Below are 57,671 nucleotides of genomic sequence, written 5' to 3'. Positions count from 1 at the left end.
CGCTCTTTAGCCATAAAGGCGCGGAACTGCTTCCAGCCATGCTCACCGCGCAGGGCCTTCTGAACACGCACAGCGTCGTAGAAACCGTTCATCGCGATCAGACCGTGAACCTGGTCCTCACAGACGCGGAAGGCGTCCAGCACAAGGCCGCCGCCCATGCCCCAGCCAGCCAGGACAACTTTGCGCTTTTCTTCTTTTGCGCGCTCGGCAACTACTGCCACCGCATTGGCGATATCACGAACTTGCTCTTCAATGAGGACATGCTCACGCTCACCCTCCGACTCGCCAAAGCCGCGGTAGTCAAAGCCGAATACCGTGAAGCCCTTTTGTGTCAGGAACCGAGCATAACGCTCGGGGTGGATGTTTTTCTGGCCGGTGAAGCCGGAGCAAACGATGACGATGGGCAGACGCGGATCGTCATGCTCCTCATTTTTGAAGAAGGCGCCGTCGAGGGTGAGCTTGTCGCTCTGAAATTTCACTTTTTGTTCGATCATGTCGGGTTCCTGCCAATGGGCGTTGTTGTTAACGACTACGGGTCCCATCATCAGAAAATCCGGATCGACAAAAATTTAATAAAACGCCATCATGCGCTAAAAAAGCGACATTCCGTGCAGGCAACCCAATGACAGAACCGGAAACCCGGAAAATCGGCTTTCTCGCCATTCCACAGTTCTCCATGCTTTCGTTCGTCGCGGCCATGGAACCCCTGCGTGCGGCCAATCGCCTGAGCGAGCAGCCGCTGTACGAATGGCACATCTTTTCCCAGGACAACCAGCCCGTGGCCGCCAGCAACGGCTTGCCAATCAGTCCGGACCGGCGGTTTGATGAAACCAGTGATATTGATCTAATGATCGTGGTCGCCGGTATCGGCGCCACCGTTATCAGGGACAAAAAGCTGTTTGAATGGCTGCGTCAGCTCTCACGCCGTGGTGTGGCGCTAGGTGCCACCTCCACCGGTTCTCTCCTGCTAGCCCGCGCCTGGCTCCTTTCCAATCACCGATGCACCATACATTGGGAAAACAAGGAAAGCTTTGAGGAGGAGTTTCCCGAACTCAACATGACCGGGGAACTGTATGAGATCGATGGCAACATCATGACCTGCTCAGGCGGGCTGGCCAGCCTCGATATGATGTGCCACAAGATCGCCCTGGAGCATGGGGCAGATCTCGCCATGGGGTGCGCTGAGCAGTTCATCCATCCCCAGATCCGACCGGCCAATGACAAACAGCGGATGGAACTCCAGTTCCGGCATAACACGAATCATCCGCGCCTGCTCAAGGTCATCCAGCTGATGCAAAACCACACCGAGGAGGTTCTGAATCTCACGGAGATCGGCGAGAAGGTCGGCCTGTCGACACGCCAGATGGAACGGTTGTTCCGAACTCACCTGCGGACCACACCCAACGCCTTTTACATGCAATTGCGCCTGGAGCGGGGGAAACACCTGTTGCTTCAGTCCACCATGAGCATTACCCAAATCTCCACCGCCTGTGGCTTTAACTCGACTTCCTATTTTACCCGTTGCTATACCAAAGGCTTCGGACTGACACCCCGGGAGCAGAGGCAGAAACGGGAGTAGGGCTGAATAGAATTTGTCGGCTTTATTAAAGCCCATGTCGCATTATTTGCAGTCGGCCAGACCGTGAACCTCAATGATGGAGGCACAATAATATCGAGTGCCTTCCATGCCCAACCTGTCAGTACCAAAGAAGATTCTGGAGCTTGATGCCACCGCTCTGCCGACCGAGGTCTATGACCTGGCCCGGACCTGCCTGCTGGACCTGTTGGGCGTGGCAGCAGCTGCAACCAGCACGCCCCTCGCCCGGATAGCCCTTGAGTTTGTAAGCAATCAGTACCCTGGCAGACAGCCGCTACTGTTCGCGGAAGGTCAGGCCTCAAGTGCCGGCGCAGCCCTTTATGGCGGCTGGCTGATTGACGCCCTGGATGCCCATGATGGCCATGTGCTGACCAAGGGTCATGCCGGTGTTGCCATCCTGCCCGCGCTCCTTTCTTTGCCCGAAACACAGGACCTGTCGGGACGACGTTTTTTGGGGGAGCTGGCCATCGGCTATGAGATTGCCATTCGCGCCGGTATCAGCCTTCATGGCTCAGCCTGCGATTACCATACCTCCGGTGCGTGGAACTGCCTGGGCGTGGCCGCTGTGGCGGCCCGGGTAATGGGAGTGACGCCACGGCAACTGGCGGAGGCCCTCGGCGCCGCCGAGTTCTACGGTCCACGCAGCCAGATGATGCGCTGCATAGATCATCCAACCATGCTGAAGGACGGCTCTGGCTGGGGCGCCATGACCGGTATTTCCGCCGCACTGCTGGCCAGGTCTGGCTTTACCGGTGCCCCCGCATTACTTCTCGAGGAAGCCGATCTCTGGCGGGACCTCGGTACCCATTGGCATTTCCTAAATACCTATTTCAAACGGTACCCAGTGTGCTATTGGGCCCAACCTTCTGTGGAAGCCGCGCTATCGCTCCGGGCCTCAATACCCGACATGGAGCAGGTCGAGGAAATTCGAGTCACCAGCTTTCATCAGGCGATTCGACTGCATACGTCCCGGCCTCAAAGTACCGAAGAGGCCCAATACAGCCTGCCCTGGGCGGTGGCTTGTGCTTTGCACCGCGGCACGGTGAACCAGCAGTCGGTAACCAATGATCTGGACCACCCCGAGGTCTTGCGGCTGATCGGAAAAGTCCAGCTGTCCGAATCTGCCGAGTTCACGGCCTGCTTCCCGGCTAATAGATATGCCACTGTTGCAATCCGACTGAACGATGGCCGGGAACTGGTCAGCGACCGGTTCGAGGCGAGAGGCACGCCGGGCAACCCGATTGCCCAAAGCGAACTGGTCACCAAATTTTACGAACTAGCCGAGCCTGCCCTCGGGCCGAAAGCCAATTGCCTGGAGTGGGCCGTTCACGAACTGTCTGACCAACCTGTGACAGAACTCCTGGCACAACTGACCCAGTCCCACCCCCACCAGAACCAACAGGAAAACAGTCTCAACCATGCTACCGCGACTTGAGCAAATAACACCGACCCAGTCCCGCTACCTTGAGTTCCTGGAGACGCTCAAGGGTTCGGGTTTCCGGGGAGAAATGACGCAGGACTACGCAACTAGAACGGTACTGGCGACCGATAACTCTATCTATCAAGTGCTGCCGCAGGCGGTGGTTTTCCCGATGGACAAGGCAGATGTCCAGGCACTGGCTCGCCTCGCGACAACAGCTGATTGGGCGGATATCGTATTCAGTCCCCGTGGCGGAGGTACCGGCACCAACGGTCAGTCATTAACAGACGGAATTGTGGTGGACCTCTCCCGTCATATGAACCGGATCCTGGAAATCAACGCCGCCGAGGGTTGGGCGCGGGTCGAAGCGGGAGTCGTGAAGGATCAGTTGAATGCAGCCGCGAAAACCCACGGTCTGTTTTTTGCGCCGGAGCTGTCCACCAGCAACCGGGCTACCATCGGTGGCATGATCAATACCGATGCCAGTGGCCAGGGGTCGGTCATGTACGGCAAGACCAGGGATCATGTCCTGGAGCTGAAAACCGTCCTGTTGGATGGCAGCCTGCTGCATACCCGTGCCCTCGATGCCGAACAGGAGAAAGCCGCGACCGGACAAGCCTCGCTGGCGGGTGATATTTACCGAACCCTTGCGGGTATCTGGGACCGCCGCCGAGAAGATATCGAGCAGCGTTTTCCCAGGCTGAACCGGTGTCTGACCGGTTATGACCTGGCCCACCTCCGCGATGGACAGGGTCGGCTCAACGCCAACAACGTACTGTGTGGTTCCGAAGGTACGTTGGGCTTCATTGTCGAGGCAAAAATCAATCTGGTGCCGATCCCCGATTACCAGGCTCTGGTGGTGGTCCAGTACGACAGTTTCGACGCATCCTTGCGGGATGCCCGTGCCCTGATGGAAGCCGGCCCGGCCTCAATTGAAACCATCGACAGCAAGGTACTGGAACTTGCTAGGAGTGACATCATCTGGCAAGACGTGGCGCCATTTTTTCCGACCCCACCGGACTCCCCGACCCGGGGCGTGAACCTGGTGGAATTTACCGGAGGCGACGAGCAAGAGGTTCGCCGTGCTGTGAGAACATTGACTGAGCTGCTGGACGATCCAAAACGGACGCCAGCTTACCACTACGCCGTCGCCTTCGGGGAACAGGCGGTCAACCAGGTCTGGAAAATGCGCAAACGGGCCGTGGGACTGCTGGCCAAAACTTCCGGTGAGGCCCGCCCTGTGGCGTTCGTTGAGGACACAGCCGTGCCGCCGGAACATCTCGCGGACTTTATCGGTGAGTTTCGCGAGGTCCTCGACCGCGAGGGGCTGAGCTACGGCATGTTCGGGCACGTGGACGCAGGCGTGCTGCATGTCCGCCCGGCCCTAGACCTTAAGGATCCGGAAACAATCAACATCGTTCGTTCAGTCACCGAGAAAGTGGTCGCACTGGTGCAAAAGTACCATGGCCTGCTGTGGGGCGAGCATGGCAAGGGCTTTCGTTCCGAATTCGCGCCCGGCTTTTTCGGGGACCTCTACCCAGAGTTGCAGGCCGTAAAACGGGCCTTTGACCCCCACAATCAACTCAATCCCGGCAAAATTGCGACACCCGATGCCCGAATCCCGCTGGTAAAACTGGATCAGCCCAGGCAGCGCGGAGCACTGGATCGCACCATTCCGGTTGCCAGCCGAGGCAGCCAGCCGGACGCCATGAACTGTAACGGCAACGGCGCGTGCTACAACTTCGACCCGGACGATGCCATGTGCCCGTCATGGAAAGCGACTCGCGACCGCCGGCACTCTCCAAAGGGTCGCGCCTCCCTCGTTCGGGAATGGCTCAGACTGCTCGGGGAGCAAGGTTTGGACACCGAATCGCTCGCGGCACAGACAGACTCCACCCCGGCGCTTCGGAGCCTGCCCGCCAGGTTTCGGAATACCCGGGCGCGTAACCGGGGGCAGTACGACTTTTCAAATGAAGTCCGGGAAGCGATGGACGGATGCCTATCCTGCAAATCCTGCTCCGGCCAATGCCCTGTCCAAGTCAACATTCCCGAAGCCCGCGCCCGGTTCATGCATCTGTACCACGGCCGCTATCTGCGCCCGTTCAAGGATCATCTGATCGGCAGGCTGGAGCAACTGATTCCCTTCATCGCCAATCCCATCGCCCGCCCCTTTTACAATAGCCTCATGCGCTGGGCACCGGTCAAGGCGCTGGTCCGCAACATTGGCATGGTGGACAGCCCCCTACTTGCAGCACGGACACCCGTCGCGGCCGCCGCAGGGCTGGGCATCGGTGTAGTGAATGACAAAGAGCTGGCAGGCCTGAGCGAGGAGGAACGGGCCCGGTCGCTGATCATCGTGCAGGATGCATTCACCAGCTACTTTGAGACCGATACCTTCGCCGCCATCCTTGAATCGCTTCAATATCTTGGCTTGCGGATCTGGTTGCTGCCCTTCCACCCGAATGGGAAACCGCTTCACGTTCATGGCTTTCTCAGACAGTTTGAGACCATTGCAGGCAGGCATTCCAACCTGTTGAAGTTCCATACAAAGTACGACATCCCTCTGGTTGGCATCGACCCTTCGATGACACTTGCTTTCCGGTCGGAATACCGGAAATACGTTGGCCCGGACGTTCCCAGCGTGATGTTGCTCCAGGAGTTCCTGGCCGCCAAGATCAAACAAATTTCTCTAGGTTTTAAAGCGCCGGCAGGGGCGCAGGTGACCTTGATGGGCCACTGCTCGGAGAAGACAAACGCCGCCGGCAGTATGGACCAGTGGCGGGACGTGTTTGAGGCATTGGGTATCGGAATCGATATTGAAGCTACAGGCTGCTGTGGAATGGCTGGCACTTATGGGCATGAAACCCGGAACCTCGAAACGTCCAGAGCCATTTACGAGCTTTCCTGGGGCCCGAAGGTGAGGAAGGACCTCGAGTACTCCAATGATTTACTTGCCACAGGTTATTCCTGCCGATCACAGGTAAAGCGGTTCGCTCGCGTAAAGGTCAGACACCCGCTAGAGTATCTGCGGGACCAATTCAAAGCCCAAAAACTTACGCGTGAACTTTAATAGGCGCCAACCAGCATCAGGAAACCGAAAAATCCGATAGCCGTGATGCCCAGGGAGGCCACGACGATGCCAAGCCCCCACAAGACAGCAGCGCCATCGGATATTTCAACATCATGGCCCCTGAGGGTTCGGTAGAACGCCCATGGGCCCAGGACGAAAGCACCGACTACTGCAAAAACCAACCCAACGCTGATACCGGCAAAGGTCCAGGTAGCAAGAACTATGGCGCGGTCTTTTACCTGGTCAGTAACGCCGTGGTGCTCCAGAAATTTCTTGCAGAAGAACCAGATCAGGGCGAACAGGATGATGACAAAAACCAGTCCGCCAACAATGGTGATCATTCGGTATAGCAAGATGTCGTTCCTATCGGTTCAGGGGCAGTTTATGCCGGAAACTCGGGCTCCGGTAGGCATTCAAAACCCGGTTTGGCAAACAGGTAGCCCTGGTAGAGATTAATTCCCTGCGACCGCAACCAGAAATATTCCTCCTCGGTTTCGACGCCCTCGGCAATAATCTCACCGCCCAGTTGTTTCATCATCGTGATAATCCCGGCCACCACCGCCTGCTTGTTCGGCTCGGTATGAATATTACGAACCAGTGCCATATCCAGTTTAAGAAGATTGGGCGGACTTGCCATCATGATGTTGTAACGGGAGAAGCCAGCGCCGAAGTCATCAATAGCCGTACTGAACCCCATTTCCTGATAGGCCTCGATGATGGACACAAGGTGATCAACAGAGGTTGAAGTCAGCGCCTCATCCTCGGTCAGCTCGAAGATAATTTTACGAGTATCGAAATTGTAGGTCTTGGCCGCTGCAAGGGTTGTCCGAATACAGTACTCGGCTCGGTACACTGCATTGGGCATGAAGTTAATGCTGAGCATTGGCTCCATTTTCAGCCGGGCCGCAAGCTTGACGGCCTTGACCCGACAGACCTGATCAAATGCATAGCGATTGCGCTCATTCACCTTCGAAAGAACGCTCATGGCGCCCTCACCTTCGGTCCCCCTTACCAGGGCTTCATAGGCGTAGACGGATTTGTTAAGAGCGTCAACGATGGGCTGGAACGCAAAGGTAAAGGAAAAATCCAACCCTTCCCCACAGGCGCATTGCTCACAATGAGACTCATCAAATAATACGGCGGGTTGGTTCACTTCAACTCCTGACTTCACTTCTGGCGGTTTTACACTGTCAATAAGACGTATTTTCAATCCAATATAGCTTCGAACCCCTCCCCGGTAAAACCACTTTATGGTTAAAGCATGTCAAACGGTGGCATCCCCCGTTTACATGACTAAACTGGGGTTTGTCGTTTATACGTGTCTGTCCACAAAAGGAGTTTCCCGAATGGCCCAATCTACCCGTATCGCTGTAACCCCGGGCGACGGCATAGGCCCCGAAGTGGTGGCCGAGGCTGTGCGCTGCCTGGAAACCCTGCGCGCCAAACACGGCCTGGACATCGAGTGGACGCGATTCCCCTGGCCCTCCCACGCCTGGCACGAAGAACATGGAGAGTCCATGCCGGCGGATGCCCTGGCGCAGTTACAGAAGTACGATGCCATTCTGTTGGGCGCCCTCGGCGATCCGGGCCCGATGGACGATCCGGACCGCTACCTGCTACCGGACAGTATCTCCCTGGCGCCCCTGCTGGACATGCGCAAAGGGTTCGACCAGTGGGTCTGCGAGCGCCCGGCCCGGCTTCTTCCCGGTGCCCGCCAGTACCTGGCGGATGAGCGCGCCAAGGACATCGACATGCTGGTGATTCGGGAAAACTCGGAGGGTGAGTACGTCAGCCAGGGTGGTCGGTTACGCAAGGGCATGCCAGACGAGGTAGCCACGCAGATGGAGGTGTTCACGCGTAAGGCAACCGACCGGATCATCCGTTACGGGTTTGAGCAGGCTCGAAACCGTGCTGCAGATCGGGTAAAGGAAGGTCGGACGCGGACATTCCGGACACTGGATGGCCGAACCTGCGAAAGCCAGGTGTGCCTGGTAACCAAGCGCAATGCCCTGCGCTACTGGGGCGATATGTACACCGAGGCCTTTGACGAAATCAGCAAAGAGTACCCGGATGTGGCCACGCATCATGAGCTGGTGGACGCAGCCTGCATGAAGTTCGTGCAAAGCCCCTGGGCATTCGACGTGGTGGTGGCCAGTAACCTGCAGGGCGACATCCTGACAGACCTGGCTGCGGTGCTGTCAGGCGGCATGGGGGTTGCGCCTTCCTGCAACCTGAACCCAACCGATCCGGATATGCCTTCCATGTTCGAACCCACCCACGGCAGCGCTCCGGACATCGCCGGACAGGGCCTGGCGGACCCCACAGCCATGCTATTCACCGCCGCCCGCATGCTCGAATGGCTGGGGCGCAAAGATCCAGCCATTGCCGCCGCGGGCAAAGAACTGTTCGATGCAGTGGCTGCAGATCTTGCCGAAAATTCCGGTAGCCGGCGAGGCACCCACGAAATCGGCTCTGCGATCTGCGAGAGGCTGTCTCAGTAAATAAGGGCTACTGGTCGGCCATGACGAATTCAAGTCGGCCAGGCGCCACCCGCACATCCACGGGCATCATTCCGAACATACGCTGGGCGAAGTCGGTTTCGTCCAGCCGGTACACCGGCATGGTCTCCAGCATCTGGGCCACGAGCCGCATCACCGTATCGGTTACAGGCTTCAGATCCCCTTTGAAGAAGGGAGAGTCGATACTGCTCTCCAGAAGCTGCAACCGTCGTATGAAAATGGCTTTTTCAGCGCTGTCATAAACCGGCGCACCTTCAACCTTCAAGGCAATATCTACGGGCAACTTCGCCATCAACGCATTCAGGGCAACCTGCCCCCTCACATCGATCACTGCCACGTCCCGGCCATCGGGCCCGAGGGTAATGTCTGCATCATCGAGACTCAGACTCAGCGGCGACCCGCTGTTCAACTGGTTGCGATCAAATTCGCTCACCACATCCTGGAGATGCCTCTCCAGCTCACCTTCGGAAATCGAATAGGGCGACAGACTGGCACAGCCGCTGGCGAGCGCCAGCATCAGGACCAGTAGCGCCCGAAAGATATACAGCGGCGTTTTATTCATTTTCAGCACGGGCCTCCACTTGAGGCGTCAGATTGTCGTCAAAAACCACATGCAACAGGATGGGCCTGCAACAGACCTGGCAATCCTCGACATACTCCTGTTCCGGCACTGAGGGGTCGACGCTGATATCCAGCGTCTCCCAGCAATACGGGCACTGAATCAATACCGAGTCCAGGGCTGACATGTCATCACCTCAGAACTGTTGCTTGGCCATCCACGGGATGACGCGATCAAACGCCTCTTCCAGTTTCTCGCAGGTTGTGGAAAAACTGATCCTGACGGCGTTGGTGCACCCTTCGCCGAAGGCATCACCGGGCACCATACAGACGCCGGTTTCTTTCAGCATCCGCAGGGCCAGATCCGAGCCATCCACATGGGGCGGCAGATCGGGAAACGCAAAAAAGGCACCACCAGGCTTGTAGCCAGTCATGTAGGGCGTCTGGTCAACCAGCTCAACCACCTTGTCCCGACGCTCACGATAGATATCGACCATATCGCGAACGCACTGCTGGTCCCCCGTCAGAGCGGCCACGCCGGCAAACTGGGAGGGCGTGTTGGCCACCGACGTGGTGAACATGTGGTAGCGCCGCAGCGACTTGATAGCGGCCTGGCTGGAAATCACCCACCCCACACGCAGCCCCGCCATGCTGTAGGTTTTCGAGAAGCTGCTGATGCACATGATGTTGTCCAGGTCCATCGAACAGTTCAGCACGCTGGCGAAGTCGTCATCGTCGAAGATCAGGTGATCGTATACTTCGTCCGCATAGACCTGGATGCCCCGGTAGGCGCACTCTTCAAGGATGGTTTCAACGGTACTGCGCGGGTAAACCGCCCCGGTCGGATTGTTGGGGTTGTTCAGGATCAGCGCGAAGGTACGGGGCCCCATGGCCCGGATAACCTCATCCGGGTCCAGCTGGTGGTTGTTTTCCGCCCGGGTCTGGACAAACTTCACCTCACCACCGTTCATTCGGATCAGTGGTGCATAGAGCAGGAATGACGGATCCGTCACGATAAACTGCCGACCTGGCGCAGAGGTAGCGGAAATCGCCAGGTACATGGCCTCTGTGGCACCACTGGTAATCAGGATGTTATCCCGGGTCAGCTTGCGGTTGTAACGCTTGCCGTAGTAGTCACGCAGGGCCACCAGCAGTTCCGGCAGACCGGCATCCATGGTGTAGCCGGTCTGCCCCGCATTGAGCGCATCGATATAGGCATCGATTACGTGCTTGGGGGTCGGCAGATCCGGCTGACCGATGGAAAGATGAATGACATCCTTCATGGTGGCCGCCATATTCACCATGCGCCGGATGCCCGGCACCGGGATCGCCTGCATGGCAGGGTTCCAACTGGCCTTGGTTTTCCGGTACTTCACTCTACGCGGTTTGGTCTGGCCGGTTTCTTTGTTGGCGGCTTCTGCCATAAACACCTCCTGCAAACGGGGCAAATAGAATCTACTCCTGCAGGTTAGTCAGTATGAAAGGCCTCTACAAGACAAAACGTCATAAAGATGATGTACGTGAAAGTACCGCCATCACCGCCGTCAGAGCAAAATCTGTTGCCCAGCAAGTTGACCCGACAGTACCTGCCGACCAGACTGTAAATACCCTCATGGGCGATCATCAGTCACACATAGTCATTCATCACAAAAAGCGGAGGCTCAATGACTCAGCACAGCAAACCTGTTGTTACCGTTCTCACCGCGCCAGGGGAGCAGGAACCGCCGGGGATGGACGCAGTCAGGGCCCGCGCGGATGTGCGTTTTGCCTGTGACGAGCCAACCCTTCGCGACACCCTGCCCGGCACCGACATCATGATGGTGACGGACTTTCGCACAGAGGCCCTGGCGGCCGCCTGGCACACGGCAGACAAGCTGAAATGGATCCACGCTACCAGTGCTGGCGTCGATGCGCTGATGTTCCCGGACCTGATCAAGGGTGATGTCACCGTGACCAATGCCCGGGGCATTTTCGACCGCACCATTGCCGAGTATGTGCTCTGCACCATCCTGATGTTCGCCAAGGATTTCCCGAATTCCATCCGGCTGCAGATGAAGCACCAGTGGAAACATCGGGATACTGAGCGGGCTGAGGGCAAGCAGGTTCTGGTTGTTGGTGCCGGCTCTATCGGCCGCCAGATTGGTCGCCTGGTTGGCGCTGCCGGATTAAAAGCACACGGCATTGCCCGCAAACCGAGAAAAGAGGATCCGGATTTTGTAGCGGTGCACGGCAACGACGATATTTATGAGCAGTTGGGTCACGCGGACTTCGTGGTGATTGCGGCACCTCTGACGCCCCAGACCGAAGGCCTGTTTGACGAGAAAGCCTTCAAGGCCATGAAAAACTCCGCCCGCCTGATCAACATCGGACGCGGGCCGATCGTCAAAACCAATGATCTGATTACAGCCCTCAAAAATGGCGAGATTGCCGGCGCCGGACTCGATGTCTTCGAAGAGGAACCGCTGGCAGAAGATCACCCACTCTGGGACATGGAGAACGTCACCATGACCGCCCACATGGCCGGCGACTTCATCGGCTGGAAGCGGGCCCTGACCGACCAATTCCTGGAGAACTTCGACCGCTGGCACAAGGGCGAGGAGCTGTTCAACCTGGTGGATAAAGAACTGGGATACGCTGGCAGCAAATAACCGACTTTATCCCCCAGTCAAAAAAACGGGAGCCCGAAGGCTCCCGTCTCAAATCCAAACCAGTAAAACCAGATCAGCTACCAGACAACGACTGATCCGAAGGATCGATCTCCATCTGCTGAATCGCAATCACCGCCTGAGTGCGGTTTCGCACCCCAAGCTTCCGGAACACCGCCGTGATATGCGCCTTGATGGTAGCCTCCGACACGTCCAGATCATAAGCTATCTGCTTGTTCAGAAGCCCCTCGGCCAGCATTCCCAGCACCCGGAACTGTTGCGGCGTGAGCGACGCCAGCTTCTCGGAAAAGTCGGTGGCATCCGAATGCATCCGCTCGATCTTGTCAGCCACCCCCTCCGGCAACCACACATCCCCTTCCAGAACAGCCTGAATCGCCTCAGTGATGGTGGGCAGCGGCGCCGACTTCGGAATAAAGCCGGAAGCACCGTAGTCAATCGAGCGACGCATCACCTGCAATTCCTCAGAACCTGACACTACCACTACAGGCAGCCCCGGGTACTGCCCGCGCATGAACACGAGCCCGGAGAAGCCGTGGGCACCCGGCATGTTGAGATCCAGCAGAACCAGATCCGCATCCGGGTGCGACTCTACCGCCGCCTGCAGTGCCTTGATGCTGTCGACTTCCACCGTCTCGGCATCGGGCACCGCCTGACTGACCGCCTGCTTCAATGCTGCGCGAAACAGCGGGTGATCATCAGCGACGATAATTGTTTGTGCCATTCAACAGATTCCTTACAGGTACGTGGCCTGGTAACACACAGGCGTTACTGGTTCGCACGACCGCTGATCAGGTCATCGACTACACCCGGGTCTGCCAGCGTAGACGTATCACCCAACTGGTCGTGCTCGTTAGACGCAATCTTACGCAAAATCCGGCGCATAATCTTGCCAGAACGGGTTTTGGGCAGTCCAGGCGCCCACTGGATCACATCCGGGGAGGCAATCGGACCGATTTCCTTGCGCACCCACTGCACCAGTTCCTTCTTCAGCTCGTCAGAGGGCTCCTCGCCATGAACCAGGGTAACGTAGACATAGATGCCCTGCCCCTTGATTTCATGGGGATAGCCAACAACAGCCGCTTCGGCGACTTTATCATGGGCAACGAGCGCGCTTTCAACTTCCGCGGTACCCAGACGGTGACCGGACACGTTCAGAACGTCATCGACGCGGCCGGTGATCCAATAGTAGCCGTCCTCATCACGACGGGCGCCATCACCTGTAAAGTACATGCCCTTATAGGTGCTGAAATAGGTCTGGGCAAAACGCTCATGATCGCCAAAGATTGTGCGCATCTGGCCCGGCCAGCTGTCCAGGATAACCAGGTTACCCTCGGTCTTGCCTTCGAGGATATTGCCGTCGTTATCCACCAGTGCAGGCTGGACACCGAAGAACGGAACGGTTGCGGAACCCGGTTTCAGATCAATGGCGCCCGGCAGCGGAGAGATCAGGATGCCGCCGGTCTCGGTCTGCCACCAGGTATCCACGATGGGGCACTTGTTGTTGCCGATAACCCGGTGGTACCACTCCCAGGCTTCCGGGTTGATCGGCTCGCCCACCGAGCCCAGCAGTTTCAGGCTTTCGCGGGTGGTGCCGCTCATGCAGGACTCACCTTCCGCCATCAGGGCACGGATTGCGGTCGGCGCGGTGTAAAGGATGTTTACCTTGTGTTTGTCGACCACCTGTCCCATGCGCGAGCTGTCAGGATAGTTAGGCACACCTTCGAACAGAACGGTGATGGCACCGTTGGCCAGCGGGCCATACAGGATGTAACTATGGCCGGTCACCCAGCCAAAATCAGCCGTACACCAGTACACGTCACCCGGGTGATAATCGAACACGTACTCGTGGGTCATGGAGGCATAGACCATGTAACCGCCGGTCGTGTGAAGCACACCCTTCGGTGCGCCTGTGGAGCCAGAGGTGTACAGCATGAACAGCGGATCTTCGGCGTTCATGGGCTCTGGTGGGCAGTCTGCAGATGCAGCCTTCATCAGATCCTCGTAACGCTCGTCACGGGCATCATTCCAGGGCACTTCGGAATTGCCGGTACGGGTCACGACCACCACTTTTTCGACATTGGCGGTGTCTTCGTTCTTGAGGGCGGCATCCACGTTCTTTTTCAACGGGATCTTGCGGCCACCACGAACACCTTCATCCGCGGTCACCACAAAGCGGGACTTGCCGTTAACAATCCGGGCGCCCAGGGCTTCCGGCGAGAAACCACCGAAAACCACAGAGTGAATCGCGCCGATACGAGCACAAGCCAGCATGGCGACGGCTGTCTCGACAATCATCGGCATGTAGATCGTAACAACATCACCCTTTTTCACGCCCAGCCCTTTCAGGACGTTGGCGAATTTGCTGGTTTCTTCGTGCAGTTCGCGATAGGTCACGTTACGCGAATCGGCAGGGTCATCACCTTCAAAGATGATGGCGGTCTGGTCGCCACGCTTCTCCAGATGACGGTCCAGACAGTTGGCGGATGCGTTCAGCTGGCCATCTTCAAACCACTTGATGGACAGATTGTTGTAATCGTAGGTCGTGTTTTTCACCTTGGTGTAAGGCTTGATCCACTCAAGGCGTTTGCCGTGCTCACCCCAGAAGGTATCCGGGTCTTCAACTGACTGACGATACATTTCTTCATACTGTTCCCGGTTCAGAAGGGCCCGCTTGGCCACCTCCGGGCTAACCGGATATACCTGTTTATCAGTCATTGTGCTCCCCCTTTGTCAGAGTCTGTTGTCATTGTCGGTTTTGGAATTCTGAGCGCTGGGACCTTTCCGGCCCTCTATAGACGGATAGCCGTAGTTCAACATGTGTGCCACTACACAATGAATTAGACTAACGTCCTAATGCGCCTGAACTTTTGGCCAAAACTGGCCGGTAACTCACAAGAAAACAAGGGTTATTTGTACCGGACAAAAAAGCTTCTTAAAGGATAGTTCTATCGGGACCAATCGCAAACTGGTGAGGAAAACAGGCCAGGCAACGGCCCGGCCCTGGCGACCGGGCTCAGGTTTTTTACGCCGCTTTCTTTCGGGCCTTGGCCGAACGGAGACTGTAGACCTTACGCTCCTTCAGGGCATACCGGTTAAGCCCGGCAAGGTGGATCTTGCGCAGGTAAACTGCCCAGTCGATCTGGCGGGCATCCACCGGGAACAGCACTTTGTCCAGCTCACCCATGCGCGAGGCCAGGGCCAGCAAATCATCATTGCGGAAGATGTAATCCGGTGCCGTGTAGAAACCGAAAATAGTTGCCAGGGAACGGGTGGTATCAAGGTTCCGAAGCACTTTCAATTCCCGGTTCTGGCCCAATAATTTCAACACCTTCCCGGCAATGCCAAGGGGAATGCGCACTCCGCCCACTACCGCATCAAAAAGCCTGCGATTCACGGCAATGAACGGCCTGGTCGGCTGCCGATAGAACAGCTGGTCATATTCCGCGTAATTTGCCCTGGCTTCCGCCATCAGGTGATCAATGAATTCGCCCAGGGAAACCGGGTTGCAGCTGCCACTGCAGCACTGGTAAACCCGGTGACGCGGGGACTCACCCATCGCCTCGGCGGCAGCCAGGATGATGGCGTTGGCCACCAGGTCAACGGGAATGACATCAATGACCCCGGAACGCTTGCCGGGAAACAGGGTGACCTTCTCTCGGGCATAGGCAAGGATAATGGCGTCTGCCACCTTTACACCTTCAATCCAGCCAGGCGCGGGCTCCTCAAGAGCACTCTCAATAATCGACGGGCGCACAATGGTCAACGCCCTTCCCGAAAGGGCTTTCAGCAAAAGCTGCTCACCCAGCCACTTGGTAAAGGTGTAGGTGTCGCTCCAGCCGTAGTGATTGGCTTCACGAATACCCAGGTCCACCAGTTTCTTTTCCAGCGTCTTTCCGGAATACCGTGACCGGACATCGGCAATCTTGTCTTCCAGCAACCGGACCAGCTCTTCAATCTCGTAGTAGCCTTCCGTGCTGCGAGGAATGGATTCGCCCGCGGGCTTGATGACCGATTCGGTAATCTGGCCGGCGTTCATTCCGTTCACGTAGCAGGTGGACACCTGAAGCACCGCCAAGGACTTGTTCTGCCGCGCCAGCTCGGCAACGTTTTCCAGGCACAGAGTGTTGACCGCCAGGGCCTTGTCCAGCTCTTCACGGAAGTTGACGCTGGCGGCCGAGTTGATCACGGCATCAATATCGCCGGCCAGCTTGCGGAAGCGATCGCCCGACAGACCGAATAATGGTTCGGTGACTTCACCGGTAACGCAATACACCCGATCCTCAATGAAGGATTCAAAAGCCTCCTGATCCTCCTGGCGAAGACGGTCAAATACCGACGATGTAGCAATCTCATCGAGAAAACGCCCCCGGGCATCCCGGTGGCGCTTGTTACCACGGATCAGCAGGTGAATGCCGCCGATATCGGGAACGGCGCGAATCAGCTTTTCCAGTACCACCTTGCCAAGAAATCCGGTGGTACCGGTAATCAGTACGTGCTTTCCGCGGAGCTGTTCGAGTGCTTTCGATGATGCCCCGGGATTCAGCTGCTGTGTTGCCATGGGAGAACTCCTTCTCTATTCAAATTCATCGCCGGCGCATACCTGCCGGCAGGGGAAAGTTTGCGAATCAGGTACAAAAGAGCCACTGCATATTGCGGGCCACGATTCAGGTTTATGCTCAATAGATTCAGATTTATGCTCAATACTTGCACAACTTCGGTGACAGAGTGGTGACACACAGCAAAGTTACGCTACAAAAAGCGCTAATAAAATGACGGAAAAGGAGGTAGGTTTTTCTGCGTATCAGGAGCGGCCCTGATCATTGCCCGAGAGTGACCGCAGAAGCCGATCCAGGGAAATATCCGCGGGCTGCTCCTTCAACACGCGCACCAAACGATCCTGCTCTCCAAAGCTGATACGGTCATAAAAGGGCTCGCGCAGAACCGAAGAAGCAGGTTCCGGTTTCCTTGCTTCTCGTGGCGGGGGCGAAATCTGGTCAGCAAGCTCCCGCAGGTGTGTGGCCAGGTGGTTCTTACGCTCCGGATCGAGGTTTTCCCACGGAAAAGACCCCAGTCCAGTCTGGACGATTTCAATCGCATCGCTGTCCAATGCGCTCCCCAGGAGTGCAAAAAGCCGGGTAAATGCTTCATAACGCAGCATCGGGTCGACGGGCGCCTGGGCGAACACCGACTCCAGTTGGCTCACCGCACTCAGGCACTGCGTTTTAGCATCTGGAATTTCCTCTTCCGCCGTTTTTCCGGGCGCGGCAACCGGGGCAGGTGTAACGTCCGCCTCCCTGCGAGACACCTTGTGCCAGTATGCCGCGATACCGGCCTTTCGCCTGGGAAGCTGGGACAGTCGCACATTCAGCATATCCGCGAGGGTATGAAATTGACGGCAGGATGGGTCTGACACCGGCAGCAGTGCAACGGGCTTCTGGTTCAGAACCGACTGACGGAGAGTTTCGTCCCGCCATATTCCGCCCATATAATGCAGGGAAATCCCCAGATGGCGTTGTGCGGCTGCATCAAGGCGCTGAAACACGGAGCGGGCCTGACTGGCCCCCTGGGCCATGTTGACGAGAATACTCGGGATCCGGTTGTAGCCCCTGCGCCGAAGAACCTTGATCAGGGAGAAGGCGTCTGTCAGGGAAGCCGGATCCGGGGTTACCACCATGCAGGCCAGCTCCGTGGCCGCGATCATATGAAGCCCCGCCGCCTGAAGACCCGCCGCCGTATCGGTAATAACATAGTCGTACCGATTTTCGAGGTTGTACAGAGCCCGGAGAACGCGCAGGCTCTCAGCCGGCCCCATGTCCATACATTCCTGAACCCCGGAGGCCCCGGGAACAATGTGGAGACCGTAGTCGGTCTCGAGAATGATGTCCTCCAGCCGGCATTCCCCGGCCATGACGCTGGCAAGGGTTTTCCGGGGATACAGACCCACCATGATGCTGACATTGGCCAGATCCGTGTCACCGTCCAGAAGCAAAACCCGCTTATCCTGCCTCGCGAGGGTGAGAGCCAGATTCAGGGCGACGGAGGTTTTGCCCACCCCACCCTTCCCACCGGCAATGGCGATGGTTCGGGGTTGGTTCGGATTGTGTTTTACAGGTTCTCTGGCAGTCGTCACCGGCAATCTAGGTCCCTGATTTTACGGTTGCAGGCTATTTAACCTGTCAAAATTCTACACATATCACGAATCAGATAATATATTGCTTAAAAAAACAGCAACAAGTATTTAATAACGACGGTTTATTGTCTAAGCTCTTTCCGGACAAGAGTGAACGATTCGTCAAATACCGATTTGTTACGTCGCACGGCAGATAGGCCTATGCAGATTGCGCCTGATTTACAGTTACCGAGCCTTCCGGAAGTGACCTTGCGGGCGCTGGATGCTTGTCATCGGGACGAAAGCTACCGGACCATCAGCGAGATTGTCTCCGCCGACACCGCTCTGGTCGCCCGCATACTCGCGCTAGCCAATTCCGCGCTTTACGGCCCTTCCACACCAATCCGGTCGGTGGATCAGGCGTTGCTGAGGCTGGGTACCCGGCGATTCCATACGCTCGTACTTACCGCTGCCCTGCGCCAGCTGCTGTTCGAACTCGGGGGTGACGAGTGGCAGCAACTCAGGGATTTCTGGCGGCACTCACTGACCACTGCGCTGACCGCACAGGCGCTTGCCACCCTCACCCGTTACCCGGAGCCGGACGAAGCGTTCATGCTGGGCATGCTTCACAACATCGGTGAACTGATCGCTATTAAAACGCCAGCAACCGAAACGAAGCAACACTATCTTGATCATCAATCCGATATTGCCGCCGAGCTTGTCTCTTCCTGGGGGTTGGGACCGATGGCCGCCGATGCCATGCGATACCAGCAGGCCCTCCCTTCGGAGCTGCGGGATGCCGGCCACCTGGTGAAGCTGATCAGCCTGGCTAACCGGCTGGCGCTTTCCGATGCCGCCGGCATTGCGGCGGCAGGTACGGTATTCGGGCTGAATGAGGAGCTCACCCGCGAGATCAATCGCCGGATCGGACATGAAGTATCCGGAATGGCAGCGTCTCTTGGCATTCCCCTTGATGAGGAATACAACGGCGAAAGCGCGTCCAGGCAACTGAAGCAGACCATTCTGCGCCAGGCCATGGCCAGCCAGGCAATCAATCTTGCCGATGTAACCGGTGAAACCGAGGACATCCTTGCCGAAACGGTCAACAGCCTGACCCTGATTACCGGCCTGCCCGCCCTGTGCTTTGGCCATACCGGGGACAACCTGGTGCTTCTGTCCGGAACAATTGGCGATATCCCGGATCTGGCCGTGACCGCCAAACCGGGCGGCAGCGTACTGACCGAGGCCTTTGTTTCGGGAGTGCCCGTCAGCCTCGGTGAGCGTTCACCGACGGTGCTCGACAGGCAGCTGCTATCCTTGTTACACACCCCGTCGCTTTTGGCTGTCCCGGTCGTCAGTGGCGACGACTGTCCGGGAGTCTTTGCCCTGGGCACCGACAACGATCAATTGCCGACCACGCTGGAACTGGCAGACATTTTCACCCGCCAGCTGTCTTCTGTACTCGCAAACCGGCCACTCCCGGACAAAGAGGCCGGGACTGACGGTAAACGGCTGGACCAGGAAATAGCCCGTGACCGGCTACTCAGACAGGTCCATGAGGTCAGCAATCCCCTGACCATCATCCGGCAGTACATTTATCAGCTCAGAGGCCGGCTGGAGGATACCGACGTTCAGCAGGAACTGGACGTGATCCGGGATGAGCTGGACCGGGCCGGAAATCTTTTGCTGCAGATGAGTCACACGGACACTACGGATCACGATGCCGACGTCGTTGAACTGAATGCGGAGCTGGAAAGCCTCGCCCGGATTCTGGAAGACAGTCTGTTCAGCTCCGAAAGCCGTCAACTGACGCTGAAACTTTGCAACCAGCCAACGCTGGTTGCCGCCGGCACCACCCGGATTCGCCAGGTTGTGATCAATCTGATCCGCAATGCAGCCGAGAGTCTTCCGGATGAAGGTGGTATGGTAGAGGTCCGCACGTCTTGCCCGGTGTGGCAGAATCAGCGCACCTGGGTGGAAATGGAGATCACGGACACGGGCACCGGAATACCCGGTGAAATCAGGGACACCCTGTTTTCACCGGCAAGGACCACAAAAGGAGAGGGTCACAGCGGTTTGGGCCTGAGCATTGTGAAACAGCTTGTTGATGACATGGAGGGCATCATTGCTTGTCGCACGGGACAGGAAGGCACCACCTTCAGGATTCTGTTTCCCGCGGCCAGCCATAAAAAAAATGAGACCGACTGACGCAGAAACAACGGACACAGACCGATGGCACCTGAACTCACTGATCAGCCTTTCCGTGACGGGTTAACGGCACGGATACTGGTGGCAGATGACGAACCCCGCCTGCTGGACACCCTGGCTTCGCTGCTGCGCAGTCGTGGTTACGACGTATCGGAAGCCCACGGTGGCAGGAAAGCCTGCGAATTGATCGACCGGCAGGGGTTCGACCTGGCGCTACTGGATCTGCGGATGCCGGAGGTGAACGGGTTTGATGTCATGGCCCACCTTGCCAACGGACAACCGGAATGCGGCGTGATCGTTATCAGCGGCGAAAGTTCCTTCAGCTCAGTCAGCAGGGCGCTCCGGCGGGGCGCCCTGGACTATATCCGCAAGCCCTTTGACCCGGAGGAATTGCTGGCGACTGTCGAAAACGTCATCGGCAAAAAGTCCCTCCTCAAAGCCCACGAACACATCCAGCTCCGACTGGAAAAATCCGAAGCCCTGCACCGGTACATCGTCAACAGCTCCCCGGATATCGTCTTCATGCTCGACCAAAAAGGTCATTTCTGTTTTGTAAACAGCAAGGTGGAGAGTTTGCTGGGATATCAGCCATCGGAACTCTGTGGGCAGCATTTCCGGCATATCCTCGACGACCGGGATGTTACCCGGGGAACCATGGCCCTGAAGGGCCCCAATATCACCGCAGACACCCCGAGAACCCTGGAAGTCCGGCTGAAAACCCGTGGCAGCCGCCGGGCAACCCGCCACTTCGAGATCACTGCCTTCCCCATTGACCCGCAGACCTGGCCCCATTCCGGGACGACCCAGGGCGGTGGCAATGGCAACGGTGCTCAATATTACGGTACCGCCCGGGATGTGACCGAACGGAAAGAAGCTGAGGCGTTTATCAACTTCCAGGCATACCACGACCTGCTAACCCGCCTGCCAAACCGGGCCCTGTTCAAGGACCGCCTTGAACTGGCGATCACCCATGCCAAACGCGACGGCCAGAAACTGGCGGTGATGTTCCTTGACCTGGATCGTTTCAAGGTAATCAACGATACCCTGGGGCACGCCATGGGGGACCGTTTGCTGCAGGCAGTGACCCACAGGCTGGAAAAATGCCTGCGCAAGGGTGATACCCTGTCCCGGTTCGGTGGTGATGAATTCACTCTGTTGCTGCCATCCATCCACAACCATGAGGATGCGAGGCAAATTGCAAAAAAACTGATTGATGCACTGCGCGCGCCTTTCCAGCTGGGCGATCATGAGGTGTTTGTCGGCGTAAGCATTGGTATTTCCATCTTCCCGGAGGCCGGCGAAACCATGGATCACCTGATCCAGAACGCCGATATTGCCATGTACCACGTGAAGGCCAAGGGCAAGGACAGCTATCGCTTCTATTCCGAAAGCATGAGCATCGACACCGCCAACCGTCTGAACCTGGAGAGGGATCTGCGCCAGGCGCTGGAGCGTGACGAATTGCGGGTTTTCTACCAGCCCCAGATGTGCTCGACCAGCAACCGGGTCGTTGGGCTTGAGGCACTGGTGCGTTGGCAGCACCCTGAACGGGGACTGCTCTACCCCCGGGATTTCCTGCCGCTGGCAGAGGAAACCAAGCTCATTGGCCAGCTCAGTGAGCGTGTTCTCGACCAGGCCTGCCAGGACGTCGGGCACTGGATTCGCTCAGGGCGCCCAGATCTCCGCCTGGCAGTCAACCTGTCTCCCATCCAGGTGGAGCACTCCCGGTTTGTGGAGACCCTGATGCAGCAGGTCGAGGCTCACAACTTCCCGGCCGGCAACCTGGAGATTGAAATCACCGAAAACGTGATCATGAATGATCTGGAGCAGATCAGTCAGAAACTCCGGGAACTGGCCTCTTTCGGCGTGCGGATTGCGATTGATGACTTCGGCACTGGCTATTCCTCCCTGAACTACCTGCATCGCCTGCCCATCCATACCCTGAAGGTGGACCAGTCCTTCATAAAGGCCATTCGCAGCGGCGACGACGGCGCCTGCATCGTGAATGCCATAGTCGCCATGGCCCACGGCCTCAAGCTCGAGATTATTGCGGAAGGTGTGGAAACCGACGAACAACTTGAGTACCTCAGAAGTCTTGGCTGTCATCAGGTCCAGGGCTTCTTCTACGGGCCGGCACGGCCCGCGGCCGAGATTTCAAAAATCCTCGGAATCACCAAGGCCCGAGAAGCCTCGTTCGGATAGGCGATTATTTATTGTCGGACACTCCGATATAAAACCGCGATCTGGTTTGCAAAGTATTGCAGTACGTTACTTTGTGTATCCGGAAATGCGCATTACTGCACATATTTCTCCCACCCTGTTCTCTAAGCTCAAATCCATCAGGCGTTGACCACCGAAATGTCCGACAGTCTGTCGGGTCAAAAACGACAACAACGGTGGCGGCATCCAGGGAACAAGAACAGGCAGCAGTCATCATGCGCGACAAGTACAAGTACATTGGCCCCGTCTACGATTTTCTGAGCAACCTCTACAGCGGCAAGAACATACACCACTGCAAAACTGCCATGCTGGACGTTGAAACCGTCAAACCCGGAGACAGGATTCTGTTTGCCGGTGTTGGCCATGGCCGGGACGCCATTCGTGCAGCTGAACTGGGTGCGGACGTTACCGTGGTAGACCTGTCAGAAACCATGTTGCGCAAGTTTGGCGAAGCCCAGCAGAAGGAGGCCCCTCACCTGACTATCCGCCGTATCCACTGCGACATCATGAAGGTGGACGAGTTCGAGCAGTACGACATGGTGGTGGCCAACTTCTTCCTCAACGTGTTTGATGAAGACATGATGGTCCGGGTCCTGGAGCACCTCATTCGTCTTGGCAAGCCAGACGCCAGAGTGGTTGTCGGCGACTTTTGCTACCCCACCGGCAACATCCTCTCCCGGATGTTCAAGAAGCTTTACTGGTACATGGCCGTATTCATCTTCTGGCTGTTTGCCAATAACGCATTCCACAAGATCTACAACTACCCCGAGCACATGCAGCGCCTGGGTCTCCAGGTCACCGAGAAGAAGCATTTCAAGCTTCTGAATATGAACTGTTACTGGTCCATTCTCGGACGCAAGCAGGCCTGAGTAGCGTCGCTCAAGGATCGCCCAACAAAAAAATAATCGGGGAGCAGTAGCATGTCGGATCAGATACTCGCACTGGACAGAATCAGCACACTGGATAGCGGTTCGTTCACCTTCAGCGAACGGGTTGGTTATCTGAAGAAGTTCGGAACCCACTCCCAGTCCTTCTCGACGCTGCAGCCGGGCATGCAGTATTTTGATGTGCCGGGCATTGGCTATATCGCCTACATGCGGAAATGGGGCGGGACATTTGTCCTCTCGGACCCGGTTTGTGCGCCGGGCGATTTCGGTCGGCTGCTGGAGAGCTTTCATCGGCGCTTCCCGAACGCCAGTTACATTCAGGTATCAAAGCCGGTGGTGGATTTTCTGCATCTGCGCTTTGGTCTCTATGGCACCCAGTTCGGCAGCGAATCCCGAATCGATCTTGCCCGGTGGTCCCTCAGCGGGAAAAAGAAACAGGTGCTCAGAACCGCGCTGAACCAGGCGGAAAAAAATGGCATCACCGTCATGGAACGTTTCAGCGACGATCACACCCGGGAGATCTCCGAGGCCTGGATACGCACCCGCAAGTGTAAAAGCAATGAGATCCGCTTTCTGATCCGGCCCATGGAAATGGAATACCGGGAAAATGAACGGCATTTCTATGCCTATCAGGATGGCAAGGCAGTCGGCTTTATCTACTTTGATCCGATTTACCGCAACAACGAGATCATCAGCTATGTGCCCAATATTTCCCGGGCCAATGCCGACTTTCGCCAGGGCATTTTCTACACCCTGATGGCCCATGCCATAGGCGTTTTCAAGACCGAGGGCGTGCCCTATCTGGATCTGGGACTGATTCCCCTGTCGCTTGATCCGGCGACCGAACATCAAGAGAGCCGCCTGCTCAAACGCCTGCTGCACGGGCTCTATGAGAAAGGCAACTTCCTTTACAACTTCAAAGGGCTGGAGTTCACCAAGTCACGCTTTCGGGGCGACAGCTTCAAGACCTATTGCTGCCACAAACGGTCGATTCCGGCGCTGGAATTTCTCGCCATGTTCAAGCTCACCCGGCTTCTATAGCCACCGGGCGCTGGTCGGGCCAGTCTCCGCACACCCGCCGGGGAGACAGGCCCAGCCCGGACATGAAGCCGGCGATTCCTTCCGGGGACGGGCCGGAAAACAGGGCAGCAGTGACCGGCAAGTGTACCGGCTCCGCAATGGATCTCTCGGCGACGGCAAGCTGGTCTGTCTGTTCCAGCAGCCAGGCTACCCGCCGAGCGATCGCCTCTCCTGAATCCACCCAGAACCGAACCGCCGGCAGGCTCCGCTTCAGGCTTTCCAGTAACAGGGGATAGTGGGTACAGCCCAGCACTACCGTATCCACCTCTGCGTCACGAAATGCCTCCATGGCATCTGCCAGTTCGCGGGCCGGCACCACACCGCCGGCAACCAGCTCTTCCGCCCAGCGCACCAGGCCGGGATGCCCGATACGCTCCACCCGGCAATCACCGGCAAATTCCTCGATCAGTCTGTCCAGATAGGGTCTGCGGACTGTGGCCGGCGTTGCAAGGAGCCCGATACGCCGGTTCCGGGTTTTCGCCGCCGCGGGCTTGATCGCTGGCACCACCCCCACAACCGGCACCGATGTTCTCCCACGCAGATGGGGCAATACCACGGTACTGGCCGTGTTACAGGCGACCACGATGACATCGGCGGGGTATTGCTCAAGGGCACGGGCAATCAGGGTGCAGCAGCGTTCAATCACTACCGGTTCCGACTTGTCGCCGTAAGGAAATCCAGCGTTGTCCGCCAGGTAGGTCAGGTCCGCGCCCGGCAGGTACCGGTGAATGCAGGCAGCAACACTCAGACCGCCGACACCGGAATCGAACACCAGAACCCTGGGCGGCGCCTGATCGTTCAAACCGGAATGCCTCCCCGGGAAATTTCCTTCTCCATAGCCCGGATCAGACGGCCTGAAATCGTGGTTTCCGGCGGCACCGGCGGTGTGTCACCCGGTAAAAACCAGTCGGCATCGGCGAGCTCGTCTTCCTGCAACACCAGGTTCCCTCCGGCGTAATCAGCGAAGAATCCAACCATCAACTGGTGCGGGAAGGGCCAGGGCTGCGACGCGTGGTACCGGATATTGGTCACATCCAGGCCGGTCTCCTCTTTCACCTCCCGGCAAACAGCCCCTTCCAGGCTCTCCCCCGGCTCAACAAATCCGGCGATCAGGCTGTAGAAGTGGCGTTTGACCCGTGACGACCTGGCCAGCAACAGGCGGTCATCCCGACGGATAACAACAATAACGCAGGGGGCGAGCCTCGGGTACCAGGGAATCCCGCAGGCTTCACACCATCTGGCACGCTCCCGGGCATGAAAACCGGTTTTCTCACCGCAGCGCCCACAATACTGGTGGTCACGCCACCACTGCCAGACCTGGAAACCGGTACTCAGCATATCCGCGGGGGCATCGTTCATCATCAGCAGGGCCTCCCTCAGGGGAATGATCTCCTGTTGTTCAACCGCGCTTTCCGGCAACTCGGTCACGAATACATCGCGACCGCCGAAGGTTCCCACAGAGACGGCATCGGACAGGACATCCCCGAACAGCGCGCTGTCCCGGGGATGCAGCCAACCGTTACCGGGCTTCACCACGCCCGATCCCGCAAGCGCCAGAATCAGGTCGTTCTGCTCCGGCGGTCTGTTTGTCCAGCCGGGTTTCCACTGAGTCATCGAGACCACCATCTGATGTGCTGCCTGAGTGATTATAAGACCAAACTGAAATGTACCACATTGCCTTGCTGGCCAAGAATGCAACCTCGGCTTTCCGCTCTGTACTCAACCAAGTAAACTTGGCACCTGTCTTTTCAACGGAGTTGCACTTTATGCGTCTTTACCAGGGCATTCGCAGCCTGATCCTGACCCTTTTTCGCAAGATACTGTTTATCTGGGTCCGGACAGATGTCAGCGGCAACAGCGTTGACGCCCTCGCCCTGGATCCGGACACGCCGGTATGTTACGTGCTTCAGTACAGCTCCCTATCCGGCCGGCTGGTTCTGGAGCAGGAAGTGATCCGGGCCGGATTACCCGGAGCGGCAGAAGCCCTGCCGGTTAAAAACGGACCGTCGCATTCTTTCTTCTTTCTGTACCGCCGGATTGGCGGTTTTTTCCGGGGGCGCCAGGCACCGGCGCCTACCAGCGAGTTCCAGGCTCTGGTTCACTACGGCCTCGAACACCCGGATCAGGATGTCCAGATCGTTCCGGTTTCCCTGTTCTGGGGCCGCTCCCCGGACAAGGAGAAATCCCTGGTAAAACTGTTGCTGTCTGACACCTGGTCCATTGCCGGCAGGCTGCAGAAACTTCTGATCATTATGGTCCACGGCCGCAACACCTACGTTCAGTTCAATCAGCCCCTCTCGCTCAAGCAGGTTATTGATGAATACCGGCATAACGAAGAGCGCGCCAACCGGAAACTGGCCCGGATACTCAGAACCCACTTCCGCCGGGTACGCCAGGCTGTACTGGGACCAGACCTGTCACACCGCCGCACCCTTGTCGCAGGCCTGGTGCGGACCCAGTCAGTAAAGGAAGCGATCCGGGAAACGGCCGCCAAAGATGATATCCCGCCGGAAAAGGTTCGCGCCAAAGCCTACAAGTATGCCGACGAAATTGCCGCCAACATGTCCGTCGTCACCATTCGCGTTCTTGAGGTGGTGTTGTCGCGGCTGTGGAACCGGATCTACAAAGGCATCGCCATCAACAACATCCGGGTGGTGAAAGACGTCGCCCAGGACAATGCTGTCGTTTACGTACCCTGCCATCGTTCCCACATCGACTACCTGCTGTTGTCCTACGTGCTCTACAAAAACGGCCTGATGCCGCCGCACATTGCTGCAGGGGTCAACCTCAATATGCCCGTCGTGGGGCCCATTCTGCGTCGGGGCGGCGCCTTTTTCATGCGCCGCAGCTTCAAGGACAACCCGCTGTACGCCACCGTGTTCAACGAATACATGCATGTAATGTTTTCCCGGGGTTACTCGGTGGAGTATTTTGTCGAGGGTGGCCGAAGCCGCACAGGCCGGATGCTGCAACCCCGGCCCGGGATGCTGGCAATGACAGTACGCAGTTTCCTTCGGGATCACCGCAAGCCCATCGTGTTCGTCCCCGTTTACATTGGCTACGAAAAGGTTATGGAGGGCCGCTCGTATCTGGGTGAACTTCGCGGCAAGAAAAAAGAAAAAGAGAGTGTCTTCGGGTTGGCCAAAACGGCGCGTAAACTCAGCAATTCCTTCGGTCGCGTGGCGGTCAACTTCGGTGAGGCCATTCACCTTTCCGACGTTCTGGATGATGTCCATGACAGCTGGCGCGAGGAAGCCTACGACGCCGGGCACCGCCCGGCCTGGCTCAACACTGCCGTATCCGAACTCGCATTCCGGGTAGCCTCCAGCATCAATGCCTCTGTCGCGGTTAATCCGATTGGCATGGCCGCAACGGTTCTGCTCGGGACCGAGCGTCTGGCGATGGACGAAGGCCAGTTGATCCGGCTGATGGATCAGTACGCCGCCCTGCTGAAAGCCTTTCCCTATGCCGCGACGGTCACCCTGCCCGAAGGCAGCGGTAAAGACTGGGTGGCCTACTGTGAGGGCATGGGGCTGATTAACCGCCAGCCCCAGAAGCTGGGCGATATCATCGCCCTGGAAGGCAGCAATGCCATTCTGATGACCTACTACCGCAACAATATCCAGCACCTGTTCGCGCTGCCTTCACTGATTGCCAGCCTCTTTGAGAACAAGGATTCCCTGAGGCGAGAGAAGATCGTGTTCCTGGCCAGCGTGGCCTATCCCTACCTGCAATCCGAGCTGTTCCTGAAGTACCACTCGGATGAGACCGAAACCGTCATCAATCAATGGATCGATGTTCTGATAGCCCAGGATTTGCTCAAGCCTCTGGACGACGACCGGATTGGCCGGCCAGACGAAGGCACCGAGGCCATGCTGAGGTTGCGTGTGCTGTCACGTTTTATCATCCAGACGGTAGAGCGCTACCATATCGCGCTCGGCATCCTCCGGAAATACGGCTCGGGCAAGATCAGTGCGGCAGAACTGGAAGAGCAGAGCGCACTGCTGGCCGAACGCATGTCGATCCTGTTTGGCCTGAATGCACCGGAGTTCTTCGACAAGAGCCTGTTCCGGAACTTCATAGCCAACATGCAGAAGAACGGCGTGATCACCACCGATGATAACGGCTTGCTGTGTTATGGCGAGGGGCTGGATGAGGTGGCAGAGGATGCACGGCTGGTGCTGGGCGTCGAGAAGCGACAGGCGATTCAGCAGGTCACGATGATGGGAGCCTGAGGGGCGCTTCACAGGGTAACCAAGGGCTTTTTACAGGCTAAGGGCTCACTGGGCAGGCAGGGCCTTGATGGCATAGACATCGTAGCGGCTGCTTTTGCCCTCTATCCGTGTGGTTGGGTCCGGCCCGGCAATCGCCGGCGCCTTCCGCGGACGCTTGACCACCACCCGGTAACGGGCGCACTCCAGGGCACCCGCGAGCAGGCGTCCGGAATCGTCATCGTCGCCGACAACTGTCCGGAATACCTGCATTTCCTTTTTAACCAGGGCCGATTTATCCCGGTGCGGAAACATCGGGTCCAGATAGATTACATCGGCAGCCTCACCGCCAGCCCGTTCAAGCCAGTCGATACTGCTGCCTTCCATCAACTGCATGCGTTCAACGATCATCGCACAATCCACGTTCAGAGCGGCACGGGCCAGGCCATCCGCCAGGAGCGCATGGATAACCGGATTGCGCTCAAACAACGTTACCCGGCACCCAAGGCTGGCGAGGATAAACGCATCCTGGCCAAGCCCTGCCGTGGCATCAACAATATGCAGATTGGCGCGGGTTTTCTGCAGGCCGACAGCCCTGGCGACCAGCTGACCGGCCCCGCCGCCGTGTTCACGCCGGTAGCCCATCTTGCCGGTAACGAATTCCGCGCGCACCGGCCCGGGCGCTCCCTTGCCGGTAACTTGCAGGCCCAGGCCCTGCTCATCAAGGAACAACAGAACCGGGACATCGCGAACGTCCCTGGGCAGCACCACCCCTAAATTCTCCAGTAACAGAGACTCGGCCAGAGACTCAGCCTGAAACCTGTCCCCCAGAGGACTTCGGGCAATGGCAATGGTTTGTTGCCAGTCGGCGGGCATTACAGAAGAAGCAGAGGGATCAGACATCAGACCAGAATATCGATTCCGGCCAGGCTGCCGCCGGTGCCGGCGTCCTGACCGGCGGCCGCAACGGAAGCAAACGTGGACAGGGCTCGGGCGGCGGGCAAGGAGATTTCACCAGCCCGGAAACGTTCAAGGCGGATGTCTTCGGAGGCACGCCTGGCCTCGACCCGGCGCTCGAGACTTTCGGTGGGGGTTCGCTCACTGACCACACTCTGGCGGCCATCGGCAAGATCACGGCGAGCGGAATCGCCCGTTTTCTCTGGTGCCGAAGCGGGAGCGCGTGCGACATCACTGCGCTCGCGGACCTGGCTGTTGTTGCCCGTCTGCGAAACGACATTGTTGCCCGGATTAATGCCACCAATCATGTTCAGATACCGCCATGTTCAGATACCGCTGGCCCGATGACAGGAAAACCTGAGCTGGAAGTATGGAAGATTGTCGCCCGGAAGAAAAGGCAGCTGTTCAGTATTTACTCAGGCCTGAGTGATCGGACTGACTACCGACCGGGCAGCTTCTTCCAGGCCACTTCGTCCCGGATATACACCGGTTGGGCCTGTTCCGCCGGAACCGCCTTACCCTGCCGGTATCCGATAGCGGCCAACCGTGCAACCCAGGAGGCACGAAGCACCAGTGCTTCATCGATCGTTTCTACCTGTCCGGTTATTGCGGAGGGCATCCCGGAGCGATACTGCCAGCCCTGGCCAACGCCATACCAGTGATCGGGCCCCGACGGGAGAGCAACGTCTGAGGGAAGACAAACCTGCTCCTCTCCCAGTAAAACCGGAATGCCAGCCCGGCACTCGAAACAGCCCCAGTAGACCTCCCCCATGCGGGCATCAAAGGCCACTGCGATACCACTGTGCCCGGGAATACTGTGCCCGGGAATATCGAGGGTTTCGATCGCGCCAAGGGCAACGGCTTCAAGAGAAGAAACCGGTACCACCGGAATATCCAGACCCCATGCCAGCCCCTGTACCACCCCGGTTGCGATTCGCAGGCCGGTAAAGGAACCGGGGCCACAGGCAAACGCCAGGACATCCAGATCCTCGGGCACCAGGCCCTGCGCCAGGAGCAGCTCCCGCACCATCGGCATCAGCAGCCGGGTATGACCGCGCGGGGCAAGTTCAAAACGTTCAGAGATCTCGCCATCAACAAGAAGGGCTGCGGAGCAGCCCTCTGATGACGTATCCAGTGCCAGCAGTTTCACGTGTGTGAAAACCTCAGGTCAGGATGCCGTGGATTTACGTGAGTTCAGACAGGATCTGGTCGCGAATGCTGTCCAGGCTGCCAACACCTTCTACCCGCACGTATCTGGGTGCCGCGGCCGGCTCTTTTGATGCCCAGTCCTGGTAGTAACCGATCAGCGGTGCAGTCTGGTCGTGGTAGATTTTCAGACGCTTGCGAACCGTTTCTTCCTTGTCATCTTCACGCTGAACCAGTGGCTCACCGGTTTCATTGTCCTTGCCTTCCACCTTGGGTGGATCATATTTTACGTGGTAAATCCGGCCACTACCTTCGTGAACCCGGCGGCCGGACAGACGGCTGACGATTTCGTCGTCGTCGACAGCAATCTCGACAACATAATCAATGGCAATCCCCTGATCTTTCAGGGCCTCTGCCTGTGGAATGGTGCGGGGGAAACCGTCCAGCAGGAAGCCGTTCCTGCAATCCGGCTGCTGGATGCGCTCTTCAATCAGCGCGATGATGATGTCGTCAGACACCAGGCCGCCGGTCGCCATGACTTCCTTCACCTGCTTACCCAGCCCGGACTCGGCCTTAACCGCCGCCCGCAGCATGTCACCGGTGGAGATCTGGGGAATATCGAACCGCTCGGTTATGAACTGGGCCTGAGTTCCCTTACCTGCGCCCGGCGCGCCTAACATGATGATTCGCATAACGCTGTGCTCCCGTTTTAGTCATTATCGTTTGAAAAGCTGTGGCAAAAACCCCTGCCTTTGCGACAGCCTCTCTCATCCGGAACAGGTGTCAGCCGGAATCGGCGAGGGCGCATTATACGAAGTCAGCCACGTCAGAGAAAGTCGACCTCCGTATCATGCACCGGAAGTGCGCATTTCCCCGCAAACAACGCCAGGGTGTCAGGATGACAGGGAGCTGGCCAGGGCGTCCAGATCCGGAGCTACCCGATCCATTTCTGCCGTGAGTTCATCCAGTACATTTGGCTGCAGCCCCAGCCCCTCTACCAGCGCTGGCACATCGTCGGGATTGAATTCATCACCAATCCCACGCTCCTTGAGCAAGGCATTCGACAGCTGCACCATCAACACGTAATTTTCATGCTCTCCGTGATAGCCGGGCTGCTGATGGATACCAGCTGCCTTGATCACGGGGTCCGGCAGTTGCCACAAACGATGGAGAATCCCGCCAATGGCACCATGGCCCACAGCAAGAATTTCCTGTCCGTCCCCCTGGCCGAATACCTGCTGCTCAATGGAATGCATACTGGCTTCAGGGTTGGCTTCACGGAGCTGATTAAGCTCATCAAATTCAGCGGGAAACAGGTGCCCCACCAGCAACAGGCCGAAGTTGTGGAGCAACCCGCAGAGATAGCCAAGGCCTTTTTCAGCACCGCACCTGGGTGCAATACTCTGGCACAGGAACGCGCAATACAGTGAGTGGCGCCAGAAATTGTCCATACCCAGCAGACCCTGACGAGGCACGTCGAACGCCCGGACCGACGCGATGCCCAAGGCGATATGGGCCACGCGGTCGAAACCGAGTACCCGGGTAACGGCCTCCTGTACGGAATTGATCTGGCCCGGGTAGTTGAACAGGGCCGATCGGGCATAGCGCATAACCTGGGCCGTCAGACTCGGGTCAAACTCGATGAGCTCGGCCAGCTCGCGAGCGGTGGCTTCGGTATTTGCGGTCAGCCGGAGAATGCGCAGCGCAAGGGCCGGCATCGGTGGCAGGCGGTAGAGTTTCTGGAGTTTGTCGGCCACTTCCTCCAGGGTCAGCGCCTCACGGTTGCCGTTGCCCGGCCCGCGGATTACCAGATGCCCTTCTCTGGCACCCGCAAGCGCCAACCTGAGGGACCGGCCATCCATCTCCATCAGCGAGTGATCGGTACCGCTGGAGAAAAGCACCCGCTCGGCCTTGGCGACATCTTCATCCACCACCACCGGAAGCTCATAAGCCTGGCCAATGGGCGGTGTGAACCCCGGGTCGCAGTCCCCGAACAGGCGCATGGTCTGGCGGGCGGTCAGGGGCTGCAATCGGCGACCGGTCAACTGGTAGACCGCATCCGGGTCAAGGGAGCTGTCAAATTTGTGAACGGCCATCACCACACCGCTGATATCAATCAGCAGTGTGGCCTGGATAAAATCGGCCTGGGGGAGCCCCGAGGCAATAACCGCTGAATCCAGGCTGGTTACCGGGTCAATCGGCAACTCCTGAAAACCAATACCCTTGCGGGCAAGAAAACGCTCCAATCGTGCAGCCAGTGCCACAGCTTACTCCTGTTATCCAGCGTCAGTGGCCGAGCTACCCGGCCTCTTTCCAGCACTTTTTAGCCGGTGTTGCGCATGCCGGCCGAGATGCCAGCCATCGTGACTTTCAGGGCACGCTCCACCAACTCCGGCACTTCGCCCTTGCCTTCACTTTCCCGGTCACGTCGGAGCAACTCGGCCTGCAGATAATGCAAAGGATCCGTGTAGGGATTACGCACCCGCATGGAATGCGCGAACACCGGCTCACCTTCCAGCAAGTCGTTCTGCTCCTTGAGCTCCAGAAGCCGCTGAATGCAGCCCTGAAGCCGTATTCTCAGGCTTTTCCCGAGGGCCTTGAGTTTGTCATCGTCCAGCAACGTCTGCTCATAATAGCTGGCGATGCGCAAATCTGCCTTGGCCAGCACCATCTCCAGCATATCCACATAGGTGCGGAAGAAAGGCCAGCCATGCATCATATCCCTGAGGACCGGGAGCCGGTTATCCCGTGCCGCCTCTTCCAGCGCCACATCACTGCCCAGCCAGCTGGGCAGCATCAGCCGCATCTGGGTCCAGGCGAAAATCCAGGGAATGGCCCGCAGGCTTTCCACGCCGCCGGTCGCCTTTCTTCGCGCCGGCCGGCTTCCAAGTGCCAGTTTTCCCAACGCCTGCTCCGGCGTTACCTGGCGAAAATAAGGTACAAAGTCCGGATTCTCACGGACCACATCCCGATAGGCCTTCAGGGAGCGCTCCGTGAGCCAGTCCATGGTTTCCCGCCAGCTGTCCTCCGGCTTCGGCGGCGGCGCCAGGGTCGCTTCAATAACCGCCGTGGTGTAGAGCGTCAGGCTCTGCACCGCCAGCCTGGGCAAACCGAACTTGAAACGGATCATTTCACCCTGCTCGGTAATCCGGAAACTGCCGTTTACCGAACCCGGCGGCTGGGACAGGATGGCCCGGTTGGCCGGGCCACCACCTCGGCCCACGGTGCCACCGCGGCCGTGGAACAGAGTGAGATGCACACCATACTGGCTTGCAACGTGGGTGAGCTTTTCCTGGGCCTGATACTGCGCCCAGGCGGCCATGAGCTGACCGGCATCCTTGGAGGAATCGGAGTAACCAATCATGACTTCCTGGCGGCCCTGGCAATACTCCCGATACCACTCCACCTCATACAGCGCAGCCATGCTCTCAGGGGCACCACGCAGGTCGTCCAGGGTTTCAAACAGGGGCACCACACGCATCGGGTACTTCATTCCCGATTCCCGCAGCAGCAGAATGACGCTGAGCACATCGGAAGGCTTGCTGGCCATGGAAATCACATAGGAGCCCAGAGCCTGGGGCGTTTGCTGGGCTACGACTTCGCAGGTGGCAAGTACCTCCCCAACCGACTCCGAGGGTTCCCAGTTGCGGGGTACCAGTGGCCGCCGACCCTGGAGCTCCTGCACCAGAAACGACTGACGCTCCTGTTCAGACCAGGACAGGTAATCCCCCAGACCGACATAATCCACCATTTCTGCAACGGCTTCGGCGTGACGGGCCGCTTCCTGGCGAATATCCAGCCGAATCAGTGGCAGGCCGAAGGTGTGTGCCCGGCGAATGGTGTCCAGCAGCGGGCCGTTGGCAATCGTCTCCAGGCCGCAATCGACCAGAGACCGGTAACAAAGCTCCAGGGGCCCGGTAAAGTCCTCGTTCTCGAACAGAATACCGGTGGCATCTGCCGGTTCGCCGTTAACGCTCGCCTCGGCCCAGTCACGGGTTTTAATCAGCCAGTCACGGAGTTCGGCGAGGACATGGCGATAGGGTTCCCGGGAATCACCGGCAACTGCCTTGAGCTCATCGCTCGCCTGCCACATGGACAGTTCGGCCCGCAGCGCCTGAATATCCCGAAGATAGAGATCCGCTGCCATCCAGCGGCCCAGCAGGAAAACCTTGCGGGTCACTTTATGGGTCACGTTGGGATTGCCATCGCGGTCTCCCCCCATCCAGGACGCAATCCGGATAGGAGACGCCTGCAAGGGCAGCCCTCTATCCGTAGCCTCCTGCAAAGAAGTGTCGAGGCTTCTCAGAAACTGTGGTAACGCCTGCCAGAGGCTGTTCTCGATCACCGCAAAACCCCATTTGGCTTCATCCACGGCCGTTGGCCGCTCATGGCGAATCTCGTCGGTATGCCAGGCTTCCGTAACCAGCTGGGACAGGCGGTTGGCAATTTCCTCGCTCTCCGCGGGCATCAGGTCCTCGTGATCCAGCCTCGCCAGGCAATCCGACATTTCGTCGTATTTCATGATCAGTGTGCGGCGGGCCACTTCGGTGGGGTGAGCGGTCAGCACAAACTCGATCCGCAGATCGGCAACCCGCTGGTGGAGTTCCTCCGGGCTGACACCTCCGGTTTTCAGCCGATCGAAGACCTCACCCAGGGATTCAACCATCAGATCAGACTGATGCCCCCGTTTTCGCCTTATACCATGGTACTGCTCGGCCAGGTTGGCGAGGTTGAGAAACTGGTTGAAGGCCCGGGTAACCGGCAGGAGTTCGTCATCGCGCAGCTTACCCAGCAAGCTCACCAGCCGCTGGCCAGAGCCGCTTTCGTGCAGGCGGTCCGCTTTGGCAGCGGCCCGGATTTCCTCGATCAGCTCATAACAATCCTGCCCGGGGTGTCGTCGTATGCTCTGGCCCAGCAGCTCGCCCAACATTCGCACGTTTTCTCTGAGATCCGGATGTAGCTCAGTCACATTGGCGTCCTTTTGAATTGACGGAGGCAAAGTAAACTTACGATACTAAGGAACAGTCGAGAAAGTCTATTGGCGATTCAAGCCTGTAGCTGCAAGGAGTCATCATGAAGGTTACTGATCTGCCCAAACACTGGGAAAAGCAAAAAGAGCCCGTGGAGCGCACTCACGATTACAATTTGCGCCTTCCACTGGAGGATGCGGCACGGGTGGCTACACTGGCCGAGCTATACCCGGACCGCAGTGAGAGCGATATCCTGAACGATATGATTGGTGCGGCCCTGGACGATCTGGTTCGCCAGAGCCCGCTGAAGGACAGGCTGGAGGGAAAGGAAAAGGAAAAGTAAGTATCGACGGGCAGCGGGCTGCCCGTCAGGCTACTGATTCCAGCTGACGGGCCTTGAGGCGCTGAATGTGCTTCTGGCTCAGGCTGACAAACTTCGGAGTCAGGCCCTGATCTTCGTAGATCTCAAAACCGTCCTCGTCATAAGCCACCACCCGGGTTCCCTGAACATAGGGAAAACTGGTTTCCATCTCGTCCAGTGCTGCGGAAATCAGATCCCGCATCAGGTCCTGGGGCGACTTCATTGGATAAAGCGCTGCGAGCTTTTCGAGGCGCTTGTGATGCTGGTCAGATAACGCCATGAAATAGGCGTCCCGGGTAAGCCGACCACGAGCATGCTTGTCCCAGTAATTGACCAGATCTTTGATTTTCATGGTGCCTTCACTCCTGCATCTTATTGATGGCGCACGGCGCACGAAAACCGTGCATCCGTTTCCGGAAGTGTAGACGAAGCCGTCGGTCCGGGGGCGGGAAAATTGGTAACGGATTGTACTTACCGATCGGCCGGATTCAGCATCCGTTCCCTCCCCGCTCCACGCCTTTAACCGCCTGCCAGACGGCATCCAGCGCCTCCAGTGATTCTTCGCCCATGTCGCGGCCCTCTCGTTCAAGCACACGTTCAATCGCCCGGAAGCGGGCATCGAACTTGTGGTTGGTTCGATTGAGGGCCTGCTCAGGATTGACCCTCATGAACCGTGCCAGGTTCACGCAGACGAAAAGAAGATCACCCAGTTCATCTTCAACGGCGTCTGGATCGCCAGCGCCAGTTTGCGCCGCCTCCCATGCTTCCTTGAGCTCGTCGATTTCCTCGTGGAGCTTGTCGAAGACCGGTCCGGTATCCGGCCAGTCAAAACCGTGCCGGGCCGCCCGCTTCTGGAGCTTTTCAGCCCGGGCCATGGCCGGCAGGGTTCGGGCAATGCCGTCAAGCCGGCTGGATTGCTCGTTAGTCTCCGGGGTGGAGGCCAGTGCCCGCTCTTCCGCTTTGATGCGCTCCCAGCTTTCCCTGATCCAGGCTTCATCCGGCCGGTGATCCGGGTCGATACGGCTTTCCAGGGTGCCCTCGGGAAAGACGTGGGGGTGCCGACGCACCAGTTTCCGAACCAGGTGATCAACCACACCATCAAAGTCGAAATGCCCGTCTTCCCGACCAATCTGGGCGTAGAAGATCACCTGGAACAGCAGGTCACCCAATTCATCCTTCAGATGCGGGTAATTCTCGCGCTCAATGGCATCGGCGACTTCGTAGGCCTCCTCAAGGGTATGAGGCACAATGGTCTTGTAGGTTTGCCAGGTGTCCCATGGGCAGCCGGTCTCCGGGTCCCGGAGCCGGGCCATGAGGGTTTTCAGGTCATCAATAGTGTAGCTCATCCGCGCTTACGCCTTACATCAATGACATTGGGCAGGTTACGGATCTTCGCCAGCAGTCGAGCCAACTGCTCCAGACTGGAAATCTCTACCGTCAACAACATGGTGGCCGTATTTTCATCCTTGTTACTCAGGGTATTCAGCGCCAGCACATCACTCCTGGACGAGGACAGCACCTGGGTGATGTCCCGCAGCAATCCGGACCGGTCGTAGGCTTCAATCTCGATGTCCACCGGATAGACAGCCGCCGGTCGGCCGCCCCAGCTCACCTCGATTATCCGGTTCGGTTCAAACTCCTGCAGATTCAGGAATGTCAGGCAATCCTGACGGTGCACGGTTACCCCCCGACCCACGGTGATGTAGCCGCCAATGGCATCCCCGGGCAAGGGTTTGCAGCATTTTGCCACCTGGGTCTTCAGCTTGCCTACGCCGACAATCTGGATATCGGATTCAGTGTCGTAAGGCCTGCGCCGCTGGGTGCTGAGCTTGAGGTCCAGTTGCCCGGATTTCGGCTCCAGCATCTGCTGGGCCACGTTGGCCACATGAGTCGGGCGCAGGTCGCCGGCACCAACCGCGGCAAACATGTCCTCGGCGCTGTGGTAGTTCACTTTCTCTGCCAGCTCGCCGAGATCCACATCGTAAAGCGACAGGCGCCCGAATTCGTCCTCAAGGATGGCCCGGCCATCAATGATATTGCGGCCGCGATCCTGTTGCTTGAACCAGTGCGTTACCTTGGCCCGGGCCCGGGACGTCTGGATATAGCCGAGGCTCGGGTTCAGCCAGTCACGACTGGGGGCCGGGTTATTGGAGGTCAGGACAAACACCTGATCCCCGGTTTTCAGCGGATAGGTCAGCGGCACGATACGACTGTTCACCCGCGCTCCCCGACAGGCGTGGCCGATTTCAGTATGGACCCGATAGGCGAAATCCACCGGGGTCGCACCCTGGGGCAGATCCACCACATGGCCCTCGGGGGTGAATACATACACCCGGTCCGATGTCACATCGGACTTCAGATGGTCCGCCAGCCCGGACAGGTCGCCAAGCTCTTCCTGCCATTCAAGAACCTGGCGCAGCCAGTTGATCTTGGCATCGTAACCGGTGGACTTGTTGCTTTTGTCCGTGCCCTTGTACAACCAATGGGCGCACACACCCAGCTCCGCTTCCTCGTGCATCTTGTGGGTACGGATCTGGACCTCCATGACCTTGCCTTCCGGCCCGATCACCGCCGTGTGCAGCGACTGGTAACCGTTTTCCTTGGGATTGGCAATATAGTCATCGAACTCGTTGGGGATATGGCGCCACAGGGTATGAACGATCCCGAGCGCGGCATAGCAGTCCCGTACTTCCGGCACCAGGATTCGCACAGCACGGACATCGTACACCTGGGAAAAGTCGATACCCTTGCGCCGCATTTTCCGCCAGATGCTGTAGATGTGCTTGGCCCGGCCCGAAAGTTCGCCCTCAATTCCGAAGGCTTTCAGTTCCGTCTGGAGGGTCTTAATTACCTGCCTTATGTAGCCGTCCCGGTCAAGGCGCTTTTCATCAAGCAGCCTGGCAATCTTTTTGTAGGCGGACCCGTGCAGGTAGCGGAAGGACAGGTCCTCCAGCTCCCATTTGATGTGGCCTATGCCAAGACGATGGGCAAGCGGCGAATAGATGTCGAACACTTCCCGGGCAACGCGCATGCGCTTCTCTTCGGTGCCATTCTTGACGGCCCGGATGGCGCAGGTCCGCTCCGCGAGCTTGATCAGGGCAACGCGCACGTCATCGATCATGGTAACGAGCATCTTGCGAACGTTGTCCAGCTGGCCTTCACTCTGCCCCAGCACATTGCCCTTGAGCGGGTGATGAATGGAGGAAATCGCCGCCATTTGCTGAACGCCATTGATCAGGCCTGCGACCTCATCGCCAAATTCCTTGCGGATGTCTTCAAGCGGAACCCGTTCCTCACGAACGGACCGATACAGAATCGCGGCCACCAGACTGGCCTGGTCCAGATGCAGTTCCGCCAGCACCTGGGCCATTTCAATACCGATACGGAAACTGCTGGAACCGGGCGCCCACAGGCGATCTTCCCGGAACGCCTGCAGATCAATCTCAGCCGCCTTTTCGCAGGCTCGCCGGAACTGGTTAACGTCGTCCAGATGTGTTTGCGAGGCAATCTGGTGTACCCAGCCCTCAATATCCACCTGGCCGTCGCCGGTCATTGCGTAGTCTTCGCGAACTTTTACCATATCAGTCTTGTTGTTCCTGATGGTTCCCGCAGCCATCCCTGACGGCCCACGACATCTTCAGCCGGAATCCCGCTCGAACAGCGCGATGGATTCCACATGGGTGGTGTGGGGAAACATGTCCATCACACCCGCGCGCACCAGACGATAGCCGTTGCGCACCATCACCCCCGCATCCCGCGCCAGGGTGGCCGGATTGCAGGACACATAGACAATCCTCCGGGCCCCGAATGCCGTCAGGTACGTGCAGATTTCTTCGGCACCGGAACGGGGCGGATCAATCAGGATCTTGTCGAACCCTTCCTTTGCCCAACTTTGTCCCGTGAAATCCCCATGCAGATCGGCGCCGTGAAAAGCGACATTATCCAGACCGTTTAGTTCCGCGTTTTCCCGACCACGGACGACCATGGTCTCATCGCCTTCCACGCCAACAACCTGGCCACCCTTCCTGGCCAGCGGCAGGGTGAAGTTGCCAAGGCCGCAAAACAGATCCAGCACCCGCTCCTCTGGCTGCACATCCAGCCACTCGACAGCCCTGTGTACCATCGCCCGGTTGATGCCTGCATTGACCTGGGTAAAGTCCATGGGATGAAATTTCATGGTCAGTTTGAATTCTTCCAGCCGGTAGCTCAGACGTTCGTCATCCCGGCCAGCAGATTCAGGCCAGATCCGGTGCACGGTATCCGGCCCCTTGGGTTGCAGGTAAATATGCAAATCGTGGGCCTGACCAAAGGCAATGAGTTTTTCCCGGTCACCCGCCGAGAGCTCATCCATGTTTCGGAAAACCATCACAGCCACATCATCACCACAGGCCACTTCCACCTGGGCAATCCGGTTGTAGGCGTCCAGGTCGTGGAGCATGTCGCGCAGTGGCAGCACCCGCTCTCCAATGCGCGGATCCAGCACTGCGCAGCGATCAATGTCGGTCAGGAAGCTGTTGCGCTTCTCCCGGAAACCCACCAGAACGGATTCCCGGGCCTTCACGTAACGGACCCCCAGGCGCGCCTTACGGCGATAACCCAGGCTGCTTTCCGAGCGCAGGGGTTCGATCCACTCTTCGGGTTCAATGCCCCCGAAGTGGGCAAAATGTTCACGCAGGGTAGTTTCCTTGAACCGGATCTGGGCATCGCCACTCATGTGCTGAAGGCTGCAGCCCCCGCACAGGTCGGCGAACTCGCAGGGCGGTGCCTGGCGCTCCGGCGCGGCTTCCAACACCTGTTCGGCGCGCAGTTCATCAAATTTGCTGCGGCTGGACACCACTTTGGCGATCACCGTCTCCCCGGGCAGGGCGCCATCCACAAACTGGATTTTGCCGTCCTGACGGGCGATCCCCCGGCCGTCGTGGCTCAGGGATTCAATGTCACAGCGCACAGGCTCTTTGGGAAGAGCCTTCCTGCGTCGTCTGCTCATATTCGGGTCTCTTGGTAAAAACGGATTCAGGCGCCGGGAAACACGCCAGTCGACAGGTAGCGATCACCGCGATCACAGATAATGGCTACGATGATGGCATTTTCAACCTGTTGTGACAGTTTCAGGGCGGCGGCAATGGACCCGCCCGAGGATACCCCGCAAAAGATACCCTCTTCGGAGGCCAGGGCCCGCATGGTGGTCTCGGCTTCTTCCTGCCCGATGTCCAGCACCTGGTCCACCCGAGTGGCATCGTAGATTTTCGGCAGGTAGGCCTCGGGCCAGCGCCGGATTCCGGGGATCGAGGCGCCCTCTTTCGGCTGCAGACCGATAATGCGGATATCAGGGTTGCGCTCCTTGAGATACCGGGAAACGCCCATGATGGTGCCAGTGGTGCCCATCGAGCTGACAAAGTGCGTGACACGCCCTTCGGTCTGCTCCCAGATTTCGGGTCCGGTCGTGCGGTAATGCGCCAGTGGATTATCCTGGTTACTGAACTGGTCCAGCACCTTACCCTTGCCCTCGGCTTCCATCCTGAGGGCCAGGTCCCGGGCGGCTTCCATGCCCTCTTCTTTGGTAACCGTGACAATCTCTGCGCCATAGGCCCGCATGGAGGCCCGGCGCTCCTCACTCATGTTGGCGGGCATAATCAGCACCATACGGTAGCCCTTGATCGCTGCCGCCATCGCAAGGGCTATGCCGGTATTGCCACTGGTCGCCTCAATCAGAGTATCGCCCGGCTTGATTTCACCGCGGCGCTCCGCCTCCTGGATCATGCTGATGGCCGGGCGATCCTTTACCGAGCCGGCGGGGTTGTTACCCTCCAGCTTGGCCAGAATGATGTTGCTGGTCTCACCGGGGAGACGTTGCAGGCGAACCAGAGGGGTGTGCCCGACATAATCTTCAATGGTGGGAAAATGCATATGATAACCCTGTGGTACACTTTTGGCTTCGCATGATACGCGTTATCGCCCCGGTCTCCCAATACAGCTTCTTGCTATATCCATGACCGGTGGCTATATCCGCCACGAGATTTTCCGGGGCTGCCGGGACTGAATTAACACAGTTATCCGCGTCCGGATCATCTATTCTTAACAGGGAAGTTTTCCGCACCTGCGTGCGGACAAAGCAATAATTCAGGAACACAGTATGCGACGTTGGGGCATTCGCAAGAAAGTTTTGGTGGTAACCCTGGTTCCCACCCTTCTGACCACCTTGATGCTGGGGCTGTTTTTCACCTACAGCTGGGTCACCGATATTGAGAGTCTGCTCAGGGACCGGGGTGAATCTCTGTCACGCCAGTTGGCGGCAGGGTCGGAGTACGGTTTGTTCACCGCTAACCGGAGCCTGCTCAGCAATCTCTCCAATGCCCTTCTCGAAGAACAGGATGTCCGCTCAATCACCTTCTTTGGCAGTGACGGCTCACGACTGCTGCATACCGGGCCTGGCAGTTCCGAGACCGTGAACAGCGAAGAGCTGACCGCCGAACGTGCCACACGAATTTCCCGGGAGAACAGCACCCGCTTTATTACCCCCGTCTTCCTTCAGGATCTGATGATCGAGAGCATGATGGACCCGGATGCCCGCCAGTCCATGTCCGGCCTGCGGGAGCCCCTGGGCTGGGTCGTCGTGGAGATGTCCCACATCCGTACCGAGAAGGAGACCTACAAGGCTCTGCTGATCTCCCTGCTGCTGGTTCTGGGCGGCGTCATCCTCAGTATGGCGATTGCCCTGAGGCTCAGCCGGGCCTTCACCAATCCGGTGTTTGAACTGAATGCAGCCGTTGCCAAACTCAAGGAAGGAAGGCTGGACACCCGTATCCATACCGGAGCCGGCCCTGAATTCGAGCAGCTCGAATCCGGGCTCAATGCCATGGCTGAAGAGCTGAGCAAAGCCCAGGCCGAGATGCAGCAGAATGTCGACCAGGCTACCGGGGACCTGCGTGAGACCCTGGAAACCATCGAGATCCAGAATATTGAACTGGACTTCGCACGGAAGGAGGCCCTGGAAGCCAGCCGGATCAAGTCGGAATTTCTGGCCAATATGTCCCACGAAATCCGCACCCCCCTCAATGGCATTATCGGCTTCACCGAACTGTTGCTGAAAAGCCCGCTGCCAAGGCAGCAGAGGGACCATCTGAGCACCATCCGCAAGTCTTCTGAAATACTGCTCACCATCATCAACGACATTCTGGACTTCTCCAAGATCGAGGCCGGCAAACTGATACTCGACCGTGTACCCTTCCAGTTAAGGGACATTGTCGAAGAGGTCATGGTCATGCTCGCGCCCGCGGCCCACGCCAAAAACCTGGACCTGGTGCCTCTGGTCTATAACGATGTGCCGGACAACATCATGGGCGACCCGTTGCGAGTCAAACAGGTCATCACCAACCTGGTGAATAACGCCATCAAGTTTACCCAGACGGGTGAAGTGGTGCTCCGCGCAAGCCTGGAAGAAGAAGAGAAAGACACCAATCGGGTCACCCTCCGCCTGAGCATTTCCGATTCCGGCGTGGGCCTTTCCCGGGCCCAGCAGCAGTCCCTGTTCAATGCCTTCAGCCAGGCAGACGCGTCCACTGCCCGCCAGTATGGCGGTACCGGTCTCGGCCTGGCCATCTCCAAACGGCTGGTGGAGGAGATGGGCGGCAGGATCGGCCTTGAGAGCGAACTGGGCAAGGGCTCAACCTTCTGGTTTACCCTGACATCGGAGCTGGCAACCAGTGGTGAAGCCATCGCGCCGAGGGATGCGCTGCAAGGTGAGCGGGTTATCTACCTTGAACAACAGAAGACCACGGGCCTGGCGGTAGAACACCTGTTACGGGACTGGGGCATGGTGGTTGACCGGGTGGAATCCCCGGGTGCCCTGCAGGAGCAGATTGAGGAAGCCCAGAAAAGCCAGACCGGTTATGCCGCGGCCATCGTTGGTATTACCCGCCATCTGCTCAATTCCAGCCAGTACTGCGGGCTTGTACGCACCCTGGAAATCGAACGGGATTGCCGGACCCTGCTGCTGACACCAACGCTCGAAACCCATGACACCCCGCTCTCCGGGCTGGCCAGTGGCCACCTGACCAAACCGGTGTGCCGGGACGCCCTGTACGACGAGCTATTGCTTCTGGTGCATGGCATCAACTCGGCGGGACGCACCACTGTGGAATATGAAACTGGCGGCCATCGGCTGTCCACTGGCAACGTACCCAGGGTACTCGCCGTGGATGACAACGACGCCAACCTGAAACTGGTCCTTACCCTGCTCGAAGACTGCCAGCTCGAAGCCGAAGGCGCCTCCAGCGGATTTGAAGCCCTCAGCAAGGCCAGACAAAAACCCTTCGACCTGGTATTCATGGACCTTCAGATGCCTGGAATGGATGGCGTGGAGACGACAGCCAGATTACGGGAGATGGATACCGGGAGTCCCCGCACGCCGATCATTGCGCTCACAGCGCATGCTCTTGCCGACGAACAGCAAAGGCTGACCAGGCAGGGATTCGACGGCTATATGCCGAAACCCATCAGCAGCAGCCAGCTCACCGAAATTATTCACGAGTACACCGGCTATGTCTGCCCGGGCATGGCCGGCCCGGGGCGCACCCGGATACCGGAAGTCCGGGACACCCGCCGCGCCCTGCGTCCGTCAACGCGCCAGATGCAACAGGACTGCGTGAGTGTTGATGAGAGCATTCAGTTGGCGGCTGGCAAAGCTGACCTGGCCGAGGAACTGTTCAGTATGCTGCTGGAGCAGGTCCACGTAGATCTGGAGCGGGTATCAGAACTCTGGGTAAATCAGAGCATGGATGAGCTGCTGGAGTGTGTTCACAAGCTCCATGGCGCTACCCGCTACTGCGGTGTTCCGGAACTCCGGGCCGCGGCCAATCGGCTGGAAACAGCCATCAAGTGCTCCGCACCCGATCTGGAACACCGGAAAGACCAGCTGCTTTCCGCCATGGAGCGCCTGCAGATCTGGAGCGAACAGACCGACTGGCAGCAGCTGTTTCGCGAACGGCACCAGGCGGCTGAAACCTCTTGATCAGGCCCGGCTCCGGGCCTGATCAAGAATGGCTTTCATGTCGCGGACAGCCTCTTTCAGGCCGGCAAAGACGGCCCGGGCGATAATGGCATGGCCAATATTCAGCTCGTTGATGCCCTGAATAGCCGCCACCCGCTCGGTGTTGTGATAGTGCAGGCCATGGCCCGCATTCACAATCAGCCCCTTCTTGCGCGCGTAGGCGGCGGCCTCGGCGATAGTCCTGAAGGTGGCATCCTCGGCCTCGGCAGTGCCGGCTTCCGCATATTCGCCCGTATGCAGCTCCACCACCGGGGCGCCACAGCGAACCGCAGCATCAATTTGCACCGGATCTGGAGCAATAAAAAGTGACACCTCGGCGCCGATCCGGGCGAGGCGCTCACAGGCCTTCGCCACCCTGGTTTCCTGGCCATCGACATCGAGGCCGCCCTCGGTGGTCAGCTCTTCCCGCTTTTCAGGCACCAGACAAACACACTCCGGCCGCACCTGCTCGGCAAACGCCAGCATGGCATCGGTAACGGCCATTTCAAGGTTCATCCTGGTCTGCAGTACTTCTTTCAGGAGCAGCACGTCCCGGTCCTGGATATGGCGCCGGTCTTCCCTCGGATGGATGGTGATGCCATCAGCACCCGCCTCCTCGGCCATCAGCGCCGCCTGTACCGGGTCCGGATACCGGGTCCCCCTCGCCTGCCGGAGGGTGGCAACGTGATCAATATTGACGCCAAGCAAAACTCTAGGATTCATGTGATTCTCCCCGAAGGTGAGTGAAAAGGCTGCGACTGTTCAGGGGCCGCCCCTGCAGAAGGTAGTCGGTGAGCACGCGCATAACCCGCTTGGACACCCGGCGGCAGGCGCCGGATTCGAAATCCTCCCGGGCCAGGGCCAATAACACGTCCCCCGGCAGATTTTGCAGGCGTACTCCGGGCGAGCCCCCGGACACAATGCCCTGTTCCGGATCATAACAATACTGCTGGCCGGCCTCGATGGATTGCCCCGTGTCAGTGGCGACATCCCAGGCAAAGTCGTAGCCCAGGGCCGAAGCAAACGCCAGTTCGAACCGACGGAGCACCGGCTCGACGTCGGTTGTGCCGGAGAGCTGGTCGATGGCATCGATATAGGCCGCAAACAGGGTCGGGTGTGGATCAGCAGCCGGAAGAACCCGCTGCAGCAGCTCATTCAGGTAAAGTCCGCTGTACAGGGAAATAGTCCGCCTCAACGCCGGGCCACTGCGCACATCAACCTCGGTAAGCGTTTTCAGGTCGCCCCGACCGACCCAGTTCATAACCAACGGCTGGAACGGCTGGAGCTGGGCTTTCAGGGGACTTTTGGTGCTGTTGGCGCCCCTGGCGATCACGGTCATACGGCCGTGATTCAGGGTGAACACATCAACCATAAGGCTGGTTTCCCGCCATGGGCGGCGGTGAAGGACATAGGCGGGCTCCTGCAACTCAGGCCCTGTCATACCCGCCTCAGAGGTCGTTCATGCCCAGGCTCTTGAGGGCCCGGTCGCTGTCTGCCCAGCCACGCTTTACCTTCACCCAGAGCCGCAGCATGATTTTGCTGTCAAACATACGCTCCATATCGGCACGCGCCTCCTGGCCGATACGGCGCATCCGCTCGCCCCTGTCGCCGATCATGATCTTTTTCTGCCCTTCACGTTCTACCAGAATGAGCGCAGAGATGTGAAGGGTCCTGCCCTCGCGCCTGAACTCCTCAATCTCTACCGCCACCGAGTACGGCAGCTCCGCACCCAGTTGGCGGGTGATCTTTTCCCGGACAATTTCCGAAGCAAGAAAGCGCTCGCTGCGATCGGTGATCTGGTCATCGGGATAGAAATGGATGCTCTCCGGCAGGTAACGCCCGACGGCCTCTTCCAGAGGCTGCAGATTGGTCTCCTTCAGGGCGGAAAGCGGAATGATCTCGGCAAACTCGCGCTTTTTTGAGAGCATGTCCAGGTGAGGCAGCAGGCTTTCCCGCTTTCCGATCTTGTCGACCTTGTTGACCGCCAGGATAACCGGGCATTTCAGCGTGCTGAGTTTCTCCAGCACCAGCTCATCGGCGGTGGTCCAGGCCAGCTGATCCACCACGAACACCACCACATCCACGTCAATCAATGCCGACGTGGCCGCCTTGTTCATATAGCGGTTCAGGGCCCGGGGCTCATCTTCATGCATGCCCGGCGTATCCACATAAATCGCCTGGACCGGCCCGACGGTCTTGATGCCAAGCACCTGATGCCGCGTGGTCTGGGGCTTGCGGGAGGTAATGCTCAGTTTCTGCCCGAGAATGTGATTCAGCAACGTGGATTTACCCACGTTCGGACGACCGACGATGGCCACAAAACCGCAGCGACTGTCCGGGTTCTCAGGACGGGTGATATCGTTCATTACTGGTTCTCCACGCCCAGTTCTTTCAGGGCGTTACGGGCCGCCTGCTGCTCCGCCACGCGGCGGCTGCTGCCGGTCCCGGTGGTTTTTCGGTCCAGCGAAGGCAACGCACAGGATACGTGAAAGGTTTGGTTGTGGGCTTCGCCGTCCACGGAAATCACATCATACAGCGGCAGCGGAAACTGCCGGGACTGAAGGTACTCCTGCAGACGGGTTTTCGGGTCTTTCTGGGTGTCCTGAAGATCCAGTTTTTCCAGGCGGTGTTCGAACCAGCGCAGCACCTGCTCACGGCAGGTGTGGAAATCGCTGTCCAGATAGATGGCACCAATGATGGACTCCACCGCATCGGCCAAAATCGATTCCCGCCGGAACCCCCCGCTTTTCAGTTCCCCGGACCCCAGACGCAGGTAATTACCGAGCTGGAACTCCCGGCCGATTTCCGCCAGTGTGACGCCTTTGACCATGCGGGCACGAAGCCGGCTCAGCTGCCCTTCCCGGGCTTTTTCAAAATGACGGAACAGGTATTCGGCAATGACCATGTTCACAATGGAATCACCGAGGAACTCAAGGCGCTCGTTATTCTGGTTCCCGTAACTCCGGTGGGTAAGCGCCAGCAAAAGCCGCTCAGGCGATTGGAACTGATAGCCGATGCGGCGCTGCAACTGATCCAGATCCGGTTGTGAACTCACTTGCCCTTCATCTCATATTCATGCTTGAAGTGGACGACGGTATCCACGTTACTGAACAGGTTATTGCGCACTTCGTAATCAACATTGATCACAACGAACTCGCCGTTTTTCTCGACGGTGATATTCTTGGCATCAAAGCCCCGGACATTGTTCACACTTAGGCGCTTGTTAATCAGCGTGCGAACCTGAGCAGCCCCCATCTCCGACAGGCCCTCGGTACCATCAAGGCTTTCCAGCGCTTCCTGGATGGTAATGTCGTCCAGGTAAATGGGACCGAGCTTGATCACCAGAGTCAGCAAACCACCAAAAAACAGCACCATGACCATCATCGTCAATGCCGAGGCACCCCTTTGACGGCCCATGCCGGAAAGATTGTTTTTCTTCATTATGCCTGCACTCCAGATAGTCCGAGTTACTCGATTCCGCCCACACGATCAAAGGATGGCAGACTGGTAAGGGATTTCCAGTGCATCCAGATTGCAAAGGCCTTGCCGACTACCAGCTCATCAGGGACCATGCCCCAGTAGCGGCTGTCGTTGCTGTTGTCACGATTATCGCCCATGACAAAGTAGTGGCCCTCGGGCACCTGCCATTCCCCTTCACCACTTCCACCGGGGCGGCCCAGGGTCAGGTAGATGTCGTGTTCAACCTCACCCAGATCTTCCCGGCGCAACTCCACAGGGGGCAGTCTTGCAACAAATCGGCTCTCCACAGGCTCGCCATTGATAAACAGCTGTTTGTCTTTGTAACGAATGCGGTCACCTGGCTCGCCAATGACCCGTTTTATGTAGTTGGTCTCACCATCTTTCGGGTACTTGAACACCATTACATCGCCCCGCCGAGGATCGTCAACGGTAAGGACTTTGGTGCCCGCGACGGGCAACCGAAGCCCGTAAGCGTATTTGTTCACCAGAATAAAATCCCCGACCTCAAGCGTTGGCAGCATGGAGCCGGACGGAATCTGGAATGGTTCCACCAGAAAGGACCGAAGGACCAGTACAATCGCCAGCACCGGGAAAAAGGAGCGGCTGAGATCAACCAGGTAGGGCTCTTTGGGCTCTTCTTCCTCGACGGCTGAGCCGCCTGCGGCATTGCCACTGGCACGGGAACCAGCGAGGCGACGCTCTCGAAGAAACAGCTTGTCCGCCAGCCAGATCAAACCCGTTGCGAAGGTCAGTACTACCAGAACCAGGGGAAAATCGATATCCATCCAGGGGCCTTTTAGTTATCCACTTTCAGTACGGCAAGAAACGCTTCCTGAGGCACCTCGACATTGCCCAGCTGCTTCATACGCTTTTTACCTTCTTTCTGCTTCTGCAGCAGTTTCTTCTTCCGGCTGACGTCGCCACCATAACACTTGGCGGTTACATTCTTGCGCAGCGCCTTCACCGTAACCCGCGATACTACCTGGTTTCCGATGGCGGCCTGAATGGCAATATCAAACATCTGCCGAGGAATCAGTTCCTTCATTTTCTCGATCAGCTGACGCCCCTTACGATGCGCCTGCTCCTTATGAACAATCAGTGCCAGCGCATCCACGCGCTCACCGTTGATCAGCACATCCAGCCGCACCAGACTGGCTTGCTGGAAACGGGTGAAATGGTAATCCAGTGACGCAAAACCACGGCTGGCAGACTTGATCCGGTCGAAAAAATCCATCACCACTTCCGCCATGGGCAGCTCATAGGTCAGCTGAACCTGGGTTGACATGAAGTGCATGTTCTTCTGAACGCCCCGCTTCTCCTCACACAGGGCAATCACGTTACCGAGGTGCTCCTGGGGCACCAGAATGTTCGCTTCCACCATCGGCTCTCGCATTTCTTCAATAGAACCAATATCCGGAAGGCTTGAGGGATTGTCCACCGACAAGATCTCACCCTGTTTGGTAACCACCTCATAGATCACCGTGGGAGCGGTGGTAATCAGGTCGATATCGTATTCCCGTTCCAGCCGATCCTGGATGATTTCCATGTGCAACATACCGAGAAAACCGCACCGGAAACCAAAACCAAGGGCGTCTGAGCTCTCTGGCTCGAAGAACAGGGAGGCGTCATTCAGGGTCAGTTTCTCCAGCGCATCCCGGAAATCGTTGTAGTCGTCCGCGCTCACCGGGAACAGACCGGCGTATACCTGCGGCTTGACCTTCTTGAAACCGGGCAGCATGGGTGTTTCAGCAGCGAACTTCTGGTGCACGATGGTATCGCCGACCGGCGCACCATGAATATCCTTGATACCGGCAACGACAAAGCCGACGTCGCCGGCTTCCAGCACGTCGGTATCGGTTGGCTTGGGATTGAATATCCCGACCTTGTCCGCGTTCCAGGCTTTGCCGGTGGATTTGATGACGATCCTGTCGCCCTTTTTCAGGGTTCCTTCAGTCACCCTGACCAGGGATACAACACCCAGGTAATTATCGAACCACGAATCAATGATCAGCGCTTGCAGAGGCGCGCTGCGATCGCCTTTGGGGGGCGGAATCTTTTTGATCAGGTCTTCCAGCACATCGTCAACGCCCATGCCGCTTTTGGCGCTGCAACGCACTGCCTCAGACGCCTCGATACCAATGATGTCTTCAATTTCCGCAGCCACCCGCTCCGGCTCGGCCTGGGGCAGATCCATTTTGTTCAGGACCGGCACCACTTCCAGTCCCTGTTCAATGGCGGTATAGCAGTTGGCCACCGACTGGGCTTCCACACCCTGCCCGGCGTCCACCACCAGCAACGCCCCTTCGCAGGCGTAAAGCGAGCGTGACACTTCGTAGGAGAAATCCACATGCCCCGGGGTGTCGATAAAATTCAGCTTGTATTCCTGACCATCCCGGGCTGTGTAATTGAGCGTGACACTCTGGGCCTTGATGGTAATCCCTCGCTCACGCTCAAGATCCATGGAGTCCAGGACCTGTTCGGCCATTTCACGGTCGGTCAGGCCACCACAGATCTGGATGAAACGGTCTGCAAGCGTGGATTTACCGTGGTCGATGTGGGCGATAATGGAAAAGTTACGGATTCGGCTCAGTTCAGTCACAGACAATGAATACTCAGTTAAGACGAAGGATTGAGCCCGGAGAGGCCGCTACCCGGTTCCGGGAACGGCGTGATTTTACCGGTTACCGGCCGCCATTGCCATGATCAGGAAATCAGCGGCCTTTCATACTGCCGGACCAGGAAGCCGATCAGGGCATCCTCGTCCAGAGGGTAGCTGAACAGGTTACCCTGACACTGGGCGCAGCCGTGGGATTTCAGGAAACTCAGCTGCTGCGGGGTTTCCACTCCTTCGGCCACCACCGTGAGGTGGAGTTTGCGGGCCAGGGCAATAACCGCGGAGGCAACATCGGTGGCGCTTACGTTGTAGGGGATATCGCGAATAAACCGGTGGTCTATCTTGATCACATCCAGCGGCAGCTGTTGCAACGCAACCAGCGAACAGGAGCCGGTGCCGAAATCGTCGAGAATCAGGCACACGCCCAGATCGTGGAGCGAAACCAGCAGCTCGCGCAGCATTCTCGGGTCTTCATTGAGAAGCCCGGCCGGCATTTCCAGCTCCAGTCGCTCGGGCGACACGCCTGTCTCGGTAATGACCTGCCGGATCATATCCAGAAAGCCGGAGTCAGTCAGCTGGCGCACCGACAGATTCACCGCCATCTTCAGGGACTCAAATCCGGCCCGTTCGAGAGCCTGAACCTGGATACAGGCCTGGCGAAGTGCCATCTCGCCGAGGCGCACAATCAGCCCCGTTTCCTCCGCCAGCGCGATGAACTGCTGGGCCGATACCAGCCCTTTATCCGGATGGTGCCAGCGCAGGAATGCCTCCACCCCGATCACCCGTTCGCTGGCCAGATCAATCTTGGGCTGGTAGTGCAGCACGAAGCGTTCGCCATCCAGAGCCGTTGCCAGCTCCTCCTGCTGGAGCAGCCTCCGGGCAGCCTTGATATTCATCGCGGGCGTGAAGAACTGGAAGGTATTCCGACCCAGTTCCTTGGCCCGGTACATGGCCAGGTCGGCATACTTCATCAGGGTTCCGGCATCCTCACTGTCGTGGGGAACCATGGTAATGCCGATACTGACGGTGATTCCGACCTCATGATCGTTAAGACGGATGCGCTGGCACAGGCTGCGCAAAATGGTCTCTGCCACCTTGCCTGCGGCGTCCGGACCGCTGATCCGGGACAGCAGGACAACAAATTCGTCGCCCCCCAGCCGGGCGACCGAATCCTCTTCGCGAACGCAACCCACCAGCCATTGGGCCACCTGGCACAGCAGCTCGTCACCCGAATCATGCCCGAGGGTATCGTTGATGCGTTTGAATCCGTCCAGATCCAGGAACATCAGGGCGGCCGGCTCCCCGCTCCGGCGACTGCGGCTCACCACATGGTTGAGACGATCCCGAAAAAGCTGCCGGTTTGCCAGCCCTGTCAGCGGGTCGTAGAACGCCAGGCGGTGCAGCTCGGACCGGGCAGCCTTCAGCTGCGTCAGATCACGGAGGCTCAGGACAACGCCGTTAACACCGGGCACAGACAGCATGGCTGTGAACGTGCCTTCCATATCCCGCCACCGGCCCTCGGCATCGCGAATCCGGATACGGATAACCGGCATCTGCTTGCCCGGTGCGCTCACGGAATCGTCAAAGCCCTTTTGCAACTGGGGCCAGTCATCCCCATGAACCAGCTCTTCAAAATTCAGGGCCTGCACCTGGTCCGGCTCAAAACCAAGAATGTCCAGGCTCGACGGACTGGCATAAAGAGCCTGCCCAGTGCGGTCCATTACCAGCGTGACGTTGGCAGCCCCTTCGGTAATGGCCCGGTAGCGTCCGGCACTGATCTGGGCCATCAGCCGTGAGCGGATGAGAGCCAGTACGAACAGGAACAACAGTCCGCTGATAACCAGGCCTGCTCCAAGCACAATGGGCGGCCGCGGATCCGATGCCAGAAAATCGAACGCCGGGGTGGACCGGGTCTGCAGTAACCAGTCACGCCCCCCTTGGCTGATCGTCTGGCTCATCTCGAAACTGAATTCGTTATCAAGCGAACCCAGGTTGGAGCCGTACATCAGATTCTGCCGCTCCGCGACCCCCGCGTCATAGATCCGGACATCAAGAAACGGCGATATCAGACCAACAATCCCGTCAATCAGGTTGTTCATGCGAAACGCACTGAACACATAACCCGCCAGCATCATGCGGCGCTCGGCTCGGATCCCGGGAACTTCGCCGCCCTGAAAAACGGGGTAATACATCAGAAAGCTTGCCTGGTCCTTCCCGAGCTCCTCCTGAACCAGTACGACTTTCGCGGTTATGGTGGGGACGGCGTCATCACGGGCCCGTTCCATGGCCCGGCGATGGACCGGATCACTGAAGGCATCGTAGCCCAGGGCGCGGCGATTCCGCTCGGTTCCCGGTTCCAGATAGACCATGGGGTAGTAATAGGGACCGCTTCCAAGCGGCTTCACCAGGTAGTTGTGAACACCCTCAGCCCGAACGGATGAAATATGATCGGCCATCTGCCGCACGCCAATACGACGGACATAGCCAATACCCTGAATACCGGGGTAATAACGGTTGATATCAACCTTGTCGACGTATTCCCGCCACTGGTCCCGGGACACATCGCCGGCCACGGCGAAAAGCCCGGCGCTTCCGGCCAGTACCTGCTCATAGTTCAGGAGGCGCTCTTCGATGGCCGATTTCAACTGCAGTGACTGGGTGCGGAATCTGGCTTCGGTGCGGTCTTCAACAAGCCTGATTGAGACCTGCCAAAGCAGGATAGTGACGGCTACCGCCACTGCAAAAATCAGCCACGCGACCCAGGCATTACGAAATTCCAGCAGCTTGCGGAGGGAGAGTTCCTGTCTGTTTATCATGGGTTCTGGTCCGTTCCGTGGCCACTCATTTATATTTATGACAGCGAGTATAACAAAAGCCCCCGGGTGTGTCGTTTTCAACACATCCGGGGGCTTTCAGAGACTGCCTGGTGCTCAGTGACTCAGGGTCAGGGCTTCATCACCAGGTACAGCGCGCGACCCTGCCGCACCACTCTCACCGACACTGCCTTGTCGTCAGGCAACGCCCGGACCACCTCACGAAAATCTGCAACGGAGGCAACCTTCTTGCGGTTGATTTCAGTGATTACGTCTCTCGGCCGGATGCCGGCTTCATAAGCGGCGCCACGGGCGACATCGGCAACAATCACCCCACCATCAACACCGAGGGAATCGGCAAGATCCGCCGGCAGAGGCTCCACCCTCATACCCAGAGGTGCAGAGGATGGGCCGCCACTGCCACCCGAAGGAACTACCGCCTGCTCGCTTCCTTCCTCGGGCAGCCGGCCGATTTCGACACCCAGTTCAATGACTTCGCCACCACGGAGCACCCTGAGATTGGCCGTTTCACCGACCGGAGTGCGACCCACCATTGGCGGCAAGTCCGAGGAAAGCTCAACGGGTTCACCGTCGTAATTAAGCACGATATCGCCCGCCTGCAGGCCCGCCTGTTGCGCCGGAGAGTCTGCCATGACTTCGGCAATCAGTGCGCCTCTTGGCCGTTCAAGGCCGAAGGACTCCGCCAGATCACGATTCACTTCCTGAATCAATACACCCAGCCAGCCGCGGGAAACGACGCCCTTGTCGCGCAACTGGCGGAAAACGTTCATGGCATCGTCAATGGGGATGGCAAAAGAGACGCCCATAAAACCACCGGAGCGGGTGTAGATCTGGGAATTGATGCCGACCACTTCACCGTCCAGATTGAACAGAGGGCCACCGGAATTGCCCGGATTAATGGCAACGTCGGTCTGGATGAAGGGAACATAATTCTCAGACGGCAGTGAACGACCCAGGGCGCTGACGATTCCAGCGGTCACCGTATAATCGAAACCGAACGGAGACCCGATTGCAAACACCCATTCACCGACTTTCAACTCGCTCGAGCGGCCTATTTTCACCACGGGCAAATCTTCACCATTCTCGATTTTCAGAACCGCCATGTCGGAACGTGGATCTGTCCCCACCAGTGTTGCCGGCAGCTCCCTCCGGTCATTCAGGCGAACAATGATTTCATCGGCACCTTCAACCACATGGTTGTTGGTGAGTACGTAGCCATCCTCAGACACAATAAAACCGGAGCCCATGGACCGGCGAGGCTGGGAGTTCCCCGGAGCACCACCAAAGGGAGACTGGGGGCCGCGGAAAAAGTCCTGGAAAAATTCAGGCATCTGTTCGAGCTGGCGCTCGTCAAACGGCATACCCCGCGCGTTCCCCGCCTTGGGCGCACTGGTCGTGCTTATATTGACCACAGCGCCCGCGTTATCTTCAACAAGCTCGGTAAAATCGGGCAAACCCTGAGCCAACCCTGCCTGACTCCAACCCGTCAGCACAATGACGGACAGCACCAATAGCAGAATGGCCAGTGCGCCACCGGACTGAAAATTCCGGGACTGCGGGGCAACTTCTGTTGTTCTCGACATGTTGTACTCCCTGGTGTAGCAAAGACCTTGCAGTAGTTTTCGGGTCAAGACACCGAATTTCAACTTAAAAAACGGTAGGATTTATAGACAGTTTTGGGAGAAAATCCGGTTAACCCGAACCAACCGGGGCTCGTAGTCCGTTGTGCCGGGACGCTGCAGTTTGCGTACAACCACAAAACCCAGGGCCAGGCCACCTGCGGCGGCCAGCATGGCGGCACTGTCCTGCCCACCAGACAAATGGTGGCCAAGAACACTCGCCACCACCATCAGAATCAGCGGGATCCCATAGACTACCAGCGAGGCACCAAGCAGCGCCCGCTCATCAATTCCGATGGTGACCTCATCCCCGACCCGGGCGTTAATTGTGTTCGTCACCAGAATCTGATTCGCCCGCCCCCCGGTTGCGGCTGCCAGCACTTTCTGCCCGCAACCATTACGGGCAGCACAGCTCTGACACGCACTGGCGCGGATGGTCCGAACCCAGACACGGTCGCCCTTGAGCGCAACAACTTTCCCCGTTTCCGTAATCATGACCCACCTGCACCAAGTGCCAATGCGTTCTCGATCCGGACGGATTCAGCAACCTGGCGAGCGGTTTGTGGCGGCAATTCACCGACAACAGTGACCAGAAATGCTCTGCCCTCATCCCAGACCTTGCGCATATAGACTGTCGTGGCACCGATCCGGGAGGCGCCGGTGGGCATGTTTACCGCGCCAGCGGGCTCAACAAAGACCGAAAACGCCGCCAGGCCGTCAGAGAAAGCAACCGCCTTCCCCTTGCCAGAACGCGGAGCCGCGGCCGGCACGAAACCGTCCGGTCGCCAGCCAAGCTGCCAGCCATCCATGCGCTGAACAGTCGATGCCTGAGGCGCCGAGCCCTCGAGCGTCCTCGAAATTTCACGGCCACGGGTGCGAATTTCAAACTCACTGTCGGGGATGTTTTCGCCGATCTGCAAACTGGTGAACTGGAAATGCTCCAGAACCTCGCCCTCGGCATTGCGCACATGACTCTTTAACAGAAGCCCCGTGGACTTCTCCAGCCACAACCGGTGACTGTAGCGGTAGGGATCTTTCGCACGAAGGGCCACCGTCACCACATCGTAACCCGCGACCCGATCCTCACCCTTCATTTCAGCACGATACCAGCGGCTCACTGGCACCAACTGGCTGGTAAACGCCTCGGCGAAAGGACCGGATGGGATAACCTGATCAAGTTTGATGCGGCCCCTTTCGGGAAGCACGCAGACCACGTTCATTCCCTTGCGGACAATTTCGCCGCTGCCGCCGTCCTGCAGAACCAACCGCTCCTCGACAACACCGTCATTGTAACGGTGCGCAATCTGCATTGAATGCACGCGGTCACCCCGGGCGTACACGAAAACGCCGCGATAGGAGGTCATGTTCAGAGCCGGACCGAGGCGTTCGAGCCAGGCCGCTGCTTCCTCTTCATCGGCAGCCGCCGCCGGCACTGGGCCGGTAAGCAAGACCACCAGGGCCATCAGCAATGACAGTGACCGATTCCGGGAAACAGCACTCAGGGCTTTGCGTATGATCACACTCACTCCAGGGATCAGTAACCGTTGCCATTGGCGCTGACCAGGCGGGCATAGCCGACGGCTCCCTGACCGGCGCCGACACTGTTGTGCTGCGCGTGTTCCAGCAAATAACGACTCATGTACTCCCACTGCTCATCATCCAGACCCTGCAGTGCAATCTCCCTGACCGGCTGGTCCGGTGCCGGCACCTCTGGCGCAGCAGAAGTCGCTGGCTGGGCAGGCCCGACATCAGAAGAATCCCAACCTGCGCCAGCGCCAAAACCAACGAGCAGCGCCGTGGCAACCATGGCCACGGCAGGCCAGTGCCAGCGGCGAACATTCGTGTTCGGCCGCAGGACCTGGGACCGCGCCGAAGCGGACGTTCGGCCATCGAGCAATTCACGCACAGCAACACTCACATCCACTCCATGGGCCGGTGAGTGGCCGTCATGCAGAAGATCCCGAACGTCCTGCCATCGCTGCCACTGGGCCCGGACCTCATCCTGGCTACCGTGTGACAACAGGCGACGTACCGACAGTTCGTCAGCTTCGTCGTCCATCATGGCGGACAGTGTTTCTCTGAGACGATCATCCATGGGATGCAACCTCAATTACGTG

48 protein-coding genes (2 of these 48 cut by a window edge) are annotated in these 57,671 nt (G+C 58.2%); 12 read left to right on the top strand and 36 right to left on the bottom strand.

Going from position 1 to position 57,671, the window contains the following annotated elements:
- A protein-coding gene (locus NLK58_RS18745) for an alpha/beta hydrolase (protein ID WP_341581448.1) crosses the window boundary here: on the bottom strand, positions 1-545 show its 5' portion. Its footprint begins 397 nt before the window's first position; the window shows 545 of its 942 coding nt (coding positions 1-545); the start codon lies at positions 543-545; its stop codon lies off the left edge, out of view.
- Positions 546-622: 77 nt separating this feature from the next.
- Between NLK58_RS18745 and NLK58_RS18740 the strand changes: the two genes are divergently transcribed.
- From NLK58_RS18740 to NLK58_RS18730, 3 genes are all read left to right on the top strand, one after another.
- Complete coding sequence (locus NLK58_RS18740; protein ID WP_341581447.1) at positions 623-1,579, top strand: GlxA family transcriptional regulator; 957 nt, start codon at positions 623-625, stop codon at positions 1,577-1,579.
- Between the two features lie 106 nt (positions 1,580-1,685).
- On the top strand, positions 1,686-3,032 hold the full coding sequence (locus tag NLK58_RS18735) for an MmgE/PrpD family protein (RefSeq protein WP_341581446.1): 1,347 nt from the start codon (positions 1,686-1,688) through the stop codon (positions 3,030-3,032).
- The gene (locus tag NLK58_RS18730) at positions 3,016-6,087 is read left to right on the top strand and encodes an FAD-binding and (Fe-S)-binding domain-containing protein (protein WP_341581445.1); all 3,072 of its coding nucleotides are present in this window, start codon (positions 3,016-3,018) and stop codon (positions 6,085-6,087) included. Before NLK58_RS18735 ends, NLK58_RS18730 begins: the two co-directional genes overlap by 17 nt.
- Here NLK58_RS18730 and NLK58_RS18725 read toward each other — a convergent pair.
- Complete coding sequence (locus NLK58_RS18725) at positions 6,084-6,440, bottom strand: hypothetical protein (protein ID WP_341581444.1); 357 nt, start codon at positions 6,438-6,440, stop codon at positions 6,084-6,086. The genes NLK58_RS18730 and NLK58_RS18725 overlap by 4 nt on opposite strands.
- A gap of 29 nt (positions 6,441-6,469) precedes the next feature.
- Positions 6,470-7,240 carry an EAL domain-containing protein gene (locus NLK58_RS18720; RefSeq protein WP_341581443.1) on the bottom strand — a complete coding sequence of 257 codons (771 nt, stop codon included), beginning with the start codon at positions 7,238-7,240 and terminating at the stop codon, positions 6,470-6,472.
- A gap of 193 nt (positions 7,241-7,433) precedes the next feature.
- On the opposite strand from NLK58_RS18720, the gene NLK58_RS18715 reads away from it, so the two are divergent.
- On the top strand, positions 7,434-8,588 hold the full coding sequence (locus NLK58_RS18715; protein ID WP_341581442.1) for an isocitrate/isopropylmalate dehydrogenase family protein: 1,155 nt from the start codon (positions 7,434-7,436) through the stop codon (positions 8,586-8,588).
- A gap of 7 nt (positions 8,589-8,595) precedes the next feature.
- Here the strand turns inward: NLK58_RS18715 and NLK58_RS18710 are convergent, their stop codons facing one another.
- From NLK58_RS18710 to NLK58_RS18700, 3 genes are read right to left on the bottom strand one after another with little or no spacing between them, the layout of a single operon-like run.
- Complete coding sequence (locus tag NLK58_RS18710) at positions 8,596-9,168, bottom strand: DUF1439 domain-containing protein (protein WP_341581441.1); 573 nt, start codon at positions 9,166-9,168, stop codon at positions 8,596-8,598.
- Positions 9,161-9,352 (bottom strand): CPXCG motif-containing cysteine-rich protein, encoded by a 192-nt coding sequence (locus tag NLK58_RS18705; RefSeq protein WP_064227151.1) that lies wholly within the window; start codon positions 9,350-9,352, stop codon positions 9,161-9,163. Before NLK58_RS18705 ends, NLK58_RS18710 begins: the two co-directional genes overlap by 8 nt.
- Before the next feature lie 9 nt (positions 9,353-9,361).
- The gene (locus NLK58_RS18700; protein ID WP_064227150.1) at positions 9,362-10,588 is read right to left on the bottom strand and encodes a pyridoxal phosphate-dependent aminotransferase; all 1,227 of its coding nucleotides are present in this window, start codon (positions 10,586-10,588) and stop codon (positions 9,362-9,364) included.
- Between the two features lie 240 nt (positions 10,589-10,828).
- Here NLK58_RS18700 and NLK58_RS18695 point away from each other — a divergent pair, with 240 nt between their 5' ends.
- Entirely contained in the window at positions 10,829-11,812 is a 984-nt protein-coding gene (locus NLK58_RS18695; protein WP_201257871.1) for a D-2-hydroxyacid dehydrogenase, read from the top strand.
- A gap of 73 nt (positions 11,813-11,885) precedes the next feature.
- Here the strand turns inward: NLK58_RS18695 and NLK58_RS18690 are convergent, their stop codons facing one another.
- The 4 genes from NLK58_RS18690 to NLK58_RS18675 all read right to left on the bottom strand — a co-directional run bounded on the left by NLK58_RS18690 (position 11,886) and on the right by NLK58_RS18675 (position 17,882).
- Positions 11,886-12,551 carry a response regulator transcription factor gene (locus tag NLK58_RS18690; RefSeq protein ID WP_064227147.1) on the bottom strand — a complete coding sequence of 222 codons (666 nt, stop codon included), beginning with the start codon at positions 12,549-12,551 and terminating at the stop codon, positions 11,886-11,888.
- 44 nt (positions 12,552-12,595) lie between these two features.
- A complete protein-coding gene (acs, locus tag NLK58_RS18685) occupies positions 12,596-14,545 on the bottom strand; it encodes an acetate--CoA ligase (protein ID WP_341581440.1) in 1,950 nt (649 codons plus the stop codon).
- Positions 14,546-14,852: 307 nt separating this feature from the next.
- Positions 14,853-16,388 (bottom strand): fatty acyl-CoA reductase, encoded by a 1,536-nt coding sequence (locus NLK58_RS18680; RefSeq protein ID WP_117619827.1) that lies wholly within the window; start codon positions 16,386-16,388, stop codon positions 14,853-14,855.
- A gap of 243 nt (positions 16,389-16,631) precedes the next feature.
- A complete protein-coding gene (locus NLK58_RS18675; protein ID WP_341581439.1) occupies positions 16,632-17,882 on the bottom strand; it encodes an AAA family ATPase in 1,251 nt (416 codons plus the stop codon).
- Between the two features lie 279 nt (positions 17,883-18,161).
- Here NLK58_RS18675 and NLK58_RS18670 point away from each other — a divergent pair, with 279 nt between their 5' ends.
- The 4 genes from NLK58_RS18670 to NLK58_RS18655 all read left to right on the top strand — a co-directional run bounded on the left by NLK58_RS18670 (position 18,162) and on the right by NLK58_RS18655 (position 24,295).
- Positions 18,162-20,147 carry an HDOD domain-containing protein gene (locus NLK58_RS18670; protein WP_117619826.1) on the top strand — a complete coding sequence of 662 codons (1,986 nt, stop codon included), beginning with the start codon at positions 18,162-18,164 and terminating at the stop codon, positions 20,145-20,147.
- 24 nt (positions 20,148-20,171) lie between these two features.
- Positions 20,172-22,349: an EAL domain-containing protein gene (locus NLK58_RS18665; RefSeq protein ID WP_341581438.1), complete on the top strand. Its 2,178-nt coding sequence runs from the start codon at positions 20,172-20,174 to the stop codon at positions 22,347-22,349.
- 233 nt (positions 22,350-22,582) lie between these two features.
- Positions 22,583-23,236 carry a class I SAM-dependent methyltransferase gene (locus NLK58_RS18660; RefSeq protein WP_117619824.1) on the top strand — a complete coding sequence of 218 codons (654 nt, stop codon included), beginning with the start codon at positions 22,583-22,585 and terminating at the stop codon, positions 23,234-23,236.
- 51 nt (positions 23,237-23,287) lie between these two features.
- Positions 23,288-24,295, top strand: coding sequence for a DUF2156 domain-containing protein (locus NLK58_RS18655; protein ID WP_117619823.1), 1,008 nt, complete (start codon positions 23,288-23,290; stop codon positions 24,293-24,295).
- Here the strand turns inward: NLK58_RS18655 and murI are convergent.
- Both murI and nudC read right to left on the bottom strand, forming a co-directional pair.
- Positions 24,279-25,136 (bottom strand): glutamate racemase, encoded by an 858-nt coding sequence (murI, locus tag NLK58_RS18650; protein WP_341581437.1) that lies wholly within the window; start codon positions 25,134-25,136, stop codon positions 24,279-24,281. The two genes, NLK58_RS18655 and murI, sit on opposite strands and share 17 nt — an antisense overlap.
- Positions 25,133-25,948: an NAD(+) diphosphatase gene (gene nudC, locus NLK58_RS18645; RefSeq protein WP_341581436.1), complete on the bottom strand. Its 816-nt coding sequence runs from the start codon at positions 25,946-25,948 to the stop codon at positions 25,133-25,135. Before nudC ends, murI begins: the two co-directional genes overlap by 4 nt.
- A gap of 152 nt (positions 25,949-26,100) precedes the next feature.
- On the opposite strand from nudC, the gene plsB reads away from it, so the two are divergent.
- Entirely contained in the window at positions 26,101-28,569 is a 2,469-nt protein-coding gene (plsB, locus tag NLK58_RS18640; RefSeq protein ID WP_341581435.1) for a glycerol-3-phosphate 1-O-acyltransferase PlsB, read from the top strand.
- A 45-nt stretch (positions 28,570-28,614) separates the two neighbouring features.
- Here plsB and NLK58_RS18635 read toward each other — a convergent pair whose 3' ends face one another.
- The 6 genes from NLK58_RS18635 to ppc form a co-directional block, all read right to left on the bottom strand.
- Positions 28,615-29,448: a class I SAM-dependent methyltransferase gene (locus tag NLK58_RS18635; RefSeq protein ID WP_117619820.1), complete on the bottom strand. Its 834-nt coding sequence runs from the start codon at positions 29,446-29,448 to the stop codon at positions 28,615-28,617.
- Entirely contained in the window at positions 29,448-29,810 is a 363-nt protein-coding gene (locus tag NLK58_RS18630) for a UDP pyrophosphate phosphatase (RefSeq protein ID WP_341581434.1), read from the bottom strand. The genes NLK58_RS18635 and NLK58_RS18630 overlap by 1 nt, the downstream gene beginning before the upstream one ends.
- Before the next feature lie 131 nt (positions 29,811-29,941).
- Positions 29,942-30,652 carry a tRNA (adenosine(37)-N6)-threonylcarbamoyltransferase complex dimerization subunit type 1 TsaB gene (gene tsaB / locus NLK58_RS18625; protein WP_341581433.1) on the bottom strand — a complete coding sequence of 237 codons (711 nt, stop codon included), beginning with the start codon at positions 30,650-30,652 and terminating at the stop codon, positions 29,942-29,944.
- A gap of 34 nt (positions 30,653-30,686) precedes the next feature.
- On the bottom strand, positions 30,687-31,340 hold the full coding sequence (gene adk / locus NLK58_RS18620; protein WP_117619817.1) for an adenylate kinase: 654 nt from the start codon (positions 31,338-31,340) through the stop codon (positions 30,687-30,689).
- 201 nt (positions 31,341-31,541) lie between these two features.
- On the bottom strand, positions 31,542-32,912 hold the full coding sequence (locus NLK58_RS18615) for an HDOD domain-containing protein (protein WP_117619816.1): 1,371 nt from the start codon (positions 32,910-32,912) through the stop codon (positions 31,542-31,544).
- Between the two features lie 59 nt (positions 32,913-32,971).
- Positions 32,972-35,617 (bottom strand): phosphoenolpyruvate carboxylase, encoded by a 2,646-nt coding sequence (gene ppc / locus NLK58_RS18610; protein WP_341581432.1) that lies wholly within the window; start codon positions 35,615-35,617, stop codon positions 32,972-32,974.
- Positions 35,618-35,721: 104 nt separating this feature from the next.
- On the opposite strand from ppc, the gene NLK58_RS18605 reads away from it, so the two are divergent.
- The gene (locus NLK58_RS18605) at positions 35,722-35,961 is read left to right on the top strand and encodes a hypothetical protein (protein WP_117619814.1); all 240 of its coding nucleotides are present in this window, start codon (positions 35,722-35,724) and stop codon (positions 35,959-35,961) included.
- A 25-nt stretch (positions 35,962-35,986) separates the two neighbouring features.
- Here the strand turns inward: NLK58_RS18605 and NLK58_RS18600 are convergent, their stop codons facing one another.
- The 5 genes from NLK58_RS18600 to cysM form a co-directional block, all read right to left on the bottom strand.
- Positions 35,987-36,331, bottom strand: a complete 345-nt coding sequence (locus tag NLK58_RS18600; protein ID WP_117619813.1) for a pilin assembly protein — start codon at positions 36,329-36,331, stop codon at positions 35,987-35,989.
- Between the two features lie 136 nt (positions 36,332-36,467).
- Positions 36,468-37,325, bottom strand: coding sequence for a nucleoside triphosphate pyrophosphohydrolase (gene mazG / locus NLK58_RS18595; protein ID WP_341581431.1), 858 nt, complete (start codon positions 37,323-37,325; stop codon positions 36,468-36,470).
- Entirely contained in the window at positions 37,322-39,559 is a 2,238-nt protein-coding gene (gene relA, locus NLK58_RS18590; protein ID WP_117619811.1) for a GTP diphosphokinase, read from the bottom strand. Before relA ends, mazG begins: the two co-directional genes overlap by 4 nt.
- A 57-nt stretch (positions 39,560-39,616) precedes the next feature.
- The gene (gene rlmD, locus NLK58_RS18585; protein ID WP_117619810.1) at positions 39,617-40,966 is read right to left on the bottom strand and encodes a 23S rRNA (uracil(1939)-C(5))-methyltransferase RlmD; all 1,350 of its coding nucleotides are present in this window, start codon (positions 40,964-40,966) and stop codon (positions 39,617-39,619) included.
- Between the two features lie 26 nt (positions 40,967-40,992).
- Positions 40,993-41,886 carry a cysteine synthase CysM gene (gene cysM / locus NLK58_RS18580; RefSeq protein ID WP_117619809.1) on the bottom strand — a complete coding sequence of 298 codons (894 nt, stop codon included), beginning with the start codon at positions 41,884-41,886 and terminating at the stop codon, positions 40,993-40,995.
- Positions 41,887-42,112: 226 nt separating this feature from the next.
- On the opposite strand from cysM, the gene NLK58_RS18575 reads away from it, so the two are divergent.
- Entirely contained in the window at positions 42,113-44,989 is a 2,877-nt protein-coding gene (locus NLK58_RS18575; protein ID WP_117619808.1) for an ATP-binding protein, read from the top strand.
- On the opposite strand, the gene pdxJ is transcribed toward NLK58_RS18575, so the two are convergent.
- From pdxJ to rpoE, 13 genes are all read right to left on the bottom strand, one after another.
- Positions 44,990-45,730 carry a pyridoxine 5'-phosphate synthase gene (pdxJ, locus tag NLK58_RS18570; protein WP_341581430.1) on the bottom strand — a complete coding sequence of 247 codons (741 nt, stop codon included), beginning with the start codon at positions 45,728-45,730 and terminating at the stop codon, positions 44,990-44,992.
- Entirely contained in the window at positions 45,720-46,448 is a 729-nt protein-coding gene (recO, locus tag NLK58_RS18565) for a DNA repair protein RecO (RefSeq protein WP_117619806.1), read from the bottom strand. Before recO ends, pdxJ begins: the two co-directional genes overlap by 11 nt.
- A gap of 7 nt (positions 46,449-46,455) precedes the next feature.
- The gene (gene era, locus NLK58_RS18560; RefSeq protein ID WP_117619805.1) at positions 46,456-47,373 is read right to left on the bottom strand and encodes a GTPase Era; all 918 of its coding nucleotides are present in this window, start codon (positions 47,371-47,373) and stop codon (positions 46,456-46,458) included.
- A complete protein-coding gene (rnc, locus tag NLK58_RS18555) occupies positions 47,373-48,062 on the bottom strand; it encodes a ribonuclease III (RefSeq protein ID WP_117619804.1) in 690 nt (229 codons plus the stop codon). Before rnc ends, era begins: the two co-directional genes overlap by 1 nt.
- The gene (locus NLK58_RS18550) at positions 48,059-48,448 is read right to left on the bottom strand and encodes a DUF4845 domain-containing protein (RefSeq protein WP_117619803.1); all 390 of its coding nucleotides are present in this window, start codon (positions 48,446-48,448) and stop codon (positions 48,059-48,061) included. Before NLK58_RS18550 ends, rnc begins: the two co-directional genes overlap by 4 nt.
- A gap of 26 nt (positions 48,449-48,474) precedes the next feature.
- Positions 48,475-49,272: a signal peptidase I gene (gene lepB / locus NLK58_RS18545; protein WP_117619802.1), complete on the bottom strand. Its 798-nt coding sequence runs from the start codon at positions 49,270-49,272 to the stop codon at positions 48,475-48,477.
- Positions 49,273-49,283: 11 nt separating this feature from the next.
- Positions 49,284-51,086 (bottom strand): translation elongation factor 4, encoded by a 1,803-nt coding sequence (gene lepA, locus NLK58_RS18540; RefSeq protein WP_341581429.1) that lies wholly within the window; start codon positions 51,084-51,086, stop codon positions 49,284-49,286.
- Positions 51,087-51,190: 104 nt separating this feature from the next.
- Positions 51,191-53,917 carry an EAL domain-containing protein gene (locus NLK58_RS18535; protein WP_341581428.1) on the bottom strand — a complete coding sequence of 909 codons (2,727 nt, stop codon included), beginning with the start codon at positions 53,915-53,917 and terminating at the stop codon, positions 51,191-51,193.
- Positions 53,918-54,045: 128 nt separating this feature from the next.
- Positions 54,046-55,518, bottom strand: a complete 1,473-nt coding sequence (locus NLK58_RS18530; RefSeq protein WP_117619800.1) for a DegQ family serine endoprotease — start codon at positions 55,516-55,518, stop codon at positions 54,046-54,048.
- Between the two features lie 81 nt (positions 55,519-55,599).
- A complete protein-coding gene (locus NLK58_RS18525) occupies positions 55,600-56,049 on the bottom strand; it encodes a SoxR reducing system RseC family protein (RefSeq protein WP_117619799.1) in 450 nt (149 codons plus the stop codon).
- Positions 56,046-57,017 (bottom strand): MucB/RseB C-terminal domain-containing protein, encoded by a 972-nt coding sequence (locus NLK58_RS18520; protein ID WP_162893792.1) that lies wholly within the window; start codon positions 57,015-57,017, stop codon positions 56,046-56,048. The genes NLK58_RS18525 and NLK58_RS18520 overlap by 4 nt, the downstream gene beginning before the upstream one ends.
- A 71-nt stretch (positions 57,018-57,088) precedes the next feature.
- Entirely contained in the window at positions 57,089-57,649 is a 561-nt protein-coding gene (locus tag NLK58_RS18515; protein WP_117619798.1) for a sigma-E factor negative regulatory protein, read from the bottom strand.
- Positions 57,650-57,664: 15 nt separating this feature from the next.
- Positions 57,665-57,671 carry the 3' portion of an RNA polymerase sigma factor RpoE gene (rpoE, locus tag NLK58_RS18510; RefSeq protein WP_341581427.1) on the bottom strand. It continues 680 nt past the right edge of the window, so 7 of the gene's 687 nt are visible here — the last part of the coding sequence; its start codon lies off the right edge, out of view; the stop codon is at positions 57,665-57,667.

This window comes from Marinobacter metalliresistant, assembly GCF_038098645.1.
Classification (GTDB): domain Bacteria; phylum Pseudomonadota; class Gammaproteobacteria; order Pseudomonadales; family Oleiphilaceae; genus Marinobacter; species Marinobacter metalliresistant.
Note: the sequence above shows the minus strand (reverse complement) of the source record. Positions and strands in the feature narration are given on the sequence as shown.

Bases quoted from the DNA above. Each gene is read 5' to 3' on its own strand.
- NLK58_RS18600 (WP_117619813.1), bottom strand. From the start codon at position 36,331: ATGAAAATCAAAGATCTGGTCAATTACTGGGACAAGCATGCTCGTGGT.
- NLK58_RS18710 (WP_341581441.1), bottom strand. From the start codon at position 9,168: ATGAATAAAACGCCGCTGTATATCTTTCGGGCGCTACTGGTCCTGATG.
- mazG (WP_341581431.1), bottom strand. From the start codon at position 37,325: ATGAGCTACACTATTGATGACCTGAAAACCCTCATGGCCCGGCTCCGG.
- rlmD (WP_117619810.1), bottom strand. From the start codon at position 40,966: ATGAGCAGACGACGCAGGAAGGCTCTTCCCAAAGAGCCTGTGCGCTGT.
- NLK58_RS18525 (WP_117619799.1), bottom strand. From the start codon at position 56,049: ATGATTACGGAAACGGGGAAAGTTGTTGCGCTCAAGGGCGACCGTGTC.
- lepB (WP_117619802.1), bottom strand. From the start codon at position 49,272: ATGGATATCGATTTTCCCCTGGTTCTGGTAGTACTGACCTTCGCAACG.
- NLK58_RS18700 (WP_064227150.1), bottom strand. From the start codon at position 10,588: ATGGCAGAAGCCGCCAACAAAGAAACCGGCCAGACCAAACCGCGTAGA.
- cysM (WP_117619809.1), bottom strand. From the start codon at position 41,886: ATGCATTTTCCCACCATTGAAGATTATGTCGGGCACACCCCTCTGGTT.
- acs (WP_341581440.1), bottom strand. From the start codon at position 14,545: ATGACTGATAAACAGGTATATCCGGTTAGCCCGGAGGTGGCCAAGCGG.
- NLK58_RS18715 (WP_341581442.1), top strand. From the start codon at position 7,434: ATGGCCCAATCTACCCGTATCGCTGTAACCCCGGGCGACGGCATAGGC.
- NLK58_RS18530 (WP_117619800.1), bottom strand. From the start codon at position 55,518: ATGTCGAGAACAACAGAAGTTGCCCCGCAGTCCCGGAATTTTCAGTCC.
- NLK58_RS18520 (WP_162893792.1), bottom strand. From the start codon at position 57,017: ATGGCCCTGGTGGTCTTGCTTACCGGCCCAGTGCCGGCGGCGGCTGCC.
- NLK58_RS18660 (WP_117619824.1), top strand. From the start codon at position 22,583: ATGCGCGACAAGTACAAGTACATTGGCCCCGTCTACGATTTTCTGAGC.
- NLK58_RS18680 (WP_117619827.1), bottom strand. From the start codon at position 16,388: ATGGCAACACAGCAGCTGAATCCCGGGGCATCATCGAAAGCACTCGAA.
- NLK58_RS18665 (WP_341581438.1), top strand. From the start codon at position 20,172: ATGGCACCTGAACTCACTGATCAGCCTTTCCGTGACGGGTTAACGGCA.
- NLK58_RS18630 (WP_341581434.1), bottom strand. From the start codon at position 29,810: ATGATTGGTGGCATTAATCCGGGCAACAATGTCGTTTCGCAGACGGGC.
- NLK58_RS18605 (WP_117619814.1), top strand. From the start codon at position 35,722: ATGAAGGTTACTGATCTGCCCAAACACTGGGAAAAGCAAAAAGAGCCC.
- NLK58_RS18635 (WP_117619820.1), bottom strand. From the start codon at position 29,448: ATGTCTGATCCCTCTGCTTCTTCTGTAATGCCCGCCGACTGGCAACAA.
- NLK58_RS18730 (WP_341581445.1), top strand. From the start codon at position 3,016: ATGCTACCGCGACTTGAGCAAATAACACCGACCCAGTCCCGCTACCTT.
- NLK58_RS18655 (WP_117619823.1), top strand. From the start codon at position 23,288: ATGTCGGATCAGATACTCGCACTGGACAGAATCAGCACACTGGATAGC.
- recO (WP_117619806.1), bottom strand. From the start codon at position 46,448: ATGACAGGGCCTGAGTTGCAGGAGCCCGCCTATGTCCTTCACCGCCGC.
- NLK58_RS18550 (WP_117619803.1), bottom strand. From the start codon at position 48,448: ATGAAGAAAAACAATCTTTCCGGCATGGGCCGTCAAAGGGGTGCCTCG.
- pdxJ (WP_341581430.1), bottom strand. From the start codon at position 45,730: ATGAATCCTAGAGTTTTGCTTGGCGTCAATATTGATCACGTTGCCACC.
- NLK58_RS18535 (WP_341581428.1), bottom strand. From the start codon at position 53,917: ATGATAAACAGACAGGAACTCTCCCTCCGCAAGCTGCTGGAATTTCGT.
- relA (WP_117619811.1), bottom strand. From the start codon at position 39,559: ATGGTAAAAGTTCGCGAAGACTACGCAATGACCGGCGACGGCCAGGTG.
- nudC (WP_341581436.1), bottom strand. From the start codon at position 25,948: ATGACTCAGTGGAAACCCGGCTGGACAAACAGACCGCCGGAGCAGAAC.
- NLK58_RS18735 (WP_341581446.1), top strand. From the start codon at position 1,686: ATGCCCAACCTGTCAGTACCAAAGAAGATTCTGGAGCTTGATGCCACC.
- NLK58_RS18515 (WP_117619798.1), bottom strand. From the start codon at position 57,649: ATGGATGATCGTCTCAGAGAAACACTGTCCGCCATGATGGACGACGAA.
- NLK58_RS18740 (WP_341581447.1), top strand. From the start codon at position 623: ATGACAGAACCGGAAACCCGGAAAATCGGCTTTCTCGCCATTCCACAG.
- plsB (WP_341581435.1), top strand. From the start codon at position 26,101: ATGCGTCTTTACCAGGGCATTCGCAGCCTGATCCTGACCCTTTTTCGC.
- adk (WP_117619817.1), bottom strand. From the start codon at position 31,340: ATGCGAATCATCATGTTAGGCGCGCCGGGCGCAGGTAAGGGAACTCAG.
- NLK58_RS18690 (WP_064227147.1), bottom strand. From the start codon at position 12,551: ATGGCACAAACAATTATCGTCGCTGATGATCACCCGCTGTTTCGCGCA.
- NLK58_RS18670 (WP_117619826.1), top strand. From the start codon at position 18,162: ATGCAGATTGCGCCTGATTTACAGTTACCGAGCCTTCCGGAAGTGACC.
- NLK58_RS18705 (WP_064227151.1), bottom strand. From the start codon at position 9,352: ATGTCAGCCCTGGACTCGGTATTGATTCAGTGCCCGTATTGCTGGGAG.
- NLK58_RS18695 (WP_201257871.1), top strand. From the start codon at position 10,829: ATGACTCAGCACAGCAAACCTGTTGTTACCGTTCTCACCGCGCCAGGG.
- NLK58_RS18575 (WP_117619808.1), top strand. From the start codon at position 42,113: ATGCGACGTTGGGGCATTCGCAAGAAAGTTTTGGTGGTAACCCTGGTT.
- era (WP_117619805.1), bottom strand. From the start codon at position 47,373: ATGAACGATATCACCCGTCCTGAGAACCCGGACAGTCGCTGCGGTTTT.